Annotated in this window: 70 protein-coding genes and 5 pseudogenes (1 of these 75 cut by a window edge); 39 read left to right on the top strand and 36 right to left on the bottom strand. The window is 43.0% G+C overall.

Translation table 11 applies throughout. The annotated features are described in order from the left end of the window. The 7 genes from DW862_RS20260 to DW862_RS20230 form a co-directional block, all read right to left on the bottom strand. Positions 1-266, bottom strand: the 5' portion of a protein-coding gene (locus DW862_RS20260; RefSeq protein WP_005868881.1) for a hypothetical protein. Its footprint begins 79 nt before the window's first position; 266 of the gene's 345 nt are visible here — the first part of the coding sequence; its start codon is at positions 264-266; its stop codon lies beyond the left edge, outside the window. Beyond that, positions 263-475 (bottom strand): hypothetical protein, encoded by a 213-nt coding sequence (locus tag DW862_RS20255; protein WP_005868879.1) that lies wholly within the window; start codon positions 473-475, stop codon positions 263-265. Before DW862_RS20255 ends, DW862_RS20260 begins: the two co-directional genes overlap by 4 nt. Positions 476-493: 18 nt before the next feature. Continuing rightward, positions 494-1,072, bottom strand: a complete 579-nt coding sequence (locus DW862_RS20250; protein ID WP_005868877.1) for a conjugal transfer protein TraO — start codon at positions 1,070-1,072, stop codon at positions 494-496. A 309-nt stretch (positions 1,073-1,381) separates the two neighbouring features. Beyond that, entirely contained in the window at positions 1,382-1,975 is a 594-nt protein-coding gene (locus DW862_RS20245; protein WP_005868875.1) for a Crp/Fnr family transcriptional regulator, read from the bottom strand. 244 nt (positions 1,976-2,219) lie between these two features. Further along, positions 2,220-3,350 (bottom strand): hypothetical protein, encoded by a 1,131-nt coding sequence (locus tag DW862_RS20240; RefSeq protein ID WP_005868874.1) that lies wholly within the window; start codon positions 3,348-3,350, stop codon positions 2,220-2,222. Between the two features lie 692 nt (positions 3,351-4,042). Beyond that, positions 4,043-4,525 (bottom strand): DUF3408 domain-containing protein, encoded by a 483-nt coding sequence (locus DW862_RS20235; protein WP_005868873.1) that lies wholly within the window; start codon positions 4,523-4,525, stop codon positions 4,043-4,045. A gap of 4 nt (positions 4,526-4,529) precedes the next feature. Then, positions 4,530-5,228 (bottom strand): ParA family protein, encoded by a 699-nt coding sequence (locus DW862_RS20230; protein ID WP_005868872.1) that lies wholly within the window; start codon positions 5,226-5,228, stop codon positions 4,530-4,532. Positions 5,229-5,631: 403 nt separating this feature from the next. Between DW862_RS20230 and mobC the strand changes: the two genes are divergently transcribed. The 3 genes from mobC to DW862_RS20215 are packed head-to-tail and all read left to right on the top strand — an operon-like array spanning position 5,632 to position 8,378. Then, positions 5,632-5,970: a plasmid mobilization relaxosome protein MobC gene (gene mobC / locus DW862_RS20225; protein WP_008770294.1), complete on the top strand. Its 339-nt coding sequence runs from the start codon at positions 5,632-5,634 to the stop codon at positions 5,968-5,970. Next, the gene (locus tag DW862_RS20220) at positions 5,967-7,367 is read left to right on the top strand and encodes a relaxase/mobilization nuclease domain-containing protein (RefSeq protein ID WP_005868870.1); all 1,401 of its coding nucleotides are present in this window, start codon (positions 5,967-5,969) and stop codon (positions 7,365-7,367) included. Before mobC ends, DW862_RS20220 begins: the two co-directional genes overlap by 4 nt. 27 nt (positions 7,368-7,394) lie before the next feature. Beyond that, complete coding sequence (locus tag DW862_RS20215; protein WP_005868869.1) at positions 7,395-8,378, top strand: hypothetical protein; 984 nt, start codon at positions 7,395-7,397, stop codon at positions 8,376-8,378. 44 nt (positions 8,379-8,422) lie between these two features. On the opposite strand, the gene tnpB is transcribed toward DW862_RS20215, so the two are convergent. Continuing rightward, positions 8,423-8,725, bottom strand: coding sequence for an IS66 family insertion sequence element accessory protein TnpB (gene tnpB, locus DW862_RS26475; RefSeq protein WP_083444256.1), 303 nt, complete (start codon positions 8,723-8,725; stop codon positions 8,423-8,425). A 3-nt stretch (positions 8,726-8,728) separates the two neighbouring features. Further along, the gene (locus tag DW862_RS20205; RefSeq protein ID WP_004319780.1) at positions 8,729-9,085 is read right to left on the bottom strand and encodes a hypothetical protein; all 357 of its coding nucleotides are present in this window, start codon (positions 9,083-9,085) and stop codon (positions 8,729-8,731) included. 648 nt (positions 9,086-9,733) lie between these two features. Here DW862_RS20205 and DW862_RS20195 point away from each other — a divergent pair. From DW862_RS20195 to DW862_RS20175, 5 genes are all read left to right on the top strand, one after another. Continuing rightward, positions 9,734-10,045 carry a DUF2958 domain-containing protein gene (locus DW862_RS20195; protein WP_005868826.1) on the top strand — a complete coding sequence of 104 codons (312 nt, stop codon included), beginning with the start codon at positions 9,734-9,736 and terminating at the stop codon, positions 10,043-10,045. 73 nt (positions 10,046-10,118) lie between these two features. Next, entirely contained in the window at positions 10,119-10,355 is a 237-nt protein-coding gene (locus DW862_RS20190; RefSeq protein WP_005868824.1) for a hypothetical protein, read from the top strand. Positions 10,356-10,368: 13 nt separating this feature from the next. Then, positions 10,369-10,617 (top strand): hypothetical protein, encoded by a 249-nt coding sequence (locus DW862_RS20185; RefSeq protein WP_005868823.1) that lies wholly within the window; start codon positions 10,369-10,371, stop codon positions 10,615-10,617. A gap of 43 nt (positions 10,618-10,660) precedes the next feature. Then, positions 10,661-11,098: a hypothetical protein gene (locus DW862_RS20180; protein ID WP_005868821.1), complete on the top strand. Its 438-nt coding sequence runs from the start codon at positions 10,661-10,663 to the stop codon at positions 11,096-11,098. A gap of 267 nt (positions 11,099-11,365) precedes the next feature. Next, positions 11,366-11,875, top strand: coding sequence for a hypothetical protein (locus DW862_RS20175; protein ID WP_007569216.1), 510 nt, complete (start codon positions 11,366-11,368; stop codon positions 11,873-11,875). A gap of 15 nt (positions 11,876-11,890) precedes the next feature. Here the strand turns inward: DW862_RS20175 and DW862_RS20170 are convergent, their stop codons facing one another. The 5 genes from DW862_RS20170 to DW862_RS20150 form a co-directional block, all read right to left on the bottom strand. Beyond that, complete coding sequence (locus DW862_RS20170) at positions 11,891-12,178, bottom strand: hypothetical protein (RefSeq protein WP_007569214.1); 288 nt, start codon at positions 12,176-12,178, stop codon at positions 11,891-11,893. Between the two features lie 110 nt (positions 12,179-12,288). Continuing rightward, positions 12,289-13,815, bottom strand: coding sequence for a type II toxin-antitoxin system HipA family toxin (locus DW862_RS20165; RefSeq protein WP_005868817.1), 1,527 nt, complete (start codon positions 13,813-13,815; stop codon positions 12,289-12,291). After that, on the bottom strand, positions 13,805-14,125 hold the full coding sequence (locus DW862_RS20160) for a helix-turn-helix transcriptional regulator (protein WP_005868815.1): 321 nt from the start codon (positions 14,123-14,125) through the stop codon (positions 13,805-13,807). The genes DW862_RS20165 and DW862_RS20160 overlap by 11 nt, the downstream gene beginning before the upstream one ends. A gap of 99 nt (positions 14,126-14,224) precedes the next feature. Beyond that, positions 14,225-15,814: a type II toxin-antitoxin system HipA family toxin gene (locus DW862_RS20155; RefSeq protein ID WP_005868813.1), complete on the bottom strand. Its 1,590-nt coding sequence runs from the start codon at positions 15,812-15,814 to the stop codon at positions 14,225-14,227. Further along, entirely contained in the window at positions 15,807-16,157 is a 351-nt protein-coding gene (locus DW862_RS20150; RefSeq protein ID WP_005868812.1) for a helix-turn-helix transcriptional regulator, read from the bottom strand. The genes DW862_RS20155 and DW862_RS20150 overlap by 8 nt, the downstream gene beginning before the upstream one ends. 129 nt (positions 16,158-16,286) lie before the next feature. Here DW862_RS20150 and DW862_RS26470 point away from each other — a divergent pair. Both DW862_RS26470 and DW862_RS20140 read left to right on the top strand, forming a co-directional pair. Continuing rightward, positions 16,287-16,446 (top strand): annotated as a pseudogene (locus DW862_RS26470) (helix-turn-helix domain-containing protein). 126 nt (positions 16,447-16,572) lie between these two features. Continuing rightward, the gene (locus tag DW862_RS20140) at positions 16,573-17,853 is read left to right on the top strand and encodes an ATP-binding protein (RefSeq protein WP_005868811.1); all 1,281 of its coding nucleotides are present in this window, start codon (positions 16,573-16,575) and stop codon (positions 17,851-17,853) included. 305 nt (positions 17,854-18,158) lie between these two features. Here the strand turns inward: DW862_RS20140 and DW862_RS20135 are convergent, their stop codons facing one another. After that, entirely contained in the window at positions 18,159-19,217 is a 1,059-nt protein-coding gene (locus tag DW862_RS20135) for a LuxR C-terminal-related transcriptional regulator (protein ID WP_007564609.1), read from the bottom strand. A 299-nt stretch (positions 19,218-19,516) separates the two neighbouring features. Between DW862_RS20135 and DW862_RS20130 the strand changes: the two genes are divergently transcribed. Both DW862_RS20130 and DW862_RS20125 read left to right on the top strand, forming a co-directional pair. Next, complete coding sequence (locus tag DW862_RS20130; RefSeq protein WP_007564611.1) at positions 19,517-20,749, top strand: DUF3575 domain-containing protein; 1,233 nt, start codon at positions 19,517-19,519, stop codon at positions 20,747-20,749. Further along, positions 20,746-21,666 (top strand): DUF5119 domain-containing protein, encoded by a 921-nt coding sequence (locus DW862_RS20125; protein WP_007564613.1) that lies wholly within the window; start codon positions 20,746-20,748, stop codon positions 21,664-21,666. The genes DW862_RS20130 and DW862_RS20125 overlap by 4 nt, the downstream gene beginning before the upstream one ends. Positions 21,667-21,739: 73 nt before the next feature. On the opposite strand, the gene DW862_RS20120 is transcribed toward DW862_RS20125, so the two are convergent. Further along, on the bottom strand, positions 21,740-22,993 hold the full coding sequence (locus DW862_RS20120) for an IS4 family transposase (RefSeq protein WP_005818951.1): 1,254 nt from the start codon (positions 22,991-22,993) through the stop codon (positions 21,740-21,742). A 98-nt stretch (positions 22,994-23,091) separates the two neighbouring features. On the opposite strand from DW862_RS20120, the gene DW862_RS20115 reads away from it, so the two are divergent. Then, positions 23,092-24,228, top strand: a complete 1,137-nt coding sequence (locus DW862_RS20115) for a fimbrillin family protein (RefSeq protein WP_181993396.1) — start codon at positions 23,092-23,094, stop codon at positions 24,226-24,228. 188 nt (positions 24,229-24,416) lie between these two features. On the opposite strand, the gene DW862_RS20110 is transcribed toward DW862_RS20115, so the two are convergent. After that, entirely contained in the window at positions 24,417-24,674 is a 258-nt protein-coding gene (locus DW862_RS20110) for a hypothetical protein (RefSeq protein ID WP_005648607.1), read from the bottom strand. 4 nt (positions 24,675-24,678) lie between these two features. Beyond that, positions 24,679-25,438, bottom strand: a pseudogene (locus DW862_RS20105) (ParA family protein). Between the two features lie 286 nt (positions 25,439-25,724). Here DW862_RS20105 and DW862_RS20100 point away from each other — a divergent pair. The 3 genes from DW862_RS20100 to DW862_RS20090 all read left to right on the top strand — a co-directional run bounded on the left by DW862_RS20100 (position 25,725) and on the right by DW862_RS20090 (position 27,774). Further along, positions 25,725-26,054 carry a hypothetical protein gene (locus tag DW862_RS20100; protein ID WP_007564632.1) on the top strand — a complete coding sequence of 110 codons (330 nt, stop codon included), beginning with the start codon at positions 25,725-25,727 and terminating at the stop codon, positions 26,052-26,054. A 3-nt stretch (positions 26,055-26,057) separates the two neighbouring features. Beyond that, on the top strand, positions 26,058-26,894 hold the full coding sequence (locus tag DW862_RS20095) for a virulence RhuM family protein (protein ID WP_007564633.1): 837 nt from the start codon (positions 26,058-26,060) through the stop codon (positions 26,892-26,894). Between the two features lie 241 nt (positions 26,895-27,135). After that, on the top strand, positions 27,136-27,774 hold the full coding sequence (locus tag DW862_RS20090; protein WP_007564634.1) for a recombinase family protein: 639 nt from the start codon (positions 27,136-27,138) through the stop codon (positions 27,772-27,774). 274 nt (positions 27,775-28,048) lie between these two features. Here the strand turns inward: DW862_RS20090 and DW862_RS20085 are convergent. The 4 genes and pseudogenes from DW862_RS20085 to DW862_RS20070 form a co-directional block, all read right to left on the bottom strand. Beyond that, positions 28,049-28,540 (bottom strand): annotated as a pseudogene (locus tag DW862_RS20085) (sensor histidine kinase); the annotation flags it as partial. Beyond that, positions 28,541-29,416 carry a radical SAM mobile pair protein B gene (locus DW862_RS20080; RefSeq protein ID WP_004329298.1) on the bottom strand — a complete coding sequence of 292 codons (876 nt, stop codon included), beginning with the start codon at positions 29,414-29,416 and terminating at the stop codon, positions 28,541-28,543. Further along, positions 29,413-30,081 carry a radical SAM mobile pair protein A gene (locus tag DW862_RS20075; protein ID WP_004329299.1) on the bottom strand — a complete coding sequence of 223 codons (669 nt, stop codon included), beginning with the start codon at positions 30,079-30,081 and terminating at the stop codon, positions 29,413-29,415. Before DW862_RS20075 ends, DW862_RS20080 begins: the two co-directional genes overlap by 4 nt. After that, on the bottom strand, positions 30,078-30,854 hold the full coding sequence (locus tag DW862_RS20070) for an MBL fold metallo-hydrolase (protein WP_004329300.1): 777 nt from the start codon (positions 30,852-30,854) through the stop codon (positions 30,078-30,080). The genes DW862_RS20075 and DW862_RS20070 overlap by 4 nt, the downstream gene beginning before the upstream one ends. Before the next feature lie 130 nt (positions 30,855-30,984). On the opposite strand from DW862_RS20070, the gene DW862_RS20065 reads away from it, so the two are divergent. After that, on the top strand, positions 30,985-31,884 hold the full coding sequence (locus tag DW862_RS20065; RefSeq protein ID WP_004329302.1) for an AraC family transcriptional regulator: 900 nt from the start codon (positions 30,985-30,987) through the stop codon (positions 31,882-31,884). Positions 31,885-31,931: 47 nt separating this feature from the next. Here the strand turns inward: DW862_RS20065 and DW862_RS25715 are convergent, their stop codons facing one another. Next, complete coding sequence (locus tag DW862_RS25715) at positions 31,932-32,120, bottom strand: hypothetical protein (RefSeq protein WP_005775886.1); 189 nt, start codon at positions 32,118-32,120, stop codon at positions 31,932-31,934. 23 nt (positions 32,121-32,143) lie between these two features. Here DW862_RS25715 and DW862_RS20060 point away from each other — a divergent pair, with 23 nt between their 5' ends. Next, a complete protein-coding gene (locus DW862_RS20060; RefSeq protein WP_004329304.1) occupies positions 32,144-32,803 on the top strand; it encodes an AraC family transcriptional regulator in 660 nt (219 codons plus the stop codon). Between the two features lie 21 nt (positions 32,804-32,824). Here DW862_RS20060 and DW862_RS20055 read toward each other — a convergent pair whose 3' ends face one another. The 3 genes and pseudogenes from DW862_RS20055 to DW862_RS20040 all read right to left on the bottom strand — a co-directional run. Further along, positions 32,825-33,772, bottom strand: coding sequence for a relaxase/mobilization nuclease domain-containing protein (locus DW862_RS20055; RefSeq protein ID WP_005868790.1), 948 nt, complete (start codon positions 33,770-33,772; stop codon positions 32,825-32,827). Further along, the gene (locus DW862_RS20050; protein ID WP_005868789.1) at positions 33,769-34,161 is read right to left on the bottom strand and encodes a MobC family plasmid mobilization relaxosome protein; all 393 of its coding nucleotides are present in this window, start codon (positions 34,159-34,161) and stop codon (positions 33,769-33,771) included. Before DW862_RS20050 ends, DW862_RS20055 begins: the two co-directional genes overlap by 4 nt. Before the next feature lie 114 nt (positions 34,162-34,275). After that, positions 34,276-35,535 (bottom strand): annotated as a pseudogene (locus DW862_RS20040) (IS1380 family transposase); the annotation flags it as partial. Between DW862_RS20040 and DW862_RS20035 the strand changes: the two are divergent. The 5 genes from DW862_RS20035 to DW862_RS20010 all read left to right on the top strand — a co-directional run bounded on the left by DW862_RS20035 (position 35,517) and on the right by DW862_RS20010 (position 39,944). Then, entirely contained in the window at positions 35,517-35,690 is a 174-nt protein-coding gene (locus DW862_RS20035) for a hypothetical protein (protein ID WP_224201638.1), read from the top strand. The pseudogene DW862_RS20040 and the gene DW862_RS20035 sit on opposite strands and share 19 nt — an antisense overlap. Before the next feature lie 203 nt (positions 35,691-35,893). Continuing rightward, positions 35,894-37,102, top strand: coding sequence for a hypothetical protein (locus tag DW862_RS20030; protein ID WP_005868786.1), 1,209 nt, complete (start codon positions 35,894-35,896; stop codon positions 37,100-37,102). Between the two features lie 881 nt (positions 37,103-37,983). Next, on the top strand, positions 37,984-38,610 hold the full coding sequence (locus DW862_RS20025; protein WP_005868785.1) for a RadC family protein: 627 nt from the start codon (positions 37,984-37,986) through the stop codon (positions 38,608-38,610). A 176-nt stretch (positions 38,611-38,786) separates the two neighbouring features. Continuing rightward, positions 38,787-39,197 (top strand): hypothetical protein, encoded by a 411-nt coding sequence (locus DW862_RS20015; protein ID WP_005868783.1) that lies wholly within the window; start codon positions 38,787-38,789, stop codon positions 39,195-39,197. Between the two features lie 348 nt (positions 39,198-39,545). Further along, positions 39,546-39,944 carry a hypothetical protein gene (locus DW862_RS20010; protein ID WP_005868782.1) on the top strand — a complete coding sequence of 133 codons (399 nt, stop codon included), beginning with the start codon at positions 39,546-39,548 and terminating at the stop codon, positions 39,942-39,944. A gap of 112 nt (positions 39,945-40,056) precedes the next feature. Here the strand turns inward: DW862_RS20010 and DW862_RS20005 are convergent, their stop codons facing one another. The 3 genes and pseudogenes from DW862_RS20005 to DW862_RS19990 form a co-directional block, all read right to left on the bottom strand. Continuing rightward, the gene (locus DW862_RS20005; RefSeq protein WP_005868781.1) at positions 40,057-40,653 is read right to left on the bottom strand and encodes a recombinase family protein; all 597 of its coding nucleotides are present in this window, start codon (positions 40,651-40,653) and stop codon (positions 40,057-40,059) included. A gap of 41 nt (positions 40,654-40,694) precedes the next feature. Next, on the bottom strand, positions 40,695-41,024 hold the full coding sequence (locus DW862_RS20000; RefSeq protein WP_005868780.1) for a hypothetical protein: 330 nt from the start codon (positions 41,022-41,024) through the stop codon (positions 40,695-40,697). A gap of 16 nt (positions 41,025-41,040) precedes the next feature. Further along, positions 41,041-41,893 (bottom strand): annotated as a pseudogene (locus DW862_RS19990) (virulence RhuM family protein). Between the two features lie 433 nt (positions 41,894-42,326). Here DW862_RS19990 and DW862_RS19985 point away from each other — a divergent pair. The 5 genes from DW862_RS19985 (at position 42,327) to DW862_RS19965 (ending at position 44,006) form a co-directional block, all read left to right on the top strand. Continuing rightward, a complete protein-coding gene (locus DW862_RS19985; protein ID WP_005868778.1) occupies positions 42,327-42,575 on the top strand; it encodes an AbrB/MazE/SpoVT family DNA-binding domain-containing protein in 249 nt (82 codons plus the stop codon). Then, complete coding sequence (locus DW862_RS19980) at positions 42,569-42,889, top strand: type II toxin-antitoxin system PemK/MazF family toxin (RefSeq protein WP_117811640.1); 321 nt, start codon at positions 42,569-42,571, stop codon at positions 42,887-42,889. Before DW862_RS19985 ends, DW862_RS19980 begins: the two co-directional genes overlap by 7 nt. Positions 42,890-42,938: 49 nt before the next feature. Then, on the top strand, positions 42,939-43,337 hold the full coding sequence (locus tag DW862_RS19975) for a hypothetical protein (protein WP_005868776.1): 399 nt from the start codon (positions 42,939-42,941) through the stop codon (positions 43,335-43,337). A 99-nt stretch (positions 43,338-43,436) separates the two neighbouring features. Next, on the top strand, positions 43,437-43,721 hold the full coding sequence (locus tag DW862_RS19970) for an HU family DNA-binding protein (protein WP_005868774.1): 285 nt from the start codon (positions 43,437-43,439) through the stop codon (positions 43,719-43,721). 12 nt (positions 43,722-43,733) lie between these two features. Continuing rightward, positions 43,734-44,006 carry a hypothetical protein gene (locus DW862_RS19965; RefSeq protein WP_005868772.1) on the top strand — a complete coding sequence of 91 codons (273 nt, stop codon included), beginning with the start codon at positions 43,734-43,736 and terminating at the stop codon, positions 44,004-44,006. 61 nt (positions 44,007-44,067) lie between these two features. Here the strand turns inward: DW862_RS19965 and DW862_RS19960 are convergent, their stop codons facing one another. From DW862_RS19960 to DW862_RS26785, 4 genes are all read right to left on the bottom strand, one after another. Further along, positions 44,068-44,445 carry a hypothetical protein gene (locus tag DW862_RS19960; RefSeq protein ID WP_005868770.1) on the bottom strand — a complete coding sequence of 126 codons (378 nt, stop codon included), beginning with the start codon at positions 44,443-44,445 and terminating at the stop codon, positions 44,068-44,070. 14 nt (positions 44,446-44,459) lie between these two features. Beyond that, complete coding sequence (locus DW862_RS19955; protein ID WP_005868769.1) at positions 44,460-44,786, bottom strand: hypothetical protein; 327 nt, start codon at positions 44,784-44,786, stop codon at positions 44,460-44,462. Positions 44,787-44,831: 45 nt separating this feature from the next. Next, positions 44,832-45,086, bottom strand: a complete 255-nt coding sequence (locus DW862_RS19950) for a hypothetical protein (protein ID WP_005868768.1) — start codon at positions 45,084-45,086, stop codon at positions 44,832-44,834. 197 nt (positions 45,087-45,283) lie between these two features. Continuing rightward, positions 45,284-45,484: a hypothetical protein gene (locus DW862_RS26785; RefSeq protein ID WP_007564649.1), complete on the bottom strand. Its 201-nt coding sequence runs from the start codon at positions 45,482-45,484 to the stop codon at positions 45,284-45,286. A 409-nt stretch (positions 45,485-45,893) separates the two neighbouring features. Here DW862_RS26785 and DW862_RS19935 point away from each other — a divergent pair, with 409 nt between their 5' ends. The 6 genes from DW862_RS19935 to DW862_RS19915 are packed head-to-tail and all read left to right on the top strand — an operon-like array spanning position 45,894 to position 48,141. After that, entirely contained in the window at positions 45,894-46,373 is a 480-nt protein-coding gene (locus DW862_RS19935; protein WP_005868767.1) for an LPD28 domain-containing protein, read from the top strand. A gap of 56 nt (positions 46,374-46,429) precedes the next feature. Further along, a complete protein-coding gene (locus tag DW862_RS19930) occupies positions 46,430-46,693 on the top strand; it encodes a hypothetical protein (protein ID WP_005868765.1) in 264 nt (87 codons plus the stop codon). Positions 46,694-46,708: 15 nt separating this feature from the next. Further along, positions 46,709-47,035 carry a hypothetical protein gene (locus tag DW862_RS26465; protein WP_243636517.1) on the top strand — a complete coding sequence of 109 codons (327 nt, stop codon included), beginning with the start codon at positions 46,709-46,711 and terminating at the stop codon, positions 47,033-47,035. A 49-nt stretch (positions 47,036-47,084) separates the two neighbouring features. Beyond that, complete coding sequence (locus tag DW862_RS26460; protein WP_243636516.1) at positions 47,085-47,435, top strand: hypothetical protein; 351 nt, start codon at positions 47,085-47,087, stop codon at positions 47,433-47,435. 29 nt (positions 47,436-47,464) lie between these two features. Continuing rightward, on the top strand, positions 47,465-47,788 hold the full coding sequence (locus DW862_RS19920) for a hypothetical protein (RefSeq protein ID WP_005868762.1): 324 nt from the start codon (positions 47,465-47,467) through the stop codon (positions 47,786-47,788). Positions 47,789-47,832: 44 nt separating this feature from the next. Further along, the gene (locus DW862_RS19915) at positions 47,833-48,141 is read left to right on the top strand and encodes a hypothetical protein (RefSeq protein ID WP_224263218.1); all 309 of its coding nucleotides are present in this window, start codon (positions 47,833-47,835) and stop codon (positions 48,139-48,141) included. Positions 48,142-48,353: 212 nt separating this feature from the next. Here the strand turns inward: DW862_RS19915 and DW862_RS26050 are convergent, their stop codons facing one another. After that, positions 48,354-48,554 carry a hypothetical protein gene (locus DW862_RS26050; protein ID WP_008782408.1) on the bottom strand — a complete coding sequence of 67 codons (201 nt, stop codon included), beginning with the start codon at positions 48,552-48,554 and terminating at the stop codon, positions 48,354-48,356. Between the two features lie 398 nt (positions 48,555-48,952). Here DW862_RS26050 and DW862_RS19900 point away from each other — a divergent pair, with 398 nt between their 5' ends. Together DW862_RS19900 and DW862_RS19895 are read left to right on the top strand one after the other, a co-directional pair. Next, the gene (locus DW862_RS19900; RefSeq protein WP_005868760.1) at positions 48,953-49,519 is read left to right on the top strand and encodes a phosphoribosyltransferase; all 567 of its coding nucleotides are present in this window, start codon (positions 48,953-48,955) and stop codon (positions 49,517-49,519) included. A gap of 1 nt (position 49,520) precedes the next feature. Continuing rightward, complete coding sequence (locus DW862_RS19895; protein ID WP_005868759.1) at positions 49,521-50,135, top strand: SLOG family protein; 615 nt, start codon at positions 49,521-49,523, stop codon at positions 50,133-50,135. A gap of 193 nt (positions 50,136-50,328) precedes the next feature. Here the strand turns inward: DW862_RS19895 and DW862_RS19890 are convergent, their stop codons facing one another. Beyond that, entirely contained in the window at positions 50,329-51,492 is a 1,164-nt protein-coding gene (locus DW862_RS19890; protein WP_005868407.1) for an IS4 family transposase, read from the bottom strand. 270 nt (positions 51,493-51,762) lie between these two features. Here DW862_RS19890 and DW862_RS26045 point away from each other — a divergent pair, with 270 nt between their 5' ends. From DW862_RS26045 to DW862_RS19880, 3 genes are read left to right on the top strand one after another with little or no spacing between them, the layout of a single operon-like run. After that, positions 51,763-51,915, top strand: a complete 153-nt coding sequence (locus DW862_RS26045) for a hypothetical protein (RefSeq protein WP_005868757.1) — start codon at positions 51,763-51,765, stop codon at positions 51,913-51,915. A gap of 13 nt (positions 51,916-51,928) precedes the next feature. Then, a complete protein-coding gene (locus DW862_RS19885) occupies positions 51,929-52,378 on the top strand; it encodes a DUF3791 domain-containing protein (protein WP_005868755.1) in 450 nt (149 codons plus the stop codon). After that, positions 52,375-52,857 (top strand): DUF3990 domain-containing protein, encoded by a 483-nt coding sequence (locus DW862_RS19880; protein ID WP_005868753.1) that lies wholly within the window; start codon positions 52,375-52,377, stop codon positions 52,855-52,857. Before DW862_RS19885 ends, DW862_RS19880 begins: the two co-directional genes overlap by 4 nt. A gap of 344 nt (positions 52,858-53,201) precedes the next feature. On the opposite strand, the gene DW862_RS19875 is transcribed toward DW862_RS19880, so the two are convergent. Next, positions 53,202-53,399 carry a hypothetical protein gene (locus DW862_RS19875; RefSeq protein WP_007564664.1) on the bottom strand — a complete coding sequence of 66 codons (198 nt, stop codon included), beginning with the start codon at positions 53,397-53,399 and terminating at the stop codon, positions 53,202-53,204. Between the last annotated feature and the right edge of the window lie 83 nt (positions 53,400-53,482).

Below are 53,482 nucleotides of genomic sequence, written 5' to 3'. Positions count from 1 at the left end.
GGCAGTGGTTTGCCTGAGTAGTAGTAGGCTCTTCCATGCAGGTACATATCGGCTATCTCGGCAGCCAATTCCTCTTCTTCCAGCTCAGGCTGAAATACCACGCAGATGACCGGACAGGCTCTCTCCTGCCCTTCCTTGCGCACCGCCTCCCTTATCGGCTTCTCTTTCTCCTTTCCGGAAGAAAGTGCTTTCTTCTTTTTCCGAAAGTAAAAGTGAAGCGTGACACAGGCGAGTATGGCAACCAGTATCAAATCCACTACGTTCATAAGAGTTGCCAGATAATGAGCCAAGTGACCAATGCCGTGATATAGGTGATGATGGCCTCTTTGGTGCGCTCGTGGTTGCTTATCAGCTTTTTAAGTACCGCTAGTCCGGCACATAGAAAGCCTACCCCTATCAGCATGGCGCCTATTTCACGGTATAAGGAGATCAGGCCGGATACATTTGTATCGGCTAACAATATGATAATAAGCATGGTGATATGATTTGTCGGTTAGTAGAGCAGTATCTTTATTCCTACGTTCCAGACAGTGTTCCACTTGTCAATGGATAGGGGATTCCAATGTTGTTGTATGCGGGCAAGCAATGCCGTTCGGGGCAGGATGAATACTTCCAGTTCCGTTTCCAGTTTCGGGCCGATGATGAAGTTGTATTCCTTATCGGGGTGGCGGACGTATTCTGTACCGATGAATCCTCCCAGGCCGATGCCCCAGTAAACGGATTTCAGGTTGCAGGCCAGGGTTCTGTAATAACCGCCGTCCACAAAAAAGTCCTTACCCTTGTCATGTATCGTTTCGGGAATCGTTTCTTCCGGGTTCAAGGTAGAGACTTGCGGTAGGTTGGCTGTATATTCGTAAGGTTTCTCAAAATAGCTAAACCCGGCTTTCCAATAGCTTGTCCGGTTGATGTATCTGGAAAAGGACAGGTTGTAATAGTTGCCTGCATTGCCGAACAGGTTAGTGCCGTAGTTCAATTCAAGTGCCGGGATGTTCTCATAATGGCGTTGCGCAAAAGCGCTTACGGTGCATAACAGCAGGCTAAGGCTGATAGCAGTCAGTCTGATGTGTTCCATGGGAATTACTCTTTAGGTTATTAATGTTATATATTTTTCTATTTGTCTCATACGGTGTTTCCAATTTACGCGGATTCCTGTCGGCAGAACCGAATCAAGGTGCTTATCGCGTTGTTTTCGCTCCAAACATATAGATTATATACGGGAGGACAAATTTTATGAAGGGCTTTTAAAGGGCCTTTCGTGTTTATTTAATGTGCATTAAAAAATACATGTGCCGTAAACCGGCAGGTGTGGAATAATTCTACAGAAAAAAGCCGGATAGGATTAGTTGTGTAAAACTGTCCTGCCCGGCTTATAGGGTTTGGTTTATATGCGCTTTCGGATGTTGCTCAATGCTTGTGGCGTGATGCCGATATAACTTGCTATGTCTTTTAAGGGTATTGAACGTAACAGCCATTTTTCATTGGCCAAAAGCGCTTTGTAACGCGCTTCGGCATCCAGTGTGTAAAACTCCTCTTCCCTTATTATTTTGCGGTTGATGGATCTTACCAAATGTATTCTGGCCAGCTTGTTGAAATTGATGGATAACTCATATAGCTGATGAAGATCTTTTTTGGGCAATCTCCAGATCTTGCATGGCTCCAATGCCTTGATATTGTAGTGGGCATGGTGTTCTTCATGTGAAAGGAAAAAATTGATGAACTCTTTGGCTTGGATAAACCGTGCTGAAATCTCTCTATTCTCTTTGTCCGGAAACCATAACCGGACGATGCCGGATTCCAGATAATAGAGGTAGCATACTTCCTCGCCCCTGGTGACGAGGTGTTCTCCCTTTTTGATATGGATAAGCTCGAAATGAGCATCAAGATACGCCTTTTCTTCGTCTGTCATCCGCACGTGAAGATGGGCGCCCATTACCATGAGCGTCTCATCTATCAGGGTGGCAATTGTTTGAACCATTGAATTTGTTTTATGTTTATATAAGGGTACGGAAACGTACCCTCTAACATGGACGTGGCGTTCCAACAACAAAGGCACGCCCCGTACCAGTTTCATACTGGTACAGGCATGCGCCTGTTGTTGTTAATTCCTTAACGATAGATGCCACTCTTTTGTTAGACAGACGGACGTATGTAAAAAGCGGGCTGCCAATTTTCTGACAATCCGCTGCAAAGATACTATTTTATGGTTTTTGTTCCAACTTTTAGGGATTTAAGTTGACGGCAAGGTCTTCTGGACGAATGCCTACTACCTTTATATAGATATCCCGGTAGATGTTCTCCTTAATCTCCTTGTCCTCTTCAGAATAAAGCCATGCGGTAAATTCATGATAATATTCGCCGGTTCCCAATTTAAAGAAATCCTTATATTGATAATGTCTGCTCACGGGAATGCCTTTCTTGTTTAACAAGAAGCATGATTTAAGCGCATCGTGATATTGCGAGGTCAGTATCGCCTTTATCTTTTCGTCGAAATATTCCAATGTTTCCTGGTCAAAGAAAAACTGTACGGTGTAGGGCCACTTCTCCCCTTTTCCTTTGATGTACTGGTATTGGAATTTGGTTCTCTCCAGCTTTTTGTTGATACCGTTTAAGATGCTGGTCACCTTCTTCTTCCGGTCATGGTTGTCCTTTACCGTTACATCAAATTCCTTGGCAAGTTGGTCAACCGTAACGGTGAAATAAGGTGCTTGTCCTTGGTCAATCTTATACTTGATCAGGTAAATCATTTTCGCCAGGTTCAGATAAAACTTGCGGTAGCCTTTGCGGTTGGGCAGGTTACGGTAGTCTTTCAGTTCCAGCAGATTGTATTCGGTAAGCAAAGTATTCATCAGATCTTTGCTCAGATGCACGTTGTAATTCCGCTTGGTGCGCTTTTTCGTGCCGAAGTTATCCTTTATCTCAAAGCGGTCCAGTATTTGAATGAACTTATATTGCGTCTTGCCGTTCATGGCGTATGCTACACTGAGGTTGGATGTCCCTAAACGGTATAACGCCGCTTCAAAGGTGTTCTCTATCGGATGCTCTATCTTTTGGCCGTTCTGTTCGGTGATATATACCGGACGTTGGTTGCTGAACAGGAAATCAAGCTGCTTCTCGGTCAGTTTTCGTTGCAACTTGGTTCGTTCATACCCCATGACCTCACAAAAATCGTTGATGGAGAACCAGCAGTCGCCGAACAGATCTTTCATTTGTGAAGATGCCACGTAAATGATAATGTCAGACATGACAGTGCCGCCTGCATCAAATAGAACTTCCAATACTTTCGTGTTGGAAGACTCGCTGAGAGTCCTGGGGACTCTGCTCAACTCTTTTTGTGTATTACTTTCCTTCATAGGCGGACACTTGTTGTTTACTGATGCAAAGATACGTTTTTTTACGGAGATAGTGAATCTAACTCCCTATAAATGAAGATTCCAAAGCATTTTTTTCGTGCTGTTTCTTGATTTAGTTGTGTAAAAGTGTCCCGACTACGGCTGTTTCCGATCCCCCAGTTGTGTAAAAGTGTCCCGAATGGCCGGTTTAGTTGTGCAGAAGTGTCCCGGATTCCTGATTTAGTTGTGTAAAAGTGTCCCGAATGCAGATTCTAGTTGTGTAAAAGTATCCCGACTTTCCTGTTCAGTTGTGCAGAAGTGTCCCGAATAGTCGGTTAGTTGTGCAGAAGTGTCCCGGTTACGAGAAGATGCCAGTAAGTGCTAACTTGCAATAATATAGTTGATTATACGGAAAACCTCCCTTATTAGTTGTGTAAAAGTGTCCCACAAATACTTAAATCCCTAAAAACCTAAATAAAACGAAGAAATGATTTTGTTACCGTATTCTTACTTTCGGAAAAAATTTTGAGGTGGAAACAAGTAGAGGTTTGAATTCTTTAACATATTGTCCAGGATAATAGGCAAAGGGATTTTTCCGCAGTTGTGTAAAAGTGTCCCGGTTCAATGCCGGCCTTCACTAAAACGGTGTGCAAAAATAACGCCTGCCCGACGGATGCAGTCGAACAGGCGTATATATTTTTCCGAAAGTAGAATCAGATGCTCATATACTTCTTCAGTATCGCTTGAATCTCCTTGTTATGGCTGGTCAATATGTCTTCAAGAATGTTGTTTGCGATGTTGTGCATTCCTAATCCAGTGGCCATAGCAATCTGCTTCAGCTTTCTGTGGGTTTCGCTGGATATCCGGATTACTTCGGTGTTCTTTAATTTTCGCTCTTCCAGATATTCCGAGAATTTTTTTCCGCAGACTTTGCTTTCTTCTGTTTTTGGAGAAGACTGCACGGAAGGTTTGGATTCCGGCTTTTCCATTTGTTCCGGCTGAGGTTCTTGGACGGTTTCTTTGACTGGAGCCGATTCTTTCACCTCTTCATGGATGGGGTGCTCAATCGCAGGTTGGGGGATAGTGCTTTCCGCAACACTTCCGATCTGCTGGATTTCCTGCTCTTTCTTACTGGCGCTTTGCAGCAAGAGTTTTCTCATGGCGGCTGATGATGTCCTTTCTTTGTTGGTTGCCATAGCTTTATTCTCCTATATGGTTACAGATTAATTCCAATACCTCTTCACAGAAAGCATCACAGGGATGATGGTACGCTTTACTCAGCGTACTTAAATTGCGTTGATAGTCAACCCTTGAATCCTTGATGTAGTTTTGCATCAACTCGAAAGGCAAGGTTTTTTTATTTTTCAAAATTTCTTTGAACTCCAGCACATTCGGAAGAACACGGTTCATAACACCACGCACGGTAGTCTTTTTACCAATCTTTCGACGGCTTTCGATAATCCCTTCATAGATGTTATAGTAAAAGGTCAATGTAGGTCTTAAATCGGTCTGGTTCGGTTCGAAGGGAATGATGATCACGTCAACGAAGTGCAGCGTTTCAACTACACCGTTTTGTTTCAGGTTACCCGGAAAATCGACAAGTATAATGTCGTAATTGTCCTGAAGGAAATCCAGTTGGTTGATGAACTCTGAGGAAGAGATATTGATAACCTCATATTCTTCTTCCTTTTTCATGATTCCGTCCTCGGCTTCGTCCTCACGTAATTTTCCGATAGTGTTCTGCATGTCGTCGATATCCACCACGGCAATGGATAAGCCCCCCTCTTCGTTTGACTGCGAATGAATATAACCTGCAAACAAAGCTGTCAGCGTAGACTTCCCTACCCCGCCCTTGGGATTCTCAAAAGCTACGACTACTCCTGGTAATATTTGTCCCATAATGTACGTTTTTAAGTATGTGCGCAAATATATAAATAATAAATTAAATAATTGCATACTTTTATAATTAATTTATTATACACTTTTTTACTTAATTGTATAAGTAATTACATATATAAATATAAATATAAATATGTACATACTTAATCTTATAATTAAGTATGTATGTTCATACTTTGTAATAATATAATTAGTAATTATGTATTTTGTAACTAATGGCTTTCCGTTCGCCTGTTACAATGTGCGTAGTTACTTTGTAACAAAGTGAGCGGTTAATCTGGATTAAGAAATCAAGACTTTTGTCTGGTTTTGTTTCACAGCTGAGTATTATTGTATATCTTTGCTAATGCAAGGTATGTTTTTGTGGGTACAAAAAACCTTGCGACAGCCGAGCTGCCGACCAATGTTCGTTACACTCACATACTCTGTATATATGAAAGAGAATCGAGATATAAGTATAAAGATCCGCTTGACGGAAGCCGAGAAAGAACAGCTTCTTCAACGTTCAAAGGAAGAGGGAAAATCCCTTTCTTCCTTTATCAGAGAGTCTGCCTTGAAAGGCAGAAGCATATCGAAAACCGATGTGCAAATGATATATGAACTTCGTAAAATAGGAGCCAATATCAACCAGCTTGCCAAACATATCAATACGCTTCCGTCCGATGAAAATATATTGTATTCATTGGATCGGATTAACCAATACCTTTCGGATGTAGAAACCATTAACCGGAAATTGTTATGATAGCCGAGATACAACCTTCTTTCTCATCCCACCTGTCCATGAGCCGGAAAATTGAATACCAGCTTTCCAAGGTCAAGGAAGGAAACGGAAAAGTGCTTTACACCTCCACTGGTGACGAACTGGCCGCCATGCCAGCCTACATGAAACTTATCTCCCAGTTGAATGACCGGGTGAAACTACCTTATGCGGAATTTATTCTGAGCCTCTATCCGGGAGAAAGCCTTTCCGATGAACAGTGGCTTTCTCTTGCCGGGGAATATATCGAGAGGATGGGGTACGGAAAGTCCTGTTATGCCGTTGTCCTAAATACCGACAAGGCACACAGCCATGTGCATGTGCTGCTGACCACAATTGATGAAGAAGGCAAAAGCATTCCTTCCGGAAATAATTACAGCCGTTCCGAAAAGATCTCAAGGGAACTGGAGCAGAAGTACGGTCTGTTGCCTTTGGAAAGGGAAGGAGGCAAGAGAACCACGTTGGGAGAGGCGCAATACCGTAACTATTATTTCGATGCGGCCTTGAAGAAAGCCATGCGTAGTTATAATTACAAGGATAAGGTATCGGCTGTCCTGGAACAATCCGATACATACCGGTCTTTGAATAAACCCTTGCAAGAAATAAAATTGGCCAATGAAGAATGGCGTGTCCTATTGGGGGATGAAAGCTATGACAACCTTTTCGCATTGCTGGAAAAAGGAGGTTTTTTCAACCCCTTGTTCAAGGATGAACTGTTACAACAGCTTGACCGCATCTACTCTTTTTCCGAAAGTACATCCGATTTCCGAAGGAACCTGGAACAAGAAGGATTGTATATGCGTCTGGTCACCAAGAAGGACAAATCCTATTATGTCTATGGCATCAAGGATTCAGGCTTTTACCTGAAGGACGTTTCACTTCCTCAGAAATATCGTTTTGGTAATATTCGTTTTGATGGCCGGGGCATGAGCGCCGATGAACAGAAGCATTATCTCTATGACCATGTGTTTAAGGCATTGAACGCTTCTTTAGGCTATGAGGATTTTAAGAAAAGGTTGGCGGAAGAATCGATCCGTGTGACGGAACATGTAAACAGCAAAGGCGCATACGGGATTTCCTTTTATATGGAAAACGTGGAAAATGCTCATGTCTTTAAAGGTGCGGATCTTTCCCGTAAGCTCACTTATCAGAATATCCAGAAGCATTTCGATGGTGTGGCTGTCGGTCTCTCGCCACATATCGATAGGGTAGGGGAGTTCCGTGAGCGGGTGGATCGTGAGGCTTTCTATATGCAGGGTGGGGGAGTTATGGCCATTCCGGAACTTGACATTACCGGCAGCGGGAAGAAGTCGCAAGAGGATGATCTCATACCGTCCAAAAAGAAACGGAAACGCAAGAGTGGTCCCGATTTCTCATTATGATGAATACTAACTTAATATATTTGCTTTATGAATTATCAGACCGTTTTACAGAATTATCATCCCACTGAACAGGGGGATTTCATGTTGAGATATGAGATAGGTGGCCGGGGATATGTCGTTTACTCACCGGAGAAGGATGCGTTGTCTTGTATTGAATTACATGGCTTTTCCGAGCTTACTCCTTGGCAATTGGCTTTTGTTCTTTCCTTGGATATGCAGCAGATGAAAGAACAGGACGAGCTTTCTCTCTTCGTATGTTGTAAGCGAGAAAAGCTCTTGTCTTATCTTTTCGATGTGGAGGAAAGCGAAACCGTCTTGAAGACAAAGCACGTGTCCGGTTGGCAGGGCTATCTGATGATGGATATCCATAAGCCGGACAGGGTACGGAACGTGTTCCAGTTCCATCCGGAAACGAAAGAAGCCCGTTTGGTCTTTGATAACCGTTTATGTGTCGCTTCCCTTCGTGAGAAAGAAAAAGGAAAGCTCATCCATCTCTGTTGGAGTCCTTCTGTCTTTGCTGCCATCGATAAGGGAGGAGAGCGTACCGCACCGGCTTATCTGTTGGCTTCTGATGCTGCCTTGTTGCATGGGTATGCCATGAAACAGATTGCGGAATGCTTTGCCGGTACACCGGTTGAAGAACGGGTTATCGGTATTCATGTAGGGGATAATGTCTATGAGGCCTTGTCTTTTGTGTGCTATTACGTCCGTAACGTGCAGGATGAATATTTGGTTATTCCTGAGCGGAAAGATGGGATGGTGATTCTTGAAACCCCGAAATGGAATCCGATACGCCAGGCTAACTTCGTGGCTTCACTGAACAAGATGGCGGTTGACCAGGCGAAGAAACGCTATCCGGAAATGGAGGTTCCGAATGAACGGCCATTCACGTGCCTCTCTTTTGCCCGGAAGTCTTTCGTCTATTTCCCGGATCTGAAGGTGTATCAGGAGGTGTTCTTGAAGATGTATTTGGGGTTGGTGAGGTTACAGGAGGTGCATTTGCTGGGGTAAGGAACAATTGCAGTGCTGCTTATAAAATAGTGGCACTACTATTGTTAGAGTACTTCTATCATTCCTTTGGTTACGGCATCGGCCAGTAGTCTTTTTACAATCCTGCCACTGGGAGGATTGGTTATCCCAAGCGTTATCTCAACCCTGTTTGATAGAGGATGATAGTGCAGGTATTGGAGGATTTTCATACAGGTACAATTCGCATTGATAAAAATGAAAGCGTCACCGTCCCGTACATTCTTTCCCATCTGGTTGGTCACGATGCCGCTAAGCGTATAAAAACTCTTACGCATGTCTGTCGGATACGGGTAAAGATAATATCTGTTGGATTCATTCAAAGAAAACATAGGCTAACGGTTTGAATTCAAAAATATCAGGGTTTGCAATACCTCCGGTGACAAAGGGCTGTTCAAGCGGACTGTAACGCCATTGGGATAGGAGATCTCACATAGCGGCTGGGGAATTGGCGACGGGCTGACCGGAGGGGCAGACAGCAGGGATTTCTCCTTATGGGGAAGACTGACCTGGCCCTTACTGTTTACCTTTACCGGGATAAAGCCGCCTTTGCGCAACAGCTTGGAACGCCACTCGTAGAAACGTTTGGGACGAATACATTCATTCGAACAAAAATCCATAACTGACAGTCCGCTCGACTTGAAACGGGAATAAATAGATTCAAAATCTTCCATGGTCCATTGATGTGACATAACAATTGAGCTTTTTTACTTTGATTACAAAAGTAATATCACATTTTTAGAATGAAAGGGGGAGTTTATCGAATGCTTACATTTTTTTGTTTAATTAATATTATATTCTCCAAAATAAATGTTTTGGCGTATTATATGTTTAATAACCAATAAATTAGATAACTGTTTGATTTTGATTATAGTTGGATTTATATTGATATGGCGAAATACTTGGCTATTATATATCAATGTGAATAATGTTGGATTTTATTCTTCTTTTATTTCCGTACTGCCCTTTTCCTTGTTTTCTGCCTCCCCTAATGTACGTTTTTTCATAGCCCCGTCTGAGAGCCTTTGTTTTTGAACGGCAAATTTATTTCGGTGGATGGATACGAAAGAGTTCCGGTCTTCGCCCTTTGTACCGAAAAAAATAACGCCGGACGGCTTCGCTGTCCCCAACATTTTTTGTCGTCCAAAACTTTTCTCAATCCCTCCTTCCTTCTTGTTGTGTGCCGTAAAAAAAAGGCTTATAAACTCAGATGGGGCATGAAAGCTCAAAAAAAAAGTCGGCAGAAAGAAAAGGTCATCCCGGAAAGGGGTTTTAAAAAAAGGTCTTTAAATCTAGCTGAAGCATAAAATTAGAAGTTTAACCCTTTAAAAATGTGACATATGATTACAGTGACGGAACAACTAAAGAATGTGTTTGAAGCCAACCCTTTGTACTCAAAAGAGGGGCAGGGGCTTAATGCGGAAGTCATCGCAAGGTTTTTCCTTCCTTTTTCTTCGGTGGTATGGTTGGTAACGGAAGCCGAACAGCAGGAAGACGGTGACTGGCTTTTTTTCGGTTATTGCCATATTCAAGAATGGGAATGGGGTTATGTGCTTCTTTCTCAAATTCAAGAGGTGAATGTTCGTGGGTTGACCGTGCAGCTGGATAAAGGACTGAAAACCGGTATAACGGTAAAAGCTTGCCTGAATTGATTAGAGAATAAACGGAGAGGGAACAACCCCTTTCCGCTTTCCAACCGGAATATTGAACTTAAAAACGGAAGTTATGGTTTACGAGACGAATTGCACGGAAATAACACAGGACAAATGGCGTGAGCTGATGAAGTACGGTAGAAAATGCTCCTATCGGCTGCTTACGGCGAGAATCAAGCGGGAATTGCCGGAATTATACCATGCGCTGGCTCTCCAGTTCTATAATCCTTATGCGGAACAGTGCAGGCAGACACCCACACATTATATATTGGTTCATTCGGCCATTGAATATTTTATCAGAAAACAATAAAGGACAAATGGTTATGAAAACAAAAAAGGTTGATAAAAAGAAAACGCTGGCTTATGCGGTGGCATTTTACTTTACGGATGTTTCCGTAAAGTTCATGATGGGGAATGCGATGTATGAGTATGTACATACCGTTTATGACAGGCGGTATGATAACGGTGGCTTTAATACGCTTGCCGTAGTCTATAATTACAAGAGGATGAAGTACGAGGTATTGGTCGTATCGGACGAGAAGGTAGGTGATAAGGAGATTCATATATTATAAGTTTCACAAACAGGGCTTTTGCCATATAAAAACGGCTTTTGAGATGAAAAAGTTATCGGCTTATACGGTTGCATCCAACTGCACCGACTTGACGGATATACGTGACGGCATCGCTGAAATACATGAAGCGATGAAGACTTGCGTTGAATCCGGGAAACATATCCCTTCATTCTATGTTTCCCGGTTGGCCAAACTGGAAACTAAAAAGAAGAAACTGGAGAAACGGACGCAGGTACACATGACCGTCACCATCCGTTTCTTTATAGATGATGATACCCTTACAATGGCAGTCAGGCATTGCCTTTTCTTCAAGCTGGAACCGACTCGGCAGAATGTGATGAAAGCCATCCGTGATGCGGTTCTTAATAACGGACGTTCCATTCTTGACTTTCCGGAAGCATGGGGAGAAGATCTTATGGATGTGTCTTTCTTTGATGTGGAGAATGCCATGAAGAAGCTGCGTTCCTCATTCGGCCTATAAACTTCATTGCATATTTTTCCGAAAGTAAAGTAACCGTTGGATTTTTGGCCAGCGGTTCTTTTTTCAAAAAAGAACCAAAAACTTTGAATACAATCTTTTTTCATCTTCTAACTTATGTATTCGGAAAAAATTCCATGGCATTCAGAAAAGGGATGATAGCGGTTTGGGGATTATAGGGTAGATTTGTGGGGTAAGCTTACAGAGACAGTTTTTATAGGCAGGTTCCGAAAAGCCTTTGAGAGAGTAGGAGAACATGAGTTATAATATATGGCTATAAGTATAAATGATAGACAATTGATTACACAATTTATTACTAATACTCAGAATTTGAATGTTAATTTACCTACAAATGGTGGAGGGTGTGCTAATTTAGTTAGAGGAATTATAGAACAGGCAACAGGAAAAAGAATTTCAGTTAATCCTTTTGGAGCTTCTTTAGAAAGTATGATACAAAAAATAAATACCTATCATGATTTAGCTAAATGTAATAATGGAGATATATTATATTTTGTGCATCTTCCTAATGCTGCTGTAAATTTACATCAAACTATTCATTATGCAATTTTTTGTAATGTTAATAATGCTGGTGTACAGAAAAATGTTATTGGGATAAATGGATTAGCAGATCTTTCTTTTTCTCCCACAGCTTATCATGGTGTTGTAGCATCTGTAATATCTCCGGGTAATTTTAATGGAGTAGGGCAGGTGATATATGATACTGTAGCATTCCCTAATATTCTTGGTGAATTGTATGTTATTGATTATGAATTGATATAGGAATAAGTTTCTTCGTTATTTTATGGCGTACAGTAGTATAGAAATAGAAAAAAACTGAAAATTGAATAGTAAATTTGTTTGCTCCATGTTACGTTTATTACCGCTTGTAATCGGGCTTTGCGCAGACTTTATGTCCTGAAGGCTTTTTAGTACCCCTTCCATTTGGAAGATTTTGACAGCAGCGATGAAGGTGGTGGAGGATATATCCGGCTGGAGGCTTTTCAGTGTGTTCTCCGATGGCTGATATCCTCTCATCTTCAGTTCCAGAATGGTATTGAAGTCATCATTTCGCATAGCCTTCATGAAAGCCTCCTCTTGTTCGTTGGCAATGTCCGGATTTGGATCGTATGCAGTTGCTTGCCGAACAAGAACAGACTTTTTATTAATGTAATAGTGTCGCTATTCGTCTGTTTTTATCTTCTAGCTAAAGGCAGTAACAACCGTTCCACAAGTTCTTTCTTGTTCTCAACGGGCATCTTGTTTCTGCCTTTGGCAATGACTTCAGCAGCCAAATCGCTTTTACGCCCGGCAATGTATTTCTGTCGCTTTCCGTTTATGAAGGCCTCGATACGGAAATCATGCCGGGTGTTTTCGATGATGTTGATTTCTGATACCAAAAAGCCATCCTCTGTCTCGTAGGGTTCGACAATGGTGGGCAGGTAGTGTTTCATGGTTTTCCCTATGATCGGAGATACCAAACCGGAAAGATGCTCTTCGATGCGGTCTTTCCAATAGTCATCGATTTGATGATTGGTGGCATAATCGTAAAAATGGCTGATGGCAAGGCTGACTTCTTCGATTATCCTTTTCGCATTCTTTATTCCGTTCTGTTTGGCAAATTGCATCAGGTCATCTTCCGTGATGTCGTTATCTTTTCCTGCAATGCTCATGGAGTGTGCGTTTTCGTATGCCGCACCGTCCAAATTGGTGGTGAATGTCATGTCGTAGGCTGGGGTGATGTGCCATGTGCCGTTTCTTTCCATCAGGAAAGAGAAATTCTTGATGTGGTCATCCACATTGCCGCCCATGATATTGAATACCGTCCTACGGTAGAGTTCGGACTGTTCGCTTGCCGGGATGTTCAGTTTTCGGCAGACTTCAAACAAATCCTCATAGCTCGTTGCATCCGGATTCATGGCAGCAAGTGTCTGTGTATGTATCTTCTCTCCGTTTATCCTATCGTAACGCTCCGTCAGGAAGTGATGTTTTCCCTCAATTTGAATGAGTCGGGAAGGCATCATCGTAATCCCGGCTTCCTTTGCCATCTCATAATATACCATTTCCATTTGCGTGAACGGAAAATCGTCCCCTTCTGCAAACTTCAATATGTAGTAGGTATAGCCCTCCGGTAAAGGGACTTGGCCGGAACGTATATCATGTGTCGTTTCATTGATGGCGATGATGGCTTTCGGGTGCTGCCCTCCGGCTGATGTACCTATCTCATAGATACTTTGCAGTTGCAGTGCTTCGTCATCTTGCACGGATATTTCCTCCCGTTCCTCAAAGATACGGCGTGCCAGTTGGTATAAACTCTCTATCTGGAGAGTGGAAGAGGATTCCAATCCAGGAGTGGCCGGGATGAACTCAAAGGCTCCCATTCCCCGTTTCCCGATGAAAGACAGTTTATCTACCGGTGTGAGTTTGCGCTTGGGGATATGGTTTTGTGCCGCCCATTGGTCGAAGACCATGTTACCCCACCGATCAGGCAATGAATCTGCCAAAAACGGTGGGAGACCTTGATAAGTCTTTTCTTTGTTTCCGAGTATGGGCATACCCTTTGCCGCCGGTCCTTTGACAGAAGCGGTCAGTGGGGCGATTTCCACTCCTTTCTTGATGAAATCCGGATGATAGTTGAAGACGGCTCTTTTGTTTCTTTCGTCCCAATAGAGCTTTCCGACTTCTTCTCCCCATAACATAACACTCACAACATTATTTTCCATGTCTTATCCTTTTCGGCTTTTTATTCATTATTCGTTCCATTGTATAGGCTGAAACAGGTATTTCCGGCATCAGATCATCCATCTGTTCCAGACAGTCCACTACTCGTAACAGGGCAAGAAAGTTGCCCATATTGATGTTATAGGCCTTCCCGTTCTCAAACTGGCGTAAGGTGATAAGGCTGACACCGGCTTTCTCGGCAGCCTCTTTTTGGGTGAGCCTATAGGTTAGCCTGTATTCCTTAAATCGTCTGCCCAGTTCCACTATGATTTCCGGATTGGCCATGGCTTGGGTGATGTGATTCGTTGTCATTTTACAAAGGTAAATATATTAATTGTTAAATCAAAATATGATATATAACAATTAATATATTTACTGTTATATTGAATTGTGCGCGATGTAGTTTGTGTGCTAATCCCCCAATTCCATGCTACGTTTATTGCCGCCTGTAATCGGGCTTTGCGCGGGTTTTATGTCCTGAAGGCTTTTTAGCATCCCTTCCATTTGGAAGATTTTGGCGGCAGCGATGAAGGTGGTGGCGGATACATCCGGCTGGAGGCTTTTCAGTGTGTTCTCCGATGGCTGATATCCTCTCATCTTCAGTTTCAGAATGGTATTGAAGTCATCATTTCGCATAGCCTTCATGAAAGCCTGCTCTTGTTCGTTGGCAATGTCCGGCATATGGATCGTATGCAGTTGCTTGCCGAACAAGAGCAGGTTTTCTCCGATAAAATCGGCGTGTTCCGGCTTGACCCCGCAATCCTTGGCAGTCTCATGCCAATGCGATACGGTTTCCTGTATCTCTTCGATAATCTGTTTGTGTTTCCGGATACCCATGTTCTCACCTACCTTTTGCAGATCTTCCATCGTGAAATTGTCTTGTTTGCCGTTGAGTGACAGCTGGTGGCGGTTCGTCCATTTGCCGCCCGGTGTGTATGAGTAGCAGAGGTCGTATGCTGGGGCCAGTTTCCACTTCCCTTGTCTATCCATCAGGAAAGATAAGTTCTTGCTATGGTCGTCATGGTTCCGGCTCATGACGTTGAACACCATTCTTCGGTATAGTTCCTCCTGCTCTGGATAAGGGAGGTTCATCTGCCGCATGATACGGAATATCTCTTCGTATGAATGGCGTTGGTCACGGTCATAGTGGGCAAGCCCGGCCAATGTCTGTACATGGATCTTCTCTCCGTCTTCCATACGGTCAAAACGTCGTGTCATAAAGTGATATGACTCTTTTTCCTGAAGTAACCGGCATTCCATCATATCGATACCGCAGGCTTTTGCCATCCGGTGATAGGCATATTCGATATTTCCTATTCCTTGTGGATTGTCCGTTATCTGCGTGTGTTCGCTGTATTTGCCGCCATCAAATTTCAACAGCCAATACCCGAATCCTTCAGGAGCTTTTACCTGTCCGGAGCGTACCTCTCCGGTAATATCGTTGTAGGCGATGATGGCCTTGGGCTTGGCACCTCCGGCAGATGTTCCCACTTTCAGTATATCCAGAATGTTTCTTCCTTCCTGGCGCAGTTGGACCTGAAAAGCCATTCTGTCCGTGAATACGGATTTGGCAAGCTCAGTCAGTTCCTCGATATGGAGCACTGATGATTCGTTCATGCCGTTGATTGGCGAGGACGGCTCAAACTCCAGTGCGCCCATGCCACGTTTGCCTACATAGCAAAGCCTGTCTAAAGGGGTAATCTCTTCTCCGGACAATCCCTTGCTGGCAAACCATTCATTGATGATCTGGTTTCCGAAAGTGTCCGGCAGTGAATCGGCAAACAGGCCGGGCAACCCCTTGAAACAGTCGGTACGGTTTTCAAGGAACCGGTAGGGGGTGTTCCTGTACTGGCTGATGGGCATGATGATGGGAGAAATGTCAAGACCGGAGCGGATGAACTTCCGTTCATAGTCGAACAAGGCGGCATTGCTTTCCTTTTCCCAATAGAGAGAGCCTACGCTTTCTCCCCATAGCTTTACATCTACTATCAAATCATTCATGGTTATCTTGTTTTAAATGGCGTACACGGTAGCGTTTCTTTCCTTGCAGTTTTTTGAGCTCTATCGGGCTGACCCGGATTTCCGGTACCAGTTGCTCCAGGTTCTCCAGCAGGCCGAGCGAGCGGAGTACGCTGATGAACAACAGCAGCGATACCGATTTGCCCTTCTCGATGTTCGCAACGGTCAAGGGGCTTACACCGGAAGCCGTTGCCAGTTCTTCCTGCGTGATATGCTGCCTGATACGTGTCTCTTTGATGCGCTGGCCGATTCTCATCAGCACAGCTGGATTGCTCATTTCATTCCACATGGTTGTTCCTTTTTTGCAAATATACAAATAATCCATGTAAATATATAGATTAACTTGAATATATGATGTTAATCTATATGAATACAATGATTATAGTTGCTTTATCGGCTGTTTTTTTCTTTGAACTAGGATGAAAACTGACTAAAATCACAATGTGTTGTGAATATGAAAGAGCTAGGAAAGATGATTAAAGAGTGCAGGAAGAGTTTGAAGGTCAATCAGCTGGAACTTCTCCGAACTGGCGGGCGTGGGCATCAATACGCTGGTGGCCATCGAGCGTGGAGAAGGCAATCCTAAATTGGCTACTGCTTTCCATTGGAGTTGATTAAAGTGCGGAAAAATGTATAAGATTGCTTCTATTATCTGTTTATTTTAGTATATTTGTGCTTTAAATAAGTGCGGATAAATGTATTATACGCTGTTTTTACATGTATAAAAATGCTGTTTGTAGATGAAAAGATTTGTTTTGCAACAACTTATAGAATGGAAAAACCGTGAGGATAGAAAACCTCTGATTTTAAATGGTGCCCGACAAGTTGGGAAAACATGGCTGCTCCATGAGTTTGCCAAACTTGAATACAAAAAAGAGGCTTATGTGGTATGCCGTAAGAATAACCTTGCACGCCAGCTTTTTTCTCAGGATTTCAATGTTGACAGAATTTTACGGGGGCTGCGTGCGATGACTTCCGTTGACATTACTCCGGGTGATACGCTTATTATCCTTGATGAGATACAAGATATCCCGGAAGCACTGGAATCTTTGAAGTATTTTAAAGAGGAGGTTCCGGAGTATCATATAGCTGTGGCAGGTTCACTTTTGGGGATATCCCTTCATCAGGATGTGTCTTATCCCGTAGGGAAGGTAAATGTCATCAATATATTTCCTATGAACTTTGAAGAGTTTCTTGTCGCCAAGGGAGAAGAAGAAGCTTGTAAATTGCTTATGAGTGGGGATTTTGAAACGATAAGCCTCCTGCATGACAAATATACGGATCTCCTTCGGCAATATTATTATGTAGGTGGTATGCCGGAAGTTGTACTCAAATATGTAGAAACGGATTCCTTGCTGGAAGTCAGAAGAATACAGTCGGAGATTTTGCAAGGCTATGATCTTGACTTCTCAAAACATGCGCCCAAAGAACAGGTTCCGCGTGTCCGAATGGTATGGAACAGCATTCCTTCCCAATTATTTAAAGAAAACAAGAAATTCATTTACGGAGCTTTGCGAAAAGGTGCCAGAGCCAATGATTTTGAGATGGCCATTCAATGGCTTGTAAATGCCGGGTTGTTGTATAAAGTGCCTCGATGTACCAAACCGGAGCTTCCGCTTGATATTTATGAAGACCTGTCGGCTTTCAAACTCTATATGGTTGATTTGGGGCTTATGGGTGCTATGGTCAAGACAGATCCGGCCCAAGTCTTGATTAAAAACGACATATTTAAGGAATACAAGGGAGGAATGACTGAACAGTATGTATTGCAGCAGATGAAAAGTAAGGGCGTGTCACCGATTTATTACCATAACACAGACAATTCGCGTCTTGAGTTGGATTTTGTTATTCAACGTAATGCCCAAATGGTGCCGATAGAAGTGAAGGCCGAAGGGAATGTCCGGGCCAATTCGTTGACAGCATTACTGGGAAAAAGACCGGAATTGCATGCGGAGAGATTTTCTATGTTGCCTTATAAAGTACAGGGTAATCTTACAAATTTTCCGCTATATGCAATATAGGTGTATCCTTTTCCCATGCCGGTCATACCGTTAGAACTGATTGATAAGTATGATGCGTATGTTGGCCGGTATGTCTATCTTTGTGGCAATGAAAACAGAGAGAGGATTGATTTACGCCTTGTTTTCCGGGACGGAAAGGAGATTGGCACGGATGATCTGAATCTGTATTATAATTGATGTGACGGCTTGGATGTCCCCCGGATGAATGTTCGGGGGATTCTTTTTCTTTTGGGCGTTCCTGTGGGACGGTCAGGCTTTCCGTTGCAAGTCCTCGCCTAAAGGCTGTGGGCTTTACTCTGCAATCCCTAACGCATGGCTGAAAAGTCCTCTTGCCGGTGTTCTTCTTCATACAGCCTCATGCGTTCTTGTAATGCTTCTTTTAAATTGTCGCTTTTTTTCAGTCCGAGTTTGGCACGTATGTTCGCTCGTTGGCTGGTTATGTTTCCGCTACTCCGATGTAATAATTCGCATATTTGGCTGACGGTCTTGTCTTGCAGTATTAAACGGCAGATGTTTAATTCGGACGGGGATAAATTGGGATATATTCTCCTGATTGTATCAAGTTTACTTTTTTCCTTTTTCTGGTATGCGGCAAGGGCTGTAAAAAGATTTTCTTTGGATTGTTCCCCTATTATGCTTAACAGGGAGCTTGTCTTTTCTTCCGGGTTATTCTCGCTTAACAACTCGGCGAACGCGAATAGTTCTTCCTTTTTCATTTGGAGACGTTTCAAAAGCATTTCCTCTTCCTCTTTTAGCAAGTTGCTACTTTTTAGCAAGCTGCTGATATTACTGTGTAAGGATCTTCCTAATAAGGGGATCATGGTGTATATGATGATGATCAAAGGCAGATAACTGTATAGGAACGGTTCGTCGGTGATAAGTGTGCAGATTGTATAGGAAGCTATGGTAAGGGAGGACAATAGGATGGAGATATTACTCATATAGGCACAGATGGAAAGCATGGTAAATAAGAGAGAGATACTAATGTTACTCATTATCAATGCTCTTTGATAACTATATTCATATCCGCTACATATTGAGCAATAAATTATTTCGATAAAAATCTCGATATGTATGGCTATCAGTATAATGGAAAAGGTCGTGGTCAGATTTACTCTCTTTTTAAAATAAGCGAGAGTGCACATAATGATAAACAGGAATAATACGCTGTTAATATAATAAAACTGTTCATTAGGAAATGGAACTGAATATATGTATATGGGTGCGCATAAGGCCAGCATGAGCAGGGATAGATGAAAGACACGTTTTTGTTGATACGTTATTATCATTTCTCTTTCTTTTTTGTCGTAAGTTTGAGTTTTTATTGAACTTAGAAAAGTAGCGGCTTTTGTGCTGATTTTCATGTGTTTTATTGTTTTAAGTGTTATTAAGTATAATGTTTCCTGCAAAAATAACTGTTTTTTTTTTTTGTATGTTTAAGTACTTTTCTTTATGATGTTAAGTGTTTTTAATTGTTGTGTAAGCGTGATTGGCTGCTGTGGTAAGTGTTGTAGCTGTTGTGTGGTTGTCTTTTTAAGTATTTATAAGTTTAAAATACTTGTTTTTTGCTTTGGAGGTTGGTTTATAAGTGCATATCTTTAGCGGTTGAAATTCAGGGGGTGTAAAAGCCTGGGTTTGGATTGTCATATTAACAAATGATTAAATGACGAAAAGATGTTTTTTTTATATTAAATGTGTATTGTTCGTGCTCGTGTTGAGTATAAGCGGAGAAATATCCGCTCAGGAGAAGCGTGATTCGGTAAGGATCTATTTTCATCAAGGAAAGGTAAATATAGATACATGTTTACTTGACAATGGGAACGAGATGGAGCGGTTTGCTAAAATCTGTTCCGCATTGAACGACTCCGTCCGTCTTATCAGGAAAATTCAAATAATAGGAGGAGCTTCCCCGGAAGGAGGGGGGCTGTTGAATGGAAGGCTGTCTGAAAAACGAGCAGAGGTTTTGTGGCGGTATATATCACCTTATATAAAGATTCCGGTATTGGAGAAGGATTTTCATTTTTCGGGAAGTGACTGGAACGGACTTATAACGATGGTGAGAGCGGATGTGAATGTTCCGGAGAGGGAGGATGTCCTTCGTTTGTTGGAGAAGATCGTACGTTTGGAAAACCAGGACAGCCCTTATTGGGGGGGAGAACTGAAAAGACTGAAAGGGGGGAGGCCATACTCATATTTGTATAAATTCCATTTTCCGAAACTTCGTTCGTCGATGGTGAAAATATGCTATGATAGTGATCCGATAAATCCCGTCAGAGATACGGTATATATACATACACGTGATACGTTGTGCATCCGTGATACCGTTACCGTCATAGCTCCGGTAAAGAAACGGCCGTTTTGCATGGCGGTGAAAACAAACTTGCTTTATGACGCTGTTTTGATACCTGACATCGGGGTTGAGTTCTGTTTGGGGAAGAACTGGTCTGTGGCCGGGAATTGGATGTATGCCTGGTGGAAAAGTGATCGGAAGCATAATTATTGGCGTATCTATGGGGGAGATGTGGAGTTGCGCCGCTGGTTCGGTCGGAGAGCGGTGGAAAAACCGTTTTCCGGGCATCATGTCGGATTGTACGGGCAGATCGTCACCTATGATTTCGAATTGGGTGGGAAAGGTTACTTGGGGGATAAATGGAGTTACGGGGGAGGCGTGGCTTACGGCTACTCGTTACCTGTGGGACATCGGTTCAATGTGGATTTCACGTTGGGAATCGGCTACCTTGGAGGATCGTACAAGGAGTACATCCCTTTGGACGGTCACTATGTATGGCAGACCACTAAAAACCGCCGCTGGTTCGGCCCGACCAAGGCGGGTATCTCTTTGGTGTGGTTGATCGGGCGGGGGAATTATAGCCGGAAGAAAGGAGGCAGGCAGTGATACGGATACGCTTTAGTCTGGTGTTCATATTTTTATGGATAGGACTGACGGCTTGTGAGCATAAGGATTTATGTTACGATCATCCGCACTTTGCCACGGTGCGGGTAATATTCGACTGGACCAAGATTTCCAATCATGACAAGCCTGAAGGCATGAGGGTCGTATTTTATCCGACCGATGATGAAAGCAACACGTGGATATTTGATTTCCCCGGAGGAGAGGGGGGGGAAGTGGAGCTCCCCGAGAATGATTACCGGGTAATTTGCTTCAACTACGATACCGACGGGATGGTTTGGAAAGGAAACGGCAGTTACACGCTTTTTACTGCCGATACGCGTGATGTTCGGTCACCGGATAACCGGACAATGGCTGTCACCCCACCCTGGCTGTGTGGCGACCATATAGACGGAGTTATCCTCAAGGACATTCCGGGAGGAAGCGCGGAGATAGTACGGCTAACTCCCGTAAACATGGTATGTCACTACACGTATGAGGTGAACGGTCTTCGGGGACTGGATAGGGTGGCGGATTTGCGGGCCGCTCTTTCCGGCATGTCCGGCTCGCTTAACATGTCCGGCGACAGTTTGCCCGCCGGTCTTTCGGAGAGCCTGCTCTTTGATGGAATGGTTTCACGGAATCAGATTATAGGCGGATTCTATACGTTTGGACATTCCGCACTTGAAGGAGAGCCCAATGTTTTCCGGCTGTATCTCAAGAACCGTTCCGGCAGCATGTCTGTATTGGAACAGGACGTGAGCGACCAAGTGCATGATGTCCCGGTAGCGGGGCATGTCGGTGATGTGCATCTGGTGTTGAATTTTGATTATGAGGTACCATTCGAGCCGGGAAGTGACGGTGCGGGATTTGATGTGGACGTTGATGATTGGGATGATGTGAATGTGGATATAGTGTTATAAACGGATATTTGAGTTTTCAGTGCGGATTGGATGCCGGGTAAACGCTATGTCAACTATTAAGTAATCGAGTTCACTACTGTCCAAAGAAATTACCCCATAGGTTCAGTTGATCTGAATCGGAATCATTCATCGGACGTTTTGGTTTAATAAACAGTTCGCCTAAAGGCTTCCTCTCAAAGAGTACTTTGCCGACTACGGACGATAAAATATAAAGTTCCTGATCAATATGAAACATCTTTCTGGCAATGGCAAGCAGCAGGTAATCGCAGATGGCAATCCATATCTGCGAGTATACTGCATTCTGGCTGGTCCCGTAGAACGCCTTGATGTTCAGATGTTGCTTGATCCATTTGAAGAAACATTCCACTTGCCAACGTTCCCTATAAAGTTCAGCAATGGTCAGGTAGGAATGTGTGAAGTCATTGGTCAGGAACCGATAGACATTTCCCGTGGCATAATCCTCATACACAACCATACGGAGTGTATCCGGATACCATCGGGAGGTTTTCAGTCCCGTCAGCCTGATAGTGGAATCGCTAACAACTCCTGTACTTTTATCAACCGGATGCTCTTCTACCACCTCATACTTCATGTTGTCCTTGGCCCTGGTGACAAAGAAAGCCCGCTGGCGATGAAAGTGGAGGAACAACTGCTTGAAATCCACATATCCCTTGTCCATGAGGTAGTAATTACCAGGCTCCACGGGTACGAGGCTCATTGCTTTGGAGTCATGGACCGCGGCTTCCGTCAGATAAATAAATGTGGGAATCGTTCCCCGCAAATCCAGCAGAGTATGCATCTTTACACCACCTTTATCATGATGAAGTCTTGCCCATGGACAGAGTTGCAGGCAAAGTTTCATCGTACTGCTGTCGAAGGCATAGACGATTCCGTCCACGTCGAGTCTGGAAGGCTCATGGCGGTACAGGTATCTCGCTTGTGCAATCAATATCTGACCGAAGTCGTGATAGATGCGCCAGTCCTTGGTCCCGTTGATATGTGCCAAAGTCGAGCGTTGGATATATTTGATTCCGGACGAGTACAACTTGAAGGACAGGGCAACCAGCGTTGCATCAATGCTGCGCAGGCTATCCTGGCCGGTGAACTGGGCAAAACTCATCACCATGAACTGGTCTCTGCATTTGAACTCGATGGCATGTCGGTTGCCATTGTATCTCTTTACGCATTTGTCAAACTCATATCTCGGTATGAGCGACATTATCTGAGCGAATACGGTCTTTCCCTGATTCATGATTTCTATCTCTTGCAATACTATTTGCAAAAGTATAAAATCAAATCCCGGAAAAATTTTATTCGCGTAATGCATTAATATAAACTAATTTAAATCATGTCTGAGAAAATTTCTTTGGACAGTAGTGAATCGAGTTTATTAATTATATGTATCAATTTAATTTATTTTTATTTATGAAAAAAAGTACAGTAATGCTTTGGGCAATCTTTGGAGCACTACTCATGGGTTGCTCAGACGAGGAGATTGCGAATGTGGAAACCTCCTCACGAAATGCGATTGGTTTTAACGTGTTAAGTAATGCGGCGGAAACGAGGGCTACCCCTACTACCAACACCAACTTGAAGAACACCGATTTCGACGTGTTCGCTTTTACGGCGGATGGTACTGCCTTCATGGGAAAGGTCGACACGGAATTTGGACATGACGGAGTGAATATCGTGTACAAAGATAATAAGTGGGATTATAAAAATGCGGGCGATCTTCGTTATTGGCCTACCGAGCCTTTGGACTTTTACGCGTTCAATCCCGGAACGGTTGATGAAGCCATGCAGTGGAGTTATATGTGGGAAGCCACCAAGGATACTCAAAAGATAACTTATTCCTGCTCCGATGAGTATGGATCTGGTATCAATGCTCATGAAAACTACGACGTGATGTATGCCATAGCCAAAGGCCAGACAAAAGACAAGAACAACGGAGTAGTGAAATTTAACTTCAAGCATATTCTGTCACAGGTCGTATTCAAAGCAAAGACCGAATACGATAACATGCAGGTGAATATAAAGGACATCAAGATTTTTAATGTAAAAATGGGCGGCGTCTACACATTGCCTGCGACAGCCGATGGAACGGGAAGTTGGGCTGTGGGTGATTGGCCTGAAAGCTCTACAGGAGGAGGTTTTATTACCGTAGTGCAAGGCAAATCCATCGAGGTCAATAGTAATACCACAGCTACCGATATTTCCGAAAAAACTCCTATGCTGAATATACCACAGAAGCTGACAGCATGGAAAGTTTCCGAAGAAGCCACCAATACCAAGATAAAAGCCGACGGTGCGCATCAATGTTACCTGTCGATCACCTGCAAAATCCAGCAGTCCGGAGGTTATCTGTTGGGTTCAGCAGATAGTTACGGAACAATTTATGTTCCGTTCGGAGATACATGGGTAGCGGGCAAGCGTCATATCTACACGTTGATTTTCGGTGGTGGTTATACTGATCAGGGAGAGGCTGTGTTGAATCCGATCCAGTTTAATGCAGAGACAACAGAATGGGTTGATGCAAATAGCAACGTAAACGTTAAACCTTAAACAAAAAGTTTATCAATATCGTACCCGTTGGCAGGTTAAACATACGCAAGATTAATCCCGCCAACGGGTTCTTTATAGGGAATCGCATTTTCAATATACTTTTTGATGTGTAGGGGTGCTTTTTGCGTACCTTTTTCCTGGAGAATTTCTTTTGTGGAGTGTTTGCCCTGTATATTCCCGATACGCTGTTATAGCAGGGAACTGTTTTTATCCAAGTAGTCAGATATAGCCTCTTGCAATACCGATTTTAGCGAATCGCCTTTGCGGATCGCGATCAGCTTTAAGTTCTGGTGATAGGTTTCGTCCATGACAAAATTACAATGCACGGTTTTCGCTTTCTTCGGCTTTTGAGCCTCTTTTTGCCCGGCCGTGGATTGGATCAGGCTGTCTAATCCCCCGGTCAGCCCGGCCGACATACTGTTTTTTAAATCGTTCTTCTTTGCCATATGGTTACTTTATTTCTGTTAGCAGTTCGTTACATACCTTTTCGTAGTCCTCTGCCCCGGCAGATTTGGGGGCATAGTGAAAAATATCCTGCCCTTGTGTCGGGGCTTCGGCCAGCGTAATGGCGTTGCGTATATGGGTGCTGAACACTTTGCCCTGGAATGTTTCCTGTACCAGTTCCGAAACGCTCTTGTTCAGGTTCTTTCTTCCGTCGTACTGGGTTATCAGAACCCCGGCTATCGAAAGATCCGAGTTCAAACGTTGCTGCACCTTGTGGACGACCTGCATAAGTTTGGCCATTCCACGCATTGCCAGGAATTGAGCCTGAACCGGGATAATCAACCGATCCGAGGCCGTCAGTGCGTTAAGCGTGAGCAGCGACAGCGAGGGGGGGGCAGTCGATCAGGATATAATCGAATTTTTCCTTTTGGCCCTTGATAAGGTGGGCTAAGATAAGTTCCCGCCCGGCCTCGTTGATTAACTCCGTTTCAACGGCCGAGAGATCCAGGCAGGAGGGAACGACGCTAAGACCGCCCTTATGCTCGTAGATCGGCAGGTCGTATTCGCCTTTCATCGCACCGTAGATCGTTTGGGGAAGCTCCGCGGAGAAGCCCAGCGATTCGGTCAGGTTGGCTTGTCCGTCAAGGTCGATCAAAAGAACCTTGTACCCTTTTTGACGTAACGCGCCGCCCAGGTTGATCGTGGTTGTAGTCTTTCCTACTCCCCCTTTGTGATTCAATACGGAGATTACTTTTGCTTTGCTCATAAATTCAGTTTTTTAAATGGTTGTCATGTCCGCAAATATAGTCAAAAACTAATATACTAAAATACTAAAAGTAGTATTTTTCGTTTTTTGCGTGTTTTTTGTGCCGATCGGGGAAGCGTACCGAAATAAATCCGGTTTCCACCTTTCGGTACGTTTTGTTTCTGTACCGGAATTAATCAAAGATTAGAATAACCATAAATGTTTTTATACGTTAATCATACGTATGTATATATGTATATATTTGTTTTTGAGTATCTTTGTGTGCTATAAATAAAAAATAAAAGACATGAGCACTTATTCGTATAAAAATCCGAAGTTTATAAATTCCCCTAAAGGGATGGTTGAAGTTGTAGAAGTGATTTATGACGGCAAAGATGATCCGGCCTATTCACTGGCTATTATTAAATGGGAAAATACCTATAAATTAGGTATTCGTTGGAACATCGCTTATAGTGAATGGGACGATTACCGCAAACAGAACGGGCAAGATGAATGTATAGGTAATCCACAGTCGAGAGGTATTCCCACCTGGTTTGTTTTGCCCGATGATATGATGTTTAGTGAGAAGTTCAGCGGTGCGATGCAGAGGCTTGATGAATTAAGAAAAGGTAAATAAGTAATGGAACAGGGAGAAATCATATTATACCAGCCGGATGAAGCGGTCAAGTTGGAAGTGAGGCTGGAAGATGAAACCGTTTGGCTGACACAGGCGCAAATTGTGGATCTTTTTCAATCCAGCAAAGCAAATATAAGCGAGCATATAAAAAACATATATGATCAGAAAGAATTAGAGGAAAGTTCAACTGTTCGGGATTTCCGAACAGTTCGACAGGAAGGCAAACGGCAAGTGATGCGCAATCTGACTTATTACAATTTGGATGCGATCATATCCATTGGGTTTCGTGTCAATAGTAAAAGAGGTATTTTATTTAGGCAATGGGCGAATAAGGTTTTAAAGGACTATCTTTTAAAAGGGTATTCCATTAATAAACGTTTGTCAGAACTTGAAAGGACTGTCGCTCAACATACCGAGAAGATAGATTTTTTTGTGCGTACTGCCTTGCCCCCGGTCGAAGGCATTTTTTATAACGGCCAGATTTTCGATGCGTACAAGTTCGCTACCGATCTGGTAAAGTCGGCCAGGCGTTCGATCGTGCTTATCGACAACTATGTGGACGAAACGGTCTTGCTCATGTTGAGTAAACGCAGCGTCGGTGTCTCGGCCACCATTTACACCCAGCGTATCACGCAGCAACTCCAACTTGATCTTGACAGGCATAACAGCCAGTACCCACCTATCGACATCAGGACGTACCGGGACAGTCACGACCGTTTCCTGATCGTTGATGAAACGGACGTGTACCATATCGGAGCCTCGTTAAAGGATCTGGGGAAAAAGATGTTCGCTTTCTCAAAGCTGGATATTCCGGCGGCTGTGATTACTGACCTGTTATAATATCCTTTGTCTTATGAATGGGCTGTCGCAAAAGAAAAACCCGTTCTTGATGAACGGGTATATCCTTGACTTGGTTACGTGTTTTGATAACAGAGGCTTTACCAAGCATTACAATGCAAAGATAGTAATTATAGGTTAATTAGCGAATTTCTTTTTTGGATAGATCCGGAAATAATGCCTCCTTGAAAGAGGTGGATAAGGTGATTAAAACAATAGATAAGGAAGAACAAAAGCAAAAGGGATGAATGTGGTTATTTATTCACGTGTAAGCTCGCAGTCGGCCAGGCAATCGACCGAACGGCAGGTTGTCGATCTGGAGAGGTTCGCAGCCGGACGGGGGTACGAGGTGACGGCGGTCTTTGAGGAAAAGATAAGCGGACGAAAGGCCAATATCGAACGCCCGGTTTTAAGCCGTTGCCTGGAATACTGCACAGATCCGCAGAACCGGGTGGATATGTTGTTGCTGACCGAGATCTCACGCCTGGGGCGTTCAACCCTGGAGATCCTAAAGTCACTCGATACGCTGCACACGCATAAAATATGCGTGTATATTCAAAACCTGAACCTGGAAACGTTACGGCCGGACAAGACGGTAAACCCCTTGTCCTCTCTGATCACTACCCTGTTGGGGGAACTGGCCGCGATCGAACGCCAGGGGATCATCGACCGCCTTAATAGCGGACGGGAGTTGTACATCCAGAAAGGGGGCAGGCTGGGACGGAAGCCGGGAAGCCGGAAAACGGCCGAACAGAGGAAAGAGGAATACCGGGAGGCGATCGCCTTGTTAAAGAAAGGCTACTCGATCCGGAACGTGGCGAAGCTCACGGGAAAGGCCGTTTCGACGATACAACAAGTAAAAAAAGACTTCATTAGTAGCTGATTATCGGAACAAATATTGTATTTTTGCAACAAATACGAGTAAATGCACATAATTAAAAACGAGTATTTACACGTGTCTAAAAACGAGTATTTGCACGAAAATAATCAGAATCTAAATAAAAACGGTTATGGCAACAATGGCGGAGAAAATGGCGGCTTCACTGGAGGAATTAAGAAAGCTCCAGGAGAAAGACCGCTGTGTCGTCCTGCAAGGGACGGCCGAGATAGGGAGGACGCATTTAACCCGGCTGTTGGATAACGGCTGGTTGCAGGAAGCCTAATCCGAAGCCGTCTTTTGCGGCGGCATTTGAAAGACGTTCAAATGCACCGAATACTCGTTGTTGCTCATCTTCGGTCATGCCCGTACCGGTATCTTCAACGATAAGTTTCAGCAAACCGTTATCATAATCCGCTGCCAATGATACACTACCGTTATCCGTGAACTTGATGGCGTTTGACAACAAGTTGTTGCCGATTTGCAGGATACGTTCCTTGTCGGTCAAAACCACCGCATCGGTGTGGCTCTCCACTATCAAAGTCAGCCCCTTGTTCATGGCAATGGGCATGAACTCCGTTTCAAGAATATGCGTGATTGCGGAAATCCTGCAAGGGGAAAGGTTGGGTTGCTCCTTGCCGTTGTCCAGACGGAAGAAATCCAGCAGCGTGTTGAGCATCTCCCGCATACGCTCGGAAGATTGCCGGATATTATCCACATACATGGTGCTTTTATCCGCGCTACAACTTTTCTGCATCAGTCCGGCATAGCCTCATTTTGTCAATCGTATTTTTTCGTGGTAGAAGTAGTTTACGATGACAGGTTTGCCTTTTTCCGAGCGTCCGTATGGCAGATCGTTTATACGATACGGGAAGCCCTGCTCCTTGGCGTAATTTGAAATGTCCTGCTCCAATGCCTGCCAGTATTCAAGCCTTTTTTTATTGTAAATTTCCTCGTAAAGCGGTATGAGGTCAGGATACTTCTCACGGATATACGTCATTATCCCGCCTTTGAACTGCCCGCGTAAATTCAGGTTTTCAAGCCAGATTAAATCAGCATAATCTTTTACCTCCTCTATTATTGCCTTTACGTCTGTTATTCTGGGGAATATGGGCGAGACGAAGCATACGGTGCGGATACCTGCCTCGTATGTCTGACGCATCGCTTTCAGACGGCGTTCAATGCTTACGGCGTTGTCCATATCTGCGCAGAACTGCTCGTCGAGCGTATTGACAGACCATGACACAGTCACTTTGGGAAAACTCTTCAACAGGTCGAGATCGCGAAGGACAAGATCGGACTTTGTGCATATCATAATCTCGGCATCGCTTCCTCGCAGCTCTTCGAGCAGCCTTCGGGTACGGTGGAATTCTTCTTCATACGGATTGTAACCGTCCGTCACAGACCCTATTACAACACGTTCACCGTCGTATTTATGAGGATTCGTTATCGGCTTCCAGTTTTTTACATCTAAAAACGTACCCCACGGCTCGGTGTGCCCGGTGAACCGTTTCATGAACGATGCGTAGCAATACCTGCAGGCGTGGGGACACCCTACATAAGGGTTGACCGAATATCCTCCCACCGGCAGAGAGGATTTGGTCATTACACTCTTTACATCTATTTCCTTTATTGTATCCATATTCATTGTATTCGTCTGGTAAATTGTTCCGGCAATTCCTGAATCATTCTTTCGTCGCCCATAATCGGCAGCAAATCCTCTTTCATGAACACCGGTATGCCATGAGCCTTTGCCTGTTCTGCAATGCTAAGCACCCATTCGGGGCGCGAATATGACTTTCCTTTTCGGTTTCCGGTCTCTGTGCCTATGACAATCCAGTCAATTCCCTCGAAATCAATCTCGCCGATATCATCGAAGAGAGGTTCAAACGTGACATGGTAGTGTCGTGCTTTGATATTCTTTTTCAAATCATCAATCCTCCTTTTCTCGGAACTGCGCGTAACGGTCACGCCCATCCATACGTTCTCGTCGTCAGAGGAGAAACTGATTTTGTCAGGGCGCTTCGTCAGAAAGATATAGGCGTGCTGGGGATTGCTGCTGATCCGCTCGAAAATTTCTGCGTTCCATTCAGGCTTCCAATCGGAGAAATCGCTCATTCCTGTCATGAGCCACACATGAGGACGGGACGTATCGATGATGCGCAGTTTTCGTTCCATGTATTCAGGCACGGAAAAGTCGTCGGTAATGTGGAAACGGCGGCAGTTGTTACGGGCATAGCAGTAAGGGCATCCTATAGTGCACCCTACCACTATGTTCATGTTTTTTATCAGGGATTTAATGCAGACACTCATAACACAACTGTTTCTCCGTCCTCCGGGATAATCAGCCGGCTCATGTCGGCTTCGTGATGCGTTGCCTCATTGCGCAGAATTGCACGGGTGGTCTGGCAATGGTCGATGGCATCCATGTGTACGGCTATCAGCTTGATATGCGAAGGCAATTCGTCAAGTATCTGCATCACTTCGTTCTCGTCGGGGATGATAGGACCGTCCGTTTTGGAAAATTCGGGAAAGATTGCACCTCCGGAGTTTACCACGATATAGTCAGGATTGAACCGTTCCACGGTGTCTCGGATACATGCTTCCCATCGGCAGTCACCCATTATATAAACGGTCGGGAAGCCCTCGGCTTTTAGCACATAACCTGATACAGGTCCCATCATCTGCCCGATCTGCCCGAAACCATGATGTCCGGTCGTGCGGTAAATGGATATGCCGTCTATTGTTTTTATTTCTTCGATGGGTATCACATTTGTAAATCCGTCGTTTCTGATGGCGTCCGCGTCCTGGGGCTGAACGTAGAAAGGAATTTCTTTGGGCAAATGTGTGGGGACACTCGGCTCGTAATGGTCGATGTGATTGTGGGTCAGGAGCACCATGTCCACGCCTCCGATAATATCCTGAATAGGAATGGTGAGGTGTACCCTCGGTGTTTTATTCACACCGAGGGCCGATATCAAAGTGCCTTTGTCGGCTAAAACGGGGTCAATTAGCATGGTGTGTCCCGCATACCTGATTTTCAAGGTGGCATTGCGCACCAATTGTACTGTAGATGTCTTTTTCATGACTATATGTCTTGTTATTGATTACGGGTGCAAAGTTCGGAAGAATCCGGCGAAACATCTATGCCTGAAAAAACGGTAATTATGCCATTTTGATAAATGAAATTATTATCTTTGCAAAAACGACAAGGATATGGACGAGATAATCAACCCTGATCGACTGGTCAGCGTACCGTTCAACAAGACACGCTGCGGCGTGGATTTTTACATCAATACTGCCATAAACAAGGACATCGGACTTGTGCTGACAGAAAACAAGCGGTTTAAGACAGACTTCTTCAGCTTCTACTTTTTCCGTAAGGCAAACGGATATTTGCTACTGAACTTCCGCAAGATTGAACTGCGCGACGGCATGGTTCTCCTGCTTTCACCCCATCAGCAACAAGAGTGGCATGTAGATGAGACGGCGTTGGATTACACGTTCCTTATATTCCGCGAAGATTTCATGCGTACTTTTATCGCCGACAAGTTCTTCGTTTTTCGCCTTTTGTATTGTTACCAGACAGATACGCCGCCTTACATCAATGCCACACATGACGAAATGAAGGAATATATGCGGCTGCTCGGAAAGATTAAGTATGAGCTGATGAATCCAGTGTCCGATACGTACAATATCATTGTTTCCTTACTATATTATCTTTTGCTGATTATCAATCGTACATACGCTGCCGCCTATTGCTTGCCCGCTGAAATTGCTAAAAACAATTTCGCTTTTCGGTTCAAGGACTTGTTGGAACAGAATATCCGCACCCACCAGCGGGTGCAGGAATATGCAGACATGCTTCATGTCAGTCGCATCACACTCAATAACTCAGTAAAAGCCCAATTCGGAGTATCAGCTACCCATTTGATAAAACAACGTCTGCTTGAGGAACTGAAGAACGAATTGCTATTCTCCAACCGCACTGTCAGTGAAATGGCGGATGATTTCAATTTCTCTGATCCGAGCCATCTCATGCGCTTCTTCAAACAGCAAACAGGCAAAACATTTACTCAGTACATGACGGATTACAATAAAGGCATATACGAATAACTTCTTAATATAGTCGATAGCGGCTATCGAAATATGGTTGTTGATGTTCAGGCGTTTTTGTACTGCATGAACCATTTTACGATTTCTGGATCTTCGTGCGAGCCGAGTAAGAAAGGCTTGTCGGTATCCAGCGTCTTTATCCGTGCCATGTCGTCGGCCGACAGGGTGAAGTCTAATATGTCGAGATTCTGCTTCATGCGTTCCGGTTTCACAGACTTAGGAATAATTATGCACACTGATATTTATCGCGCCCGGACAGGTGTTCGGTGCGGAAGATGACGGCATGCAGTTCCAACCAGATGGCTACCTGCTTATGTTCCATCCCGACCTGCTGCGGAATACACCTCTCGGGCGGATAATGCGTGAATATTCGTTCTTTTCCTACGAGACAAACGAGGCATTGCACCTTAGTGTGGAAGAACGGCAAATCATCATGGATTGCTTCCACAAGATTCAATATGAATTGAACCATCCGATACACCGTCACAGCAAGAACCTCATCACAGACAGCATCAAGACGTTCCTTGATTACTGCACACGTTTCTATGACCGTCAGTTCATCACACGCGACAACCAAAACCGAGACATCCTCGCAAGATTTGAGCGGTTGCTTGACGAATACTTCCATGATGGGGCTGCTAAACGGATAGGCTTGCCCACTGTACAGTATTGTGCAGACAAGCTCTGCCTCTCGCCCAACTATTTCAGTGATTTATTGAAAAAAGAAACAGGTTCAACCGCCCTGCATTTCATTCATGACAAGTCTATTGAAATAGCCAAGACGGAACTTGCATCTACAGACGACACCGTTAATGAAATCGCCTATAATCTCGGTTTTCAGTACCCGCAACATTTTACCCGACTGTTCAAGAAAGAGGTAGGTTACACTCCGAATGAATATAGAGCGCAAGTGTCGTGAGAATTGGATTAGTACAGAATATTAGAACCCAACACCTCTCTTGCGCTTAACTTTCTTCCTTCTGCGAAGTATATCCACCATTTCCTGATTGGCTTCCGCATCAGCAGTGTTATAAGATGAGCCACTGCTTTTTAGCAATCCCCAAGAGCCGTTGAACAACTCGCTTTGTGCCGTGCCGGACGGTGCGCTTGGTGTAGCCGTTTCATATATTCCGGCTGTTATTCCCATACGTTCCCTGCATCTGTTGTGCTGCAAAGCCGCGTCAATCTTGGAATAACTGAAACGCCTGTCCACTTTGGAGCCGTTGAAATGGTAGCCATTCATGGAGAATACAACACCCTGCACCTCGCTGGTCTGCCCCTTATGCTTGAAATGTACTTCCACTCCCTGCCGTTTCAGGTTGGCGATAAGCACGTTCCAGTTGCCGCATCTGCCGACTTCCATTTTGATGATGTCGTAAAGCGCATATTTCGTCCTGTCTGGCTCTTTCAGGCGGTTGCGTTTGACATTGTCCTTTCCGCCAGCCATATGCAAGCCGTATTTCAAGGTCAATTCCTTGCAGATGCGGGTACTGCGCAGACGCTCGTGCCTGTCCGATATGGTATTGCCGTTGTTGTCTATGCGGTTGAAAGCAATATGCACGTGCGGATGCTCCTTGTCGAAATGCTGGGCGATGAAGAACTGCGTATTCTTGATTCCCATCCGTTCCATATATTCAAGCGCGATGCCTGCCATGATACGGTTCGTCAGCCGTAACTCATCCTCTTTGGAAAAACTCAACGCGATATGTCCGACAGGTTTTGTCACCTTATCGTTCATCCGTGACTGGGCATTGAAACTCATGGCGATAGTTTCCAGATTTTCCATAAACAAGCCTTCGCTTGCTACTATCTGCGTATCCTTCTTCTTGTCGATGATGTAATCCACCGCACCCTTGAAGTCGCTTCCTTTTACGATTTTCGCCATCATATCCCTATCTTGGTTATAAGTTCATGAATCCTTGCCACTGCCACCTTGCAGTCCCACCGTTCATCGTGGAAGCCTCCGGCGTTTGCCTTACGCGCAAGCTGGTTGAGATTGTTAGCCATGCCGCAGAGTTGGCGGATGTATCCGGCATGTTCCTCCGACAGCCGTTCTTTCACATGACCGTTACGGAAACATTCCCTCATGTACTCGCTTGGTGATACGCCCGCCTCATGCGATCGTGTCAGCAGGCGGAAGTAGTCGGCTGCCGTCATTTTCACTGCGATACGGTATTTCAGTTTCTCGGTTGCTGTTAATTCTTTGTATTTTCTTACCTGCCTCAAATCCGCAACTAAGCCCTTCAACGTCCTTCTTGCGTGTACACGTCCTCTCATTACTGAATTATCAGATAAATTGAGGCAGAAACACCCACTTCTGCCTACAACATCCCCTTACCCCACAATGCGACTTGAGACAATACGCAGTATCATACCCATAAGTTGTAGGCGTTATCCAAAATCAGTCTGAAAAATATCTGCGTAAGCATTGTTACAGGTATAGATATTCAGCACATACCGCCTTGATGTCCTGATCCACTTGGCTGGTACAGAGATAAACCTGAAGACAAACGCTTTTATGCGACTTGTTGCATTGAGTCCGAACCTCTTTACGTCAAGTCTTTGGATAATGGCCTTGTAGAAGTTACGGATAAGTGCTGTAAGAAGAAGGAACACAGTGTTCTCGGCCATGAAGGATTTGGGCAATCTGTCCCACCCGAAACCATTGTTCATATCATCAAAGATACGTTCCTTTCCTCCACGAAGGTTATAGAACTCGACAATTTCTCTTACGGAAGATTCATAGTCGTTAGTCAGGATACAACGGTATGTGTATTCTCCTTCCCAAAGATCCAGCACACCGTCCATCCGTTTCTGTCTTTGAATCACAAGTCGGTATGCTTTACCCTTCCACTTCTCAACAAGGATAGAGTTCAATTCAAACTCAATGCCATTGATTTCCTCAGTCTTCCAGCCTCTGAGAGCAAATATGTCATTGTAGAGCGAACTGCAGCGGTTAGTGCGGATATAGAAGGACTTGCAGTGTTTCTCTATTTCCTCCACGATTTCCTCGGAACATGATCCGCAATCAGCTCTGAAACGATTGATAGTGAGCCTGTTCTGTTCAAATCTCTCAAAGAACCTCTTCAGCGTGTCCTTCTGATGAAAACGAAGGTTTTCGTTAAGCCAGATGAGCAGAGCTAAGTTTACTTAAGCTCTGCCATGGCGAGAAAACGTGCCATGAAATGGAACTTTTGTGTTACCATCGCTATTCTCAATGCCAACAATCAAGTCACCAATAACCGCCACGCCAGGGCGATAACCAGAGAACTTCTTGTATGTAGGCTTTGCATCATACTTCTCACCCTCTTTCAGTTGGTCAGATGCAAACATACAATTGAGCAGTAAAGTATTGAGAGTGTCAGCCGTGTTGAAATCGTAGTTCTTACCCGTATCTGATGTGTATGAGATGTTTTCTTGCGTCAGTTCCTTTATCGCTCTGAGGATAGTATCAGAACTACAAGTATGAAGTGTCGGATGAAGCGAGAGATGGTTCATCAAATGAGTAGTGACATCCTCAATACATGAGCCACCACAGAAGTAGATACTCATGAGAGAACGGATGATTTCGCTGTACTGATAACCTAACGATCTACACCTTAGACCGAGGGTTGAGTCGATTACAGATGACAATGTGGAGTCAAATTGCTCATCAGGTAGGGCGGAAGGATTTCGAGGAATTTGGACGACGCATAGGGTTGGGCAATAAATTGATAAAGCGTGAGCTTGATGAGTTTGTCAAAGAGAAACCATTGGTGCAAGTATTGATAGACCGTTCCTTTTTATCGGAAGAACTGAAAAAGTAATATAGGATGTCTATGGGGTACAGGTGTAAGATGCTTTCTTTCTGATGAAGGGCGGATAAAGCATTCTTCAGGAAAGTACTTCTCCTTTTCCCATACCGGTCATACCGTTAAAACTGATTGATAATTATGACGCGTATGTTGGCCGGTATGCCTATCTTTGTGGCAATGAAAACAGAGAAAGGATTGATTTTGTAAGTATTATCATGGCAAAAGAACTGATTCGTGTCCCTAGGGTGCTTGGGGAAAGCTATAATTCCGTGCTGATTGAACGGTTGTATGAGGCAGGTGGAAATGTCATGCTCGATCTGATCATATACCTGGGCAGCTATCACCTCAAAGACTTGTTCGGGACTTCCTGGTTCTCCGTAGAAGACTTCTGCCGTAAGATGGGGTATGACCGTACCAACTTGCAGCGCAAGCTGGATAGCCGGCAGCTCGCGGCCATGTTCGGAAAGAATATGCAGCCGGAATATGTATGTACCGACACGGCAGGACAGAGAATCAGCCATCCTATCGAGACGGTTTTTGAGGCGGCTCTCTATAAACTGGGATTGGAGAACCTCTGCTATCCGACCATTGGCGAGGATGGCCGTACATCCTATAATTTCGTGCAGATCTTGAAACGTTTCGACATAATGACCGATTTCAAGACGAAGAAGTCAACGAAAAGGCTGTACTCGGCAGTGGTAAGCCCGGAGATAAAGAATTTCATGTTCTCGCTCTATAACCTCTTGGAACTTCAGGATTACCGTAGCCTGCCCAGCCGTTACCGCTATTTCTATCTGGAACTTTCCAAGATGGTTTACCTGATCAAGTATAAGACCACCAAGAATGAGGCTCCTTTTTATGTGCTGACAGTCGATCAGCTGGCTAAAAAGCTCGGCATAGAGATTGCCGAACCCAAAGACCGGAAAAAGAAGGTCGCCTCGATACTGAAAAAGATGAATACTTACCTGAAATATACCAATTTCAATTTCTCTTTTGTGAAAGGCGATCATGAGAGATGGGCATATACCGTGTTGTTCTCGTTTCCTAGGCATACGCTGCACTATTTTGATGAAGGACAATATGCTGTCGTGGTGAAGAAATTCTATAAGAACCTGCTTGGGCTGTATGTCGAGATTGCCTACCCGGACACGGATATGGCTGTCAGGAGGAAGAAGATCAAAGAGGTGGAGGAAGATGCCGGACTGTATAAAGAGTTCCTTTTATGGGCAAACTCCCCGGAAAGCGTAGAAAAGAAAAAACAGATATATATCAGTGATTTCGTGGCTGTATTCGGCAGGTTTCCGGAAGGATGGGCACAGGAAGAGTTGGAGAGTGCCAATGGAACGGAAGTTGCTCCTGCTCCTGAAGAGTTCATATCTCCGGAGACGGACGGGGCGGTGAACATGGACGATCCAGCTGTGTAGAACCGTCCACGTTTCACGGTTTTTTATAGAATTAGTTGTGTAGAAGTGTCCCTATTGGGGTGATTAGATGTGTGGAGTCATCCGCTTTGCCTGTTTTAGTTGTGTAGAAGTGTCCCGTTTGTTGCTTCTAGTTGTGTAGAACCGTCCACTCCTTTTGCTTTAGTTGTGTAAAAGCGTCCGGTTTCACTTGTCAGCTGTGTAAAACCGTCCACCCGTTAATGAAGGGAATAGGTAATCCCTGTTTTTTTTATATGTCGGTATATCAGTGAAATAAAAGAGAGAAATTTTTAAATAAAAGGTATCGGCTGTGTAAAACCATCCACCAAAATACATAATAAAGACCTAAACTCCTAACCCCTTTAAATATCCCCAAAGCGATAACATAGAAATGACTGGGAAAATAAATTTTCCCTTCACATGCCCTATACGTACTTTCGGAAAAAGATTTTTCGGAAGTATGTGTTGATTTTCACGTTTTTTTATATGATTGGAAGGCGGTTCTGTTCATCTTCTGTATCCGAATTAGTTTTTCAGGGCGTTCCCTTCTGACCGGGCTATTCGTTGCAAGTCCTCGTTACCCTCCAGGCTTTTCCCTGCTATCCCTAACGCTCTACGCTCCGGCTATGCCGGAAGAGAGGTATGATGATTTTTTCCTGAACTGATAGGAACATTGCGAAGGTAGGCGTGGCCGGAACGCCCGATATTGAAAAGCCAAATCTCCATCCTCCCATTCCGGGAGGTAGTATTTACCAGTTCAATCCCGTTCTGATCCGTCTTTCCCGCTTTCTCTTCAATGCACTGTTCCCAATCAGTTGAGGAAAAATTTATGGTTGGGGCGACAAGCGATGTTTGCGAGTATTAATCTTTTAATTTTTGGCAGTATGAAAACGAAGAGAACCGTATTTGAAGTGAATGACGTTTATCGGGTGATGGAAAACAGCGAGTTGATTTATACCTTGACGAACAGTGAGAAACTGAAACGTGAAGAATATAAGTATGAACAGATGGAAATAGAAGGATTGTGCTTGTCTGATGTACTGGAAACACTAACACCCAGCCGTAAAAAAGTCGCTTATGCGGCGATTGAGCTATATAAACGGCTGAAAGAAGGGCAAGTTGAAAGTCCTGCGCTTTTATCCAGCAATAATGTTTATAAAATGATGCATCCTGTTTTGTGCGATATAGCTACTGAAGAGATGTGGGTGCTGTTGCTGAACAGTTCGTCCAAACTCATCCGTAAAGTCCGTATCTCATGCGGCGGGATAAATACCGCCCCTGTGGATATACGGGTTATCATGAAGCAGGCATTGTATTATAACGCCGTATCTTTTATCATGGTACATAACCACCCATCAGGAGCACGCAAGCCCAGCAGTGCGGATGACCGCTTGACGGAAGCAGTTAAAAAAGCCGCTGAAACATTAGACATCCGTTTGGTTGACCATGTGATTGTGGCAGGCAATAACTATTATAGCTATGCGGACGAGGGAAGATTGCAAAATAGGTAAGGTGGACGGGAGAAATCCCGTCTGCCCGGGATTTCGGCTTCGGGGTTCTTTTTTGGCAGTCACCCCAAAAAAGAACCAAAAAAATGCTTCCCGGACTATCGGATGCGACATCGTAAAATACGCAAAGACGTGGCTTTTCAGAATAAATACATATCTTCGCGCCAAAGGTGATCGGAATGAATGTATTTTCTACTTTTGATACAGGCGTTATGGTGGCTCTCTTACTGGGCATTGAGTTTCTTAGAAGTGATATCCGAACGATTCTCTATTGTAAAAGGAATGATCCCAGGATTCTTAAGAGTTGCTTATATACGCTGCTTATATTATTGACCAGCCTTTATTCTATTGTGGCCGGAGCCATGCTTCATCCGGAACCCGTACCTGTTTATGAGTTGATACCCGGTTTTCAATATGGGGTTTATGGCTTTTCTTTTTCGTTTATATTGCTCGCTGTTGCATGTCTTTATCGTAAAACATTACCTTTTGTCCTTTTGGGCTACGCTATGATATATGTGATCGGTGTATTGATACCACTACTTAGGTATGTAGTGTCTATGATGGATTATTTCACTCGCACAAGGGTATAGCAGGTTAATTTCTTGATTGTATCGGATTGCCCTTTCTGTGGGCTGCCTCCCCCGGCTTCTTTCCTCCGATCCGAGTCCGGCTTTTTGCTCGGCAAAGGTTTCGGGATTCCGCAAATGGCAAGTTACGGCCATGCGCCTTTACTGTATGGAAAATAACGATGAAGAAGTGTCTTCCCGACATTTTCCATAAGTGAAACTTGGCTTATTGCTTGCAATCCAGACCTTGATATGCCGAAAAAAGGCTCAGAACTCAGATGGGGAATGACATCAAAAAAAAGGTCGGCTGACCAAAGACCTTCCCGATACAAAAAATGAAAAGGTCTTGAATCTAGCTGAAGAATAAATCAGATGTTCAACTTAAATAATGCTAATATGGAAAATTTGATTACACAAATCAACAAAGAGAGATTGGTTAATAGCGACACAGCTCTTATGATGAAGGAATTATACTATTACGTGCCTTGTGAGTATTGGTATGACAAACAGGATAGGCTACGCACCGATATTGAGGGAAGGAATACCCCGATGTATATGTGCGAGTGCCCGACACTGGCAGCATGTATCCAATGGATGATACAGACTCGTGAATATACGTTTCAAACAGAACAAAACGTGGCGGTCTGGCATGTGGTTGTGAGGGCTGGAGATTATGTGTTGTATGACTCCGAAAGTAATGCGGACGCTTTTTGTTGTTTGGAAGAAGCATTGGAAAAAGCGGTACAGGAGTGCATGGAGTTATTGTATTAAAATTAAAAAAAATCAGTCCCCGTGAAGGGGACTTTCCTATAATCTTGCTGAGAGGTGGAATTGCAGACGATCTTTGAGAATCATCTTTGAAGGATGGGCAGAGGTTTATTCGTTATTTGTTATTTTTGTTCTCGGATTTCAGCGCAATTCCATTCCTTCTTAATAGGCGATATACTGTTCCGCTACTGCCTATGTTTAATATTTTCTGTATCTCCCTTACCGGCGTTCCGGATTCATAGAGTTGGATGCAGCTTTTCTGCTTGGCGATGTTGTTTTTGTTGATAAGTGTCTTTCTGCCGAATTTGACACCTTTTTCCTTGGCGATTCTTCTGCCTTCTTGGGTTCTCTCATAGATAAGGTCTCTTTCAAACTGAGCGAAAGCACCGAGAATGTTGTTCATCAGTTGGCCGATTGCGCCTTCCGTACTGATGTTGTCTTGCAGTGAGGTGAATTGGATGCCCCTATTCTTGAAATCTTCCAATAGCGTAAGGATATTCTTCAGCGAACGGCCAAGCCGGTCCAGCTTATATACGACAAGTGTGTCGCCTTCCCGGAGAAAGCTCAGGCAGGCATCCAGTTCCGGGCGGTTTTGTTGACGTCCGGTCATTTTCTCAGAGAAGATTTTCTCGCATCCGGCAGCCTTCAACGCTTCCAGTTGCATATCCAGATGTTGTTCCTTGGTGGAAACACGGGCATATCCTATTTTCATCCTGTTTTCGTATTTAAATGTGTAATGAAGGTTTTAATTCTTCACTTTTTCAAATATGAAGACATTAATTCTTCATATTCCTCACGGCTGTATTGGTTGAACCCCTTTTGCTTCATTGCCAAAAGAAGCCTTTCCAGTTCTCCGATAGTCACTACCTGTTTGCCGATAACGGTAAATTGTTCCCATTCTCCCTTTTCGTTGAGCAGGTATTCCCGGTGTGCAAAACAGTAAAGAGAACCATCGATGTCATTCCGTTTCTGCCATTGACGCAGGTGCTTCAAACTGGTGAAATCACGGGTGACAGTACGTGGAATGGGAACCAATACGTCAATTTCCATCTTGAATTTTATATTCTCTTCCGCTTCTCGCATGGGTGATTAGCTTATTTCATAATACATCAATTATCGTATGGGCAGGAAGTTCCAGTTTGGAGAAAGCAAACATTTTCTTGCCCAAATCCTTTAGCGATGCCCCAATATGATATACTTCCGTATTATCAATGATTAAGAAGCGGTCATGACTACTTTTGTAGGTTCTAGCTTCAATGGGAGGATATTGGTCATTGTGTTTGTTTAAATCAAGTTGGAGCTGTGCGTTTATTTTGTGTATAAATAGTAGCTGATACTCCACTGTTTCGTTTGCTCAACATGAGTAACACGGATTCATCTACATAGTTGTCGATAAGCACAAGTGAGCATTTGGCAGACTTTATTAAATCTGTAGCAAACTTATACGCATCGAATATCTGACCGTCAAAGAATATACCTTCCACCGGAGGCAATGAGGTGCGTACAAAGAAGTCTATCTTTGCATCATGTTCAGCAATGGTTTTCTCTATTTGGAAGAATCTATTGTTCATTCTATATTCCATGTCATTGAGCCGTTGGTTTATAGAATAACCTTTCAATAAATATTCTTTTAAAATTTTATTTGCCCATTGCCTGAATTGCGTACCTCTTACGCTTTTAACTCTGTATCCAACTGAAATTATTACGTCTAGACTAAAGAACTTGACAGGCTTATCGGAATTAGCAATGTGCAAAAAATGCACATTGCTTTTCTCTTCCAATTCCTTTTCCTTAAAAACATTATTTATATGTTTGGTAATAACGGTTCTGTCACGTTGAAAAAGTTCTGCTATCTGCGCTTGTGTGAGCCAAACGGTTTCATCTTCTAAACGTACTTCCAACCTTACAGCTTCATCCGGTTGGTATAGTATGATTTCTCCTTGCTTCTCCATTATATGTTTCGCTTTTATTATATTGTTGCAAATGTACGAAAAAGAAACGTTATAAAGTCTGTTTTTTCCGTAAGTATTACCTTAAAAATTTGTTCCCTTTTTATTTTAATAAAACAGAAACATTCTGCTGTTTTAAAAATCAGTTATCTGTTTGCTATTCATAGTTAGGGTATCAAATAACTAAAATTCAAATGGAAACGCAAATCTATATTTTATGCAGATTTGTTTGTTAGAAGCGGAGAAAAGGACACAAGACATGATAAGAATCATAGGTCGGGGAGCGCCGCACGGCAAGGGGGGCACTAGCCTCCCGACGAGTGCAGCCGTTGGCCGGGTTATCGGTGAAAATGGAAAAAAGTTGGCTTTTCTTTTGGTATTGTTATAACTTTGTCTATATTTGTGTTGTGATAATCAATTTTAAAGTTATAACATTATGGTAACAAACATTATTCAGATTGGAAACAGCAAGGGGATAATACTTCCTTCCGAGATATTGAAACAGTTGCGTTTGTCCTTGAAATCGGCTGTGAGCATTTCTTTGGACGGGAACAATATTGTGATAAAGGCACAACCACGTCAGGGATGGGCGGAAGCTGCCAAACGTGCCCATGAGAATGGGGATGATGAGTTGCTTATCCCTGATGTGTTTGAGGATGAAAAGTTTGAGGATTGGACATGGTAGAACAGTATGAAGTGTATTGGGTAGAGTTAGACCCTACCCGTGGGGGTGAAATGGCAAAGACACGGCCATGTGTTGTTGTAACTCCTTCAGATTTGAATATGTACCTTACAATAGTAGTCATTGCTCCGATAACCTCCACCATAAGGAACTATCCTTACCGGGTTCTGTGTTCTGTAGCCGGGCGTGATGGGGAGATAGCCACGGATCAGATTCGCACGGTGGACAAAAGCCGGCTGAAAAGAAAGATTGGAGATTTGAATTTCAGTGAGATAAAAAGACTGAAGGAAGTGTTTCATCAAATGTTCTGTGAATAATGGAAAGTGTGCAAATAACAGGTTATGTAGCGTATTCAAAAAAGATATTATGAAGCCAACTACTTATATTAATTGGGACGGTCTGAAAGACATTCCATTCTTCTACTGCGATACAAAGGAAGATGAAGAAAACAAGGATTTCGACATCTATTACCAGGGCAAGCTGGTGTTGCATGACTACAACCATTGCGGACACTACCTTTACACTGCTGCGCTGCTGTTCAGTAAAATCAGAAACATTACAGCCGACTGGGTGAACCTGCATAACCTTTGGATTCTGCGTGATTGCGTGCGCGAGAATTACAATCACGGCATAGGAGTGGACGACCTTATTTTCGGAGAGAATTTCGATGGCAAGAACCTCGATACACTCACACCGCTTACCAAGAAACGCTTTGATTATTTGTGTAAGCGGATTAAGGAACTTGACCCATACGCAACAATTTAACACTTCATTGGGCGAAGGCAGGGCTTGCTGCGGATGCCAGACTTTAAATAATCCATTGGATTAATTATCTTTGCACGCTAATTTTCAAATTATAAAGAAATGACTAAATCGGAAATCGTAAAGGAAATATCTGCCAGAACCGGCATCGACGGCAAAGCGGTGCTTGCTGTTTTGGAAGGATTCATGAACGAGGTAAAGACTTCGTTGGGTAAGGAGGAAAATGTCTATCTTCGTGGATTCGGTAGTTTCATAGTGAAGAAGAGAGCGCAAAAGACAGCTCGGAATATCTCTAAGAATACTACTATGATTATTCCGGCTCATAACATACCGGCATTTAAACCGTCTGACGAATTTTTGAAAATGGTAAAACAACAGAACGCATAATAGGTAAACACAATGAAAGATCAGTTACGATTATTGAGAGACTGTATCAATAATGATCGTCCGGCAGTTGTCTTTCAGGGAGACGATTTTTGCGCTCCTGAGATTTTGGAAGCAGCAAAAGAAATTTATCGTAAACATGGTTGTTCCGAAGAATTTCTTTTTGACTGGCAGCTGCTTATCAATGAGGTGAAGGCTTACCAGTTAGAAAGTCCGGCAACTGTCAAATTGCCGAAACTCTCCCCGACAGAAACGGAACTGGTGCGGGAAGAGATGACTAAACGCTAAAAAATATTCTCGTTTAATACGCACCTTTTATTCTTCAGGCAGCGTATTGAACGGGATGGGATTAAAATGTTGGCGAACCTGCTTTTTTCGAAAGTTCCTGCCAATAGTTGAAGTCACTCGGTGAAAGATGCTCTTGCATCCAGTCACGCATACCAATATCGTTTCTTTCGTTCACATATCTCGTAAACGGAATCATTGTCTTACATGCTTCAAATCCAAGCATTCTCATATGGCGTGAAATGTTGGGAGGAAGACCTTCCAACCACTCTTTATAATACATTATCAATCTGTTTTCTTGGATTGGAACCGCTTGTTGGTGGTAAATATAGCTGGCGTTTCCGATTCTAATATCTCTGGCCTTATTTTCCCGTTCTTCTTCAGGTAGCCGACTTAAATATTCAGCTTGTGCTATTCTGCATTTGGAGTTTGGATGTTCCATGGTATTTTATATAATTAAGACTCTTCAATGATACGGTTCATCAAATCACATATTTTTTGGCAGCTATGACGGTCTGCGCAAGCAGGATAGGGGCATTTCTCAAAGGATGCCTGATTATCCGTAACTATGAAACCTCCGGAACGACGTACATAACTTACCGGATGAAAATAAATATCTTCCTTTTTCGGCCTATAAGTACATAGTCTTATAAGGCTGTTCAGCTCTTTGCAAATTTGCTCACATTTTTCTTTGGGATAATGTGGCAAATCACTGAATGCTTCGTAGGGGACAAAGGCAAATGCTTTGTCATCCCACATGACAGGTGTGTAATTCTGTACCATTTGTTATTTGGAATAAGGATGGCTGGCAGATTCCGTATTTCTGTATCAGTTAGGTAATCCGTCACTATTTAAGTGCGCCTGGGCAAACTCCCGGAGGTTCGTTTCGGCAATGCACTTTTCATAAATCTCATCCAATACTTCTTGCATATTTTCTACTTTATTGAATTTTAAGGGGCTGCCGTTTGTTGCGGCTTGCCTTTCCAGTTGTTCGATGATACTGGGAAATATCCCACGCAATAAACCGACGGTAGCTACGGCTGTAGCTGGTTCTACCTCTATTGTAATCTTTTTCTTTTCCATATCGTTGTATTATGTTATCAAAAGTAATAATTATTAGGATATTGGTAAGCATTTCTTCTGAAAAACTTTTTAAAGATATTGTTTTAAGATGACATACTGTGTTTTTGCGTTCACGCAGTATTCTTTCCCACCCTCCCCTTCATCGGAATGACTGTTCTCATTTCCGGTTTACCCGTAGTCATCCGCTATGCGGCTGATTATGGGCAAACCAGAAAAGAGAAGTTCCACACGTGGGCGGGATTGCAATGGTCATCATCCGGAGCTTCGGCATTGCCGAAACAACCTCCTTCTTCCGTATTGCAGCCCCGTCCTTTTACCGTTTGTCCCGGCAGTCCGTTGCTAACCCGTTCCCCCCTGCCACTTGTGGCAGGGAGATAGGAATACGGTTTTGCAGGCAAAACCGTATGGCTTGTTTTACTTTCCGTACTGCCCTTTTCCTAGTTTTCTGCCTCCCTTAATGTGCGTTTTTCATAGCCCCATCTGAGACCCTTTGTTTTTGAACGGCAAATTTATTTCGGTGGATGGATACGAAAGAGTTCCGGTCTTCGCCCTTTGTCCCGAAAAAAATAACGCCGGACGGCTTCGCTGTCCCCAACATTTTTTGTCGTCCAAAACTTTTCTTAATCCCTCCTTCCTTATTGTTGTGTGCCGTAAAAAAAAGGCTCATAAACTCAGATGGGGCATGAAAGCTCAAAAAAAAGTCGGCAGAAAGAAAAGGCCATCCCGGAAAGGGGTTTTAAAAAAAGGTCTTTAAATCTAGCTGAAGCATAAAATTAGAAGTTTAACAATCCCAAAAAACAACGAGTTATGTCACGAGTACACTATTTAGAAGGAGATTATGAACAGTTAGTTATTAATGAAACGATAGACGGTCTTTTTTCCAGTTATCGTATAGACCGCAATTCATTGCCAAAAGGATTTTTCCTTTATGAGATTAGATGGGATGACAGCTTATCTTCATTGGCAGAGATTAGCCCCTCTGTGGTGGTGAATCATGCAGGTTCATTCATTACAAAGTCACCCCTTGAATTTGATGCAAACAATAGCATACGGATAACCTATACCAATTTTATCGAGTTCTGCCAGTTTGGTGAGTGGGCTTATGAGAAACTGGCTGTATTGGATTGTAATTCCGGTAATGTTGCGGTGATAAGCCCAGACAGGAGATTGCAGACCACTGAAGAGATTGAGATTTTTTTGAGTGGGCATTGTGGCTATCATCTGAGTGAGATTAATTGGATGGTGATGAAAGGCGATGTGCTGTTTTTGAACGAGAACGATTTTTAATGAGTATAACCGTAACTGCCTCTTGGAATGGGGCAATTACATAAAATATTATAAGTATGAAGTGGATAGATAAGATGGTAGAACGCATTACCCGAAAAGAAACTGCTTTAAATGACCACTTTTGTGTAAATCGGCATACGGTTGTATGTCAGAGTGGTATGACTGATTATGTTTCTGTAACGATTGATAATACCGATGGTTTTGATTTCGATTTTTGGACAAAACAACTTTGTTTTGAGAAGGACTGTAAATATCGCTCGGAGATAAAAGCGGCTTTTGATAAAATCTATGGCACAAGGAATATAGAATGTTGTGAATAATGAAGTCAGAAAAGTATGATACCAAAGGAGATAATGAAACTTTATGAAAAGCTTGCTTTCAGTCGGGGATATGAAGAAGCCTTTCGGGATTTTTTGGATGTTTGTCTTTACTATTTGTCTGTCGGGATGTTGGCGGAGGATTATCGTAGAGTGGAAAAAAGATATAAGCCATATGAAATGGAACTTTTTGTTCAAATGTTTTATAGGGTGTCTGAATATTCGGAAGGATTTTGCGATGTCTTGGGAGATATGTTCATGGAGTGTGTCAGTCATGGGAATAACGAACAGTTCTTTACCCCGATACACGTTGCTGATTTGATGGCATGTATGGGGGGGAAATAGGCTGAAACCTAAACAGTCGGTCTGTGATTCGTGCTGTGGTTCCGGCAGGATGCTACTTTCCGCTGTAAAAAAATGTGCGGAAGAGAATGATGGAGGAAGGCTTTTTTGTTATGGCTCGGATATAGATTTGATTTGTGTAAAGATGACCGTTGTCAATCTGATGATGAATAGCGTACCCGGTGAAGTCGCATGGATGAATACATTGACAATGCAGCATTGGAGAAGTTATCATATAGATTTACAGCTGATAGCCGGAGTATGGTTGCCTATTTTAAAGATAACGGAAGCAGGTGACACTTCTTTTATTAGGAAACTTGAAAATGCAATGGAGGATAATTCTGAATTGAAGAGGTCGATTCAGAGCAACGCAAGGGCTACGCAGCTGACTTTTGATTTTTGACAAGATAAATATGTAAAAAGGATTTTGGTATGAAAGCAATAAGAACAAAAGAGGTGAATGAGAACGTCAAAGCGGCGAACAGTTGTTTGCGTAAAGCGAAATGGCAGGCTAAGGAATTGGCTGTTTTTACAGGTGAAGTAGTGCGTCTGATGGATAAGGAAGGGCATTCTCTACAAGGGTTCTTTAATCGGGTGGAGTTTGTTCTGGTGGACGGCACTATTAAATTCCGTGTAGTTATAAATCCTATTCTTGAATGTGAGAACTGTATAATGGCTTCTTGCCATGAAGACTATCTTTATGAGGTGGTCTCGGTGGAAAAGTTTACCTATAAAAATTATAGGTATCATTTGTAATGATATTGTATTTTAATGATTATAAACTGATTTATATTATAACAATGATGGGCAAAATTAATAATATTCCCGTTTTGAATGAAGATGTTATTCGTTTGGTTGTACTCAATGAGGAAATTATTGGGTATATCTATCCACGAAGGACTTCTTATGTGGTGGCATTGGAGATAAAGCCGGGACGTACTACCTCTTTGGCTACATCTGTCAATAAACAATGCATGGTTTTGTTGAGTGATAAGGTTCGTTTGGCCACGGAACAGGATTTCGATGATTTTCATATATGCTTTGATGGTTTCAGAAATAACACTATGTATTGTTATAATCAGGGAACGGAACCTATATACCTTCAATGAAGCACATTCTCCCTTCTTTTGGATTAGGGAAGGGAGGGTATTTTGCTGTCCGCTACTTTTTGGCAAGCACCCCAAAAAAGTAGCAAAAAACGCTTGGAGTTACTGGTAATCCCATTAATTTGCGTTCACGCAGTATTCTTTCCCACCCTCCCCTTCATCGGAATGACTGTTCTCATTCCCGGTTTACCCGTAATCATCCGCTATGCGGCTGATTATGGGTAAACCGGAAAAGAGAAGTTCCAAACGTGGGCGGGATTGCAATGGTCATCATCCGGAGCTTCGGCATTGCCGAAACAACCTCCTTCTTCCGTATTGCAGTCCCTTCCTTTTACCGTTTGTCCCGGCAGTCCGTTGCTAACCCGTTCCCCCCTGTCACTTGTGGCAGGGAGATAGGAGTATGGTTTTGCTTGCAAAACCGTATGGCTTGTTTTACTTTCCGTACTGCCCTTTTCCTTGTTTTCTGCCTCCCCTAATGTGCTTTTTTCATAGCTCCATCTGAGATCCTTTGTTTTTGAACGGCAAATTTATTTCGGTGGATGGATACGAAAGAGTTCCGGTCTTCGCCCTTTGTCCCGAAAAAAATAACGCCGGACGGCTTCGCTGTCCCCAACATTTTTTGTCGTCCAAAACTTTTCTTAATCCCTCCTTCCTTATTGATGCGTGCCGTAAAAAAAAGGCTCATAAACTCAGATGGGGCATGAAAGCTCAAAAAAAAAGTCGGCAGAAAGAAAAGGCCATCCCGGAAAGGGGTTTAAAAAAAGGTCTTTAAATCTAGCTGAAGCATAAGTTTAATTTTAATAGATAAAAGACTATGGCACATCAGAGTAAATATCCTAGTTTAGACAGACAATGGCATAAGATGATGTTTTCTTTCTTTGAGTATCTTCCTATGCAATATCGGCAGGCAACGGAAAGAGAATGGCAAATTCGTAAGATGATATGGAGTTTTAAGGATGGAAAAGCTTATTTGAATATAGCTTGGATGATAGCGAATAAGTTACATCAAGTTTTTGGTGATGATGTTAAGAATATTGTTTTTGCTTGTGTTCCGGCTTCTTCCGCTGATAAGAATGAACTTCGTTATAAGGGGTTTGCTTCGGCTGTGTGTAAGTTTTCAGGTGCTATCAATGCGTATGAACATATACGTGTCAGTGGAGATCGTTTGGCTATTCACGAGAAATTTGACAGCAAGTCGCTTCAAAAAGTACAAGTGATAGAATTTGACAAGGACTTTTTTCGGGGTAAGAAAATCTTGGTATTTGACGATATTTTAACAAAAGGGTTTTCGTATGCTCGTTTCGCATGTCAGTTGGAAAAAATAGGAGGTGAGGTTTTGGGAGGTTTCTTTTTAGGTAAAACAGTTGTCCGTATGTTATAAGATGAAAGAAAAAGAGAGTTATATAGAGAAGCAGAAGGATATCTTTGGAGATACTACTTGGTTCACTTATCGTTATGAGGTGAATGGAATGGTGTATGAAACTTCGGCAGGTTCGTTGGATATATGTAGAAAGGCACGTGATAAATGGATGAAAATGATGTCCGTTGCTTTTACCGGTCATAGAACGATACGAACAAATAAATATGCTTTGTCCGTATCGTTGAATGAAGAGGTACGTTTCTGCTATGAGAATGGAATCCGTTTTTTCTATATTGGTTGTGCGGTTGGATTTGACATGATGGCTGCTCATACCGTACTTGAACAAAGGAAACAATATCCCGATATGGTTTTGGTGGCGGTTGTTCCTTATGTCGGGCAAGATGTGTATTTCAACAAAGAGGACAAACAGAGGTATGCTGATATTTTGCGCCAAGCCGACAAGGTGGTAGTTCTATCCGAATATTATTATGCCCAATGCTATGCCCACCGTAATGATTACATGATTTCACACGCCTGTAGGCTGATTGCCTATTGGGATGGAAAATCTGCCGGAGGAACTTCTTATACGTTTAACAAGGCACAAAAAAAGAAATTGGTGATATACAATCTGTTTTGATTCAGATTGTATATCGTTGTTTTCCAGCGGTATGATCAAACGTGGCGATGTCATACTGTCTGGTTGCTGTAAGTGCTAATACTTCCGATGCAAAAGAGAAAGACACAATAAATATGAAAAGCAATGATAGATGAATTTTACTTAATTGTTTTACCTTTGTAAAACATTAGTGTCCCATTAAAATTGGGACGAATTAAAAATTAAATAAACTTGGCCCATTTGGTCCGAATCGTTCTTTGTCATTTTGAAATTTAGTTTTATCAAAGAGGTCTCTCAGATGAGTCTTATCAGTCAATGAGATGCTCAGTATTTGTAACACTTCATATGTACTTCTGTTCAGTTGCATATCGTGTTGAATGATTGCCACCAAACAGTAAGCGCATATAGCAGCATATATCTGTATTCGAACAGCATTCTCTGTAGTTCCCCAAAATCTTTTGATTTTAAGGTGCTGCTTGAGCCATTTGAAAAACAGCTCTACCTGCCAGCGATTTTTATAAAGTTCAGCAACTTGAAGCGCAGATATATGCATCGCATTGGTTATGAATGTAAATTCTCGTTCTTGTTCTTCATCCCAATATTTAACCAATCTAAGTGGCTCTGGATAATATTGTTTAGGATAGAATCCTGTCAGAAATACACTTGCGTCTGAAAGCACATTCTTAGGCAGCCTACGTTTCCATTGGATGGATTTGTACCCGAGATTCTTTTTTGCTCTGACAACAAAGTAGGCTTCAATTTGATGAATTTTATACAGTATTTTGAAGTTGTTATAACCGCGGTCAAAGATGTAATAAGAGCTTGGTTCATAAGGAATTTCAATCATAACTTTAGAATCGTGTACGGATGCTTCCGTGATATGAAAGAATGCAGGAATCTGTGTTTCCACATCATATAATGTATGCACTTTGATACCACCTTTCTTTTTGCGGAATTTTGCCCACCAAAAGACTGAAAGGCACAGGTCAATAGTAGTCGAATCGAAAGCATAAACGTTACCGCCAAGTTTGAAAATATGATTAGCACACTTTTGTCGTGCTTCGCTAACCAGGTAGTAAGCATATTCTTCAAAGATGTGATAGTCTCTATCTTGATTTGCTCTTGCCAGCGATGACTTTGATACATTTTTACCCATTCCTAAATGATAACATTTGGAATGATGAGCTTCAAGAGCAACTATCAAATCTCGCAGACTTTCACGATTAGAAAGTTGACCAAACATCAAAGCAAGTAGTTGATTCCAGCAGGTGAAGTGCTTCACATATTTATCACCATCATACTTGGTGACTATGCGGTTAAACTTACTTCGATTCAGAAATGAAGCCAATTGAGCGAAAACGTATTTGTCTTGGAACATATGCCATCGGATTAATCTGATGCAAAGCTACAAATTCAAGTCCGTTCGCTCGGAAAATCGCTGTAACTAACTAAATTTCAAATATTTCAAAGAACTCTTTTAGATTTTAATGGGACAACAATGTTTGTAAAAGGTAAAACAATATGCGTTTTTCAGATACAGAGAACAATATGACCTTTTGCATAGGTGTGTGTTGGTTAGGAACTCCAAATATGGAGTCGTTGCAGAAAATAATGATGAACTTGAATATTATTGATAAGGATGGAAACAATGGAAGCTAATGAACTGATGCGATATGCCTATGAATTACTGCAAGGGCATTCGAATGAAGAATGTGCCCGAATATTAAGAGAAGTGGTGGCCGAGTGTCAGGTGTGTATAAAGAACTGTGAAGAAGGTGTTTTCGAAAATATGCTAAAGTAATAACAACAAGAATATGGAAATTACTCATAAAAATCAAGGAGAACTTGACTCAACCATGCTCCCATTCGTGATGAGAGAGCTGGTAGAACTGGTCATGAAGAAAAAGGCATTGCCTTTAGGCGATGCACTGTATTATATATATTCTTCCAAGTTGTATAAATCTTTGCTGGATAAGAGTACCAAGTTATGGTATTCAAGTACATTGTCGCTTTATGAAACATTGGAGAAGGAAAAAACAGAAGAAAAACGACGGTATAACGGTGACACGAAGATCCTGCTTTTCAAGATGTTCTGCATTGAGAATTATAGGGAGGAAAAGAAACAAAGTGCGGAAGAAACCTTGTTGTTGTTTTCGGACTATGGGGTTTTTGATTTTTTGGATGAGACTTTTGAAATGCTTCATACCCAAGACCCCGAATATATATTAGATACTATAACGACTTATATCAATAAAAGAAAATGAGACTATTTCATGGATCTACAGTTACCGTGAAACGCCCTAATATACAGAAAGGACGGAAGGCTACGGACTTTGGGAAGGGATTTTATACGACAACCAACTTTGAACAAGCAAAAAAATGGGCTTTGTTGAAGAAGAACAGGGAACAGAGCGAAAAAGCAATCGTCTCTGTTTATGAAGTTCCCGATGATATTCTTGATAGGGAATATCCGGTTCTTCGGTTTATGGGTGCGACAAAAGAATGGCTGGAGTTTGTTGTCAACAACCGCAGAGGAAGAGAAAACGGTGACTATGACCTAATAATGGGGCCTGTCGCAAATGACCAGTTATATGCGACAATTCGGCTTTATGAACAGAGAGTTGTTACGGCTGAAGCCGCTATTGAGATGCTGAAAGCGCATAAGTTGTTCAATCAGCTTTCATTTCATACGGTAACAGTCGCTTTGTTGTTGAAGTTTGTTGAATCAATTGAAGTGGGGTAAAGAATATGTGAAGTGAAAATAGGGGGAAGTTTATCCCCCAATGGTAAGGTTGTTTTTTGCGTCCACTTAGTTTTTTCCCACCCACCCTTTCAGCGGAGTGACTGCCCGGCAGTCTGTTGCTTACCCATATGTCCTAGCCTTTTAGGGCTGTAGATAGGTAGTTGGATATTTCGCTGCCAAATCGGCAGTCCGCTTCAATCGTTTGCTTGCTTTTCTCCGAGTGGAGCCTTTCTGCTTTTCCGGTGGTGTAATCTTCTTTTATTGGAAACAGGTGTAGTGGCTGTATGCCTGTGTGGTTATGTTCTCCCGCAGAATCCGCAAGTCAGTTCTTCCGTTGCAGCTTTTCATTTTATCGTGCAGTCACTTTTTTCGATACGTGGAATATGATATGCTTCATTCTTCGGCTTCATTTTTTTAAAAGGAATTGCAGATGTTTCTTCCGGTGTGTCGATAGGCGGCTGACCATCTTTTCGGGATGTGCCATGCTTGCTGTCTAACCGGTTGTTTTTTGCATCCTTTCCAAACCTGTTACTGATTTTCAAGTTTTGTCTTTTTCATATCATTTTTTAGGGAACCTTAATTCCGCAACACTATTATAAAATATTTTTTTTAAGTACCTGAGCAA

Origin of the sequence: Bacteroides sp. AM37-9, assembly GCF_003603455.1 — a bacterium.
In the GTDB taxonomy this organism is placed as follows: Bacteria; Bacteroidota; Bacteroidia; order Bacteroidales; family Bacteroidaceae; genus Bacteroides; species Bacteroides xylanisolvens.
Note: the sequence above shows the minus strand (reverse complement) of the source record. Positions and strands in the feature narration are given on the sequence as shown.

Coding starts and splice junctions, on each gene's coding strand:
- DW862_RS20255 (WP_005868879.1), bottom strand. CDS start 475: ATGCTTATTATCATATTGTTAGCCGATACAAATGTATCCGGCCTGATC.
- DW862_RS20250 (WP_005868877.1), bottom strand. CDS start 1,072: ATGGAACACATCAGACTGACTGCTATCAGCCTTAGCCTGCTGTTATGC.
- DW862_RS20245 (WP_005868875.1), bottom strand. CDS start 1,975: ATGGTTCAAACAATTGCCACCCTGATAGATGAGACGCTCATGGTAATG.
- DW862_RS20240 (WP_005868874.1), bottom strand. CDS start 3,350: ATGAAGGAAAGTAATACACAAAAAGAGTTGAGCAGAGTCCCCAGGACT.
- DW862_RS20235 (WP_005868873.1), bottom strand. CDS start 4,525: ATGGCAACCAACAAAGAAAGGACATCATCAGCCGCCATGAGAAAACTC.
- DW862_RS20230 (WP_005868872.1), bottom strand. CDS start 5,228: ATGGGACAAATATTACCAGGAGTAGTCGTAGCTTTTGAGAATCCCAAG.
- mobC (WP_008770294.1), top strand. CDS start 5,632: ATGTTCGTTACACTCACATACTCTGTATATATGAAAGAGAATCGAGAT.
- DW862_RS20220 (WP_005868870.1), top strand. CDS start 5,967: ATGATAGCCGAGATACAACCTTCTTTCTCATCCCACCTGTCCATGAGC.
- DW862_RS20215 (WP_005868869.1), top strand. CDS start 7,395: ATGAATTATCAGACCGTTTTACAGAATTATCATCCCACTGAACAGGGG.
- tnpB (WP_083444256.1), bottom strand. CDS start 8,725: ATGTTTTCTTTGAATGAATCCAACAGATATTATCTTTACCCGTATCCG.
- DW862_RS20205 (WP_004319780.1), bottom strand. CDS start 9,085: ATGTCACATCAATGGACCATGGAAGATTTTGAATCTATTTATTCCCGT.
- DW862_RS20195 (WP_005868826.1), top strand. CDS start 9,734: ATGATTACAGTGACGGAACAACTAAAGAATGTGTTTGAAGCCAACCCT.
- DW862_RS20190 (WP_005868824.1), top strand. CDS start 10,119: ATGGTTTACGAGACGAATTGCACGGAAATAACACAGGACAAATGGCGT.
- DW862_RS20185 (WP_005868823.1), top strand. CDS start 10,369: ATGAAAACAAAAAAGGTTGATAAAAAGAAAACGCTGGCTTATGCGGTG.
- DW862_RS20180 (WP_005868821.1), top strand. CDS start 10,661: ATGAAAAAGTTATCGGCTTATACGGTTGCATCCAACTGCACCGACTTG.
- DW862_RS20175 (WP_007569216.1), top strand. CDS start 11,366: ATGGCTATAAGTATAAATGATAGACAATTGATTACACAATTTATTACT.
- DW862_RS20170 (WP_007569214.1), bottom strand. CDS start 12,178: ATGAAGGCTATGCGAAATGATGACTTCAATACCATTCTGGAACTGAAG.
- DW862_RS20165 (WP_005868817.1), bottom strand. CDS start 13,815: ATGGAAAATAATGTTGTGAGTGTTATGTTATGGGGAGAAGAAGTCGGA.
- DW862_RS20160 (WP_005868815.1), bottom strand. CDS start 14,125: ATGACAACGAATCACATCACCCAAGCCATGGCCAATCCGGAAATCATA.
- DW862_RS20155 (WP_005868813.1), bottom strand. CDS start 15,814: ATGAATGATTTGATAGTAGATGTAAAGCTATGGGGAGAAAGCGTAGGC.
- DW862_RS20150 (WP_005868812.1), bottom strand. CDS start 16,157: ATGGATTATTTGTATATTTGCAAAAAAGGAACAACCATGTGGAATGAA.
- DW862_RS20140 (WP_005868811.1), top strand. CDS start 16,573: ATGAAAAGATTTGTTTTGCAACAACTTATAGAATGGAAAAACCGTGAG.
- DW862_RS20135 (WP_007564609.1), bottom strand. CDS start 19,217: ATGAAAATCAGCACAAAAGCCGCTACTTTTCTAAGTTCAATAAAAACT.
- DW862_RS20130 (WP_007564611.1), top strand. CDS start 19,517: ATGACGAAAAGATGTTTTTTTTATATTAAATGTGTATTGTTCGTGCTC.
- DW862_RS20120 (WP_005818951.1), bottom strand. CDS start 22,993: ATGCATTACGCGAATAAAATTTTTCCGGGATTTGATTTTATACTTTTG.
- DW862_RS20115 (WP_181993396.1), top strand. CDS start 23,092: ATGAAAAAAAGTACAGTAATGCTTTGGGCAATCTTTGGAGCACTACTC.
- DW862_RS20110 (WP_005648607.1), bottom strand. CDS start 24,674: ATGGCAAAGAAGAACGATTTAAAAAACAGTATGTCGGCCGGGCTGACC.
- DW862_RS20100 (WP_007564632.1), top strand. CDS start 25,725: ATGAGCACTTATTCGTATAAAAATCCGAAGTTTATAAATTCCCCTAAA.
- DW862_RS20095 (WP_007564633.1), top strand. CDS start 26,058: ATGGAACAGGGAGAAATCATATTATACCAGCCGGATGAAGCGGTCAAG.
- DW862_RS20090 (WP_007564634.1), top strand. CDS start 27,136: ATGAATGTGGTTATTTATTCACGTGTAAGCTCGCAGTCGGCCAGGCAA.
- DW862_RS20080 (WP_004329298.1), bottom strand. CDS start 29,416: ATGAATATGGATACAATAAAGGAAATAGATGTAAAGAGTGTAATGACC.
- DW862_RS20075 (WP_004329299.1), bottom strand. CDS start 30,081: ATGAGTGTCTGCATTAAATCCCTGATAAAAAACATGAACATAGTGGTA.
- DW862_RS20070 (WP_004329300.1), bottom strand. CDS start 30,854: ATGAAAAAGACATCTACAGTACAATTGGTGCGCAATGCCACCTTGAAA.
- DW862_RS20065 (WP_004329302.1), top strand. CDS start 30,985: ATGGACGAGATAATCAACCCTGATCGACTGGTCAGCGTACCGTTCAAC.
- DW862_RS20055 (WP_005868790.1), bottom strand. CDS start 33,772: ATGATGGCGAAAATCGTAAAAGGAAGCGACTTCAAGGGTGCGGTGGAT.
- DW862_RS20050 (WP_005868789.1), bottom strand. CDS start 34,161: ATGAGAGGACGTGTACACGCAAGAAGGACGTTGAAGGGCTTAGTTGCG.
- DW862_RS20035 (WP_224201638.1), top strand. CDS start 35,517: ATGTGGAGTCAAATTGCTCATCAGGTAGGGCGGAAGGATTTCGAGGAA.
- DW862_RS20030 (WP_005868786.1), top strand. CDS start 35,894: ATGGCAAAAGAACTGATTCGTGTCCCTAGGGTGCTTGGGGAAAGCTAT.
- DW862_RS20025 (WP_005868785.1), top strand. CDS start 37,984: ATGAAAACGAAGAGAACCGTATTTGAAGTGAATGACGTTTATCGGGTG.
- DW862_RS20015 (WP_005868783.1), top strand. CDS start 38,787: ATGAATGTATTTTCTACTTTTGATACAGGCGTTATGGTGGCTCTCTTA.
- DW862_RS20010 (WP_005868782.1), top strand. CDS start 39,546: ATGTTCAACTTAAATAATGCTAATATGGAAAATTTGATTACACAAATC.
- DW862_RS20005 (WP_005868781.1), bottom strand. CDS start 40,653: ATGAAAATAGGATATGCCCGTGTTTCCACCAAGGAACAACATCTGGAT.
- DW862_RS20000 (WP_005868780.1), bottom strand. CDS start 41,024: ATGCGAGAAGCGGAAGAGAATATAAAATTCAAGATGGAAATTGACGTA.
- DW862_RS19985 (WP_005868778.1), top strand. CDS start 42,327: ATGGTAACAAACATTATTCAGATTGGAAACAGCAAGGGGATAATACTT.
- DW862_RS19980 (WP_117811640.1), top strand. CDS start 42,569: ATGGTAGAACAGTATGAAGTGTATTGGGTAGAGTTAGACCCTACCCGT.
- DW862_RS19975 (WP_005868776.1), top strand. CDS start 42,939: ATGAAGCCAACTACTTATATTAATTGGGACGGTCTGAAAGACATTCCA.
- DW862_RS19970 (WP_005868774.1), top strand. CDS start 43,437: ATGACTAAATCGGAAATCGTAAAGGAAATATCTGCCAGAACCGGCATC.
- DW862_RS19965 (WP_005868772.1), top strand. CDS start 43,734: ATGAAAGATCAGTTACGATTATTGAGAGACTGTATCAATAATGATCGT.
- DW862_RS19960 (WP_005868770.1), bottom strand. CDS start 44,445: ATGGAACATCCAAACTCCAAATGCAGAATAGCACAAGCTGAATATTTA.
- DW862_RS19955 (WP_005868769.1), bottom strand. CDS start 44,786: ATGGTACAGAATTACACACCTGTCATGTGGGATGACAAAGCATTTGCC.
- DW862_RS19950 (WP_005868768.1), bottom strand. CDS start 45,086: ATGGAAAAGAAAAAGATTACAATAGAGGTAGAACCAGCTACAGCCGTA.
- DW862_RS19935 (WP_005868767.1), top strand. CDS start 45,894: ATGTCACGAGTACACTATTTAGAAGGAGATTATGAACAGTTAGTTATT.
- DW862_RS19930 (WP_005868765.1), top strand. CDS start 46,430: ATGAAGTGGATAGATAAGATGGTAGAACGCATTACCCGAAAAGAAACT.
- DW862_RS26465 (WP_243636517.1), top strand. CDS start 46,709: ATGATACCAAAGGAGATAATGAAACTTTATGAAAAGCTTGCTTTCAGT.
- DW862_RS26460 (WP_243636516.1), top strand. CDS start 47,085: ATGCTACTTTCCGCTGTAAAAAAATGTGCGGAAGAGAATGATGGAGGA.
- DW862_RS19920 (WP_005868762.1), top strand. CDS start 47,465: ATGAAAGCAATAAGAACAAAAGAGGTGAATGAGAACGTCAAAGCGGCG.
- DW862_RS19915 (WP_224263218.1), top strand. CDS start 47,833: ATGATGGGCAAAATTAATAATATTCCCGTTTTGAATGAAGATGTTATT.
- DW862_RS19900 (WP_005868760.1), top strand. CDS start 48,953: ATGGCACATCAGAGTAAATATCCTAGTTTAGACAGACAATGGCATAAG.
- DW862_RS19895 (WP_005868759.1), top strand. CDS start 49,521: ATGAAAGAAAAAGAGAGTTATATAGAGAAGCAGAAGGATATCTTTGGA.
- DW862_RS19890 (WP_005868407.1), bottom strand. CDS start 51,492: ATGTTCCAAGACAAATACGTTTTCGCTCAATTGGCTTCATTTCTGAAT.
- DW862_RS26045 (WP_005868757.1), top strand. CDS start 51,763: ATGGAAGCTAATGAACTGATGCGATATGCCTATGAATTACTGCAAGGG.
- DW862_RS19885 (WP_005868755.1), top strand. CDS start 51,929: ATGGAAATTACTCATAAAAATCAAGGAGAACTTGACTCAACCATGCTC.
- DW862_RS19880 (WP_005868753.1), top strand. CDS start 52,375: ATGAGACTATTTCATGGATCTACAGTTACCGTGAAACGCCCTAATATA.